Origin of the sequence: Halomonas shengliensis (assembly GCF_900104135.1) — a bacterium.
In the GTDB taxonomy this organism is placed as follows: Bacteria; Pseudomonadota; Gammaproteobacteria; order Pseudomonadales; family Halomonadaceae; genus Halomonas; species Halomonas shengliensis.
Map to the genome: position 1 here is coordinate 1 of NZ_FNIV01000007.1, position 57,671 is coordinate 57,671.

Genomic DNA, 57,671 nt, shown 5'->3' on the forward strand with positions numbered 1-57,671 from the left:
ACTCTTCAGTTTAAGATCATAAGTCCGTTAAGCGGACCAAACTTGGCTCAAGGTTCAAACGTCTCGTTTGACGAGTCGCTTGCCTTGATGATACGTGACATGATCACCGCACCATCGACAAGCGCCCACATGAATTACCTGATCGATTGTTAAAGAGCGGCTCCAATCTCTAATGAGCGGAGCGTCTCGCTTGCCGTCGTCGCGACCCTGTCGCGTCGTCGGCGCCCTGCGAGGAAGGCGTATTCTACCGTGTCGCCGCGGCGTGTCAAGCAGTGAGTGGCGAAGCGTGCTTGCCGATCCTGCTGACCGCCTCGCCTCCGAGAGGCGGGCGACCGAAGCTCCCGAAGAACTCCGCAAGGCGTGGCGCGCATTCTACCGAATCCGCGGCGACTGTCAAGCGAGATATTCCGAAACGTTTCGAAAAACCCCAAGCAGAACAGTCACTTCTGCCACTTCCACCGCCAGCAACGTTGGCCCGTCGCCGGCAGCGGATGCGTACTTTACGGGCCCGGAGCCGCGGGCGCAAGCCCCATCGGTAAAAAAGTTTCAGGGCCCTGGCCGAAGGGTGAAGACACCATGACACCGCGGCATCCGTTAACACTATCCACAGCGCACCCGGCAGACCGCCTGTGGATAGGCTGCCCTCGGGTCAGCCAGGCCGACTGGCGCGATCCAGAAGGGAGAGGATCGAACGATACGGGATCTCCCCATGCCGGGACAGGCCGATCTCGCAGGTGCGGGAGTTGGAGTAGCCGGCGCTGCACCCGGCCACCTGCTCGGCCAGGCCAGACAGGGCCGAAGCGTTGAGTTCCGGCACGCTGAACCCCTTGTCACCGGCGAAGCCACAGCAGGTGATCTCCGCCGGCACCACCACCTCTTCCGCGCAGGCGCGGGCCAGGGCCACCATCTTGTCGCCCAGGCCCAGGCGGGTGCTGGAGCAGGTGACGTGCACGGCGACCCGCTCGCCCACCGGCGTCACGTCGAGACGCGGCAACAGGTGGTCATGGGCGAAGGCGACGGGCTCCTGCAACTCCAGGCAGTCGTCGAGGTGCTCCTGCATCTGCAGGGTGCAGGGACTGGTATCGCAGAGGATCGGGTGGCGGCCGCTCTCGCTGGCGGCGAGCAGCTCGCGATTGAGCTCGCGCCCCTTGTGGTCCGCCTCGTCGAACTGCCCCTTGGAACGGAAGGCCATGCCGCAGCAGAGGCTGTCGACCCGCTCCGGGATCACCACTGCGAAACCGGCCCGCTCCAGCAGCGCCAGGGTGATCTCCATCACCGAGCGCGACTCGCCGTCGTCGCGGCGGTCGGCGCCGAACATGCGTGTCGCGCAGCTGGGCAGGTAGACCACCCGGGGGCGCGACGCCTCCGCGTCGGCCTGTCGCTTGAGCACCCTCACCGGCGCCGCCTGAGGCAGCGCCGGCGTCCACTGTGGCAGGCGCTCGCCGCTCAGGCGCCGCGCCCCCTGGCTGATGGCGCCCATCACACCGTCGCCGAGCAGGCGGTTGGCCGCACCGGCCAGGCGCAGGGTGCTGCGTGCCGTCCGGGTGACGCCGTCGAAGTGTGCCCCCAGGCGTCGGGCGAGCCCGGCATGGTGGCCGAGCCGGCGCCGCCGCATGTCGCGCACCAGGTCGCCGGTGTTGATGCCGACCGGGCAGCGGGTCTCGCACAGTCCATCCACGGCACAGGTGGCATCCACCGCATGCCCCAGGTCGGCGCGCAGTGCGGCCAGCCGCGCGGCATCGTCATCGCCGGTCGCCGCGCCCAGCGCCTCGAGGCGCGCCACCTCGCGGGTGATCACGATGCGCTGACGCGGCGTCAGGGTCAGGTCCCGCGAAGGGCAGACGGATTCACAGAAGCCGCACTCGATGCACTTGTCGACGATCGCGTGGGCCGCCGGCAGCGGCTTGAGGTTCTCCAGATGCAGGGTCGGGTTACGACTGAGGATCACCTCGGGATTGAGCAGGTTCTCCGGGTCGAAGAGCGCCTTGATCTCCCACATCAGCGCATAGGCCTCGGGCCCCCACTCCAGCTCCACATAGGGGGCCATGTTGCGCCCGGTACCGTGCTCGGCCTTGAGCGAGCCGCCGTACTCGACGCCCACCAGCTGCGCCACCTCGTCCATCAGCGCCTGGTAGCGCTCCACCTCGCCGGGCCTCTCGAACCCCTGGGGGAAGACGAAGTGCAGGTTACCCTCCAGCGCGTGGCCGAAGAGGATCGCCTCGGCGTAGCCATGGCGATGGAAGATGTCGGTGAGTGCCAGCACCCCCTCGTCGAGGCGCTCGATGGGAAAGGCGACGTCCTCGATGATCACCGTAGTGCCGGTCTCGCGCACCGCGCCCACCGCGGGAAAGAGCCCCTTGCGGATCTTCCAGTAGAGGGCATAGGTGTCGGCATCACGGGTGAAGCCGACCGGCTCCAGGGGGCGGATCCCCTCCAGCGTCGCCTGCACCTCGCCGAGGCGCGCCTGCAGCTCCGCCTCGTCGTTGCCGCGCACGTCGATCAGCAGCGCCGCCGCCCCCTCGGGCAGCGTCCGCAGCACCTCCGGCATGCCGGCCTCATCCTCCACCGAACGCAGCGCGGCACGATCCATCAGCTCCACCGCCGAGACCGGCGAACGCTTCAGGGCGATGGTGGCACGGCAGGTGGCGGCCATGTCCGGGAAGAAGGCCAGCGCCGCCGCCTTGAGGGGCTCGTCGACCACGGTGTCGTAGGTGATGGCGGCGATGCAGCCCAGGGTGCCCTCGGAGCCGATCATCAGGTGCTTGAGGATCTCGATGCCGTCGCTGAAGTCCACCAGGCTATTGAGGGCGTAGCCGGTGGTGTTCTTGAGGCGGTACTTGTGGCGGATCCTCTCCGCCAGTTCGGCGTTGCCGCGGGTCTCGGCGGCAAGGCGCTCGAGCCCCGCCAGCAACTCGGTGTGGGAGCGGCGGAAGGCCGCCACGCTCTCGGGGTCGGCGGTGTCCAGCAGGGTGCCGTCGGCGAGGATCACGCGCAGGTCGCGCACGGTGCGATAGCTGTTCTGGGCGGTGCCGCAGCACATGCCGGAGGCGTTGTTGGCGGCGATGCCGCCGACCATGCAGCTGGCGATGGAGGCCGGGTCGGGGCCGATCTTGCGCCCGTAGGGGGCCAGCAGCTGGTTGGCCCGGGCACCGATCACCCCCGGCTGCAGGCGGATCGCCCGCCCCTCGTCGAGGATCTCGTGACCGCGCCAGCCACGCCCCAGCTGGATCAGCACCGAGTCGGTGACCGCCTGGCCGGAGAGCGAGGTGCCGGCGGCGCGGAAGGTCACCGGCAGGCCCCGGGCACGGCACTCGGCCAGGGTCAGGCGCAGCTCCGCCTCGCTCTCGGGGCGCACCACCAGCCGCGGAACCAACCGATAGAAGCTGGCATCGGTGCCGTAGGCCAGGGTGCGCAGCGGGTCGTCGATCAGTCGTTCGCCAGGCAGCGAGGCGGACAGGGCGGCCTTGAGTTCATGGTAGGCCTCGGCGCCTGGCCGGCTCATGGTGAGCCACCCGCCTGGCGCGCGCCTTCCACCAACGATTCGGGCCCCAGGTCGGCGATGCTGCGCGCCCCGGTGAGCGTCATCGCGACACGCATCTCCTTTTCGAACAGCTCGAGCAGGTGCGCCACCCCCGCCTCGCCGGCGGTGGCCAGCGCATAGATGAAGGCACGCCCCAGCAGGACGGTATCGGCGCCCATGGCAACCATACGCACGACATCGAGCCCGTTACGAATGCCGGAGTCGGCCAGGATCGCCAGGTCCCCCTTCACCGCCTCGGCGATGGCCGGCAGCGCCCGTGCGGTAGAGGGCACCCCATCGAGCTGGCGGCCGCCATGGTTTGAGACGACGATGCCGTCCGCGCCGAAGCGCACGGCGTCACGGGCGTCCTCGGGGTCGAGGATGCCCTTGATGATCATCGGGCCATCCCAGAACTCACGAATCCACTCCAGATCCTTCCAGGAGATGGAGGGGTCGAAGTTGTCGCCGAGCCAGGCGATGTAATCCTCGAGCTCCGTCGGATGGCCACGGTAGTCGGAGACGTTGCCCAGGTCATGGGGGCGGCCATGGACGCCCACGTCCCAGGCCCAGCCCGGCCGGGTCATGGCCTGAAGCATGCGCCGGATGCCGCCGTGCCTGCCGCTCATGCCGGAGTGCGCATCGCGGTAGCGTGCCCCCGGCACGGGCATGTCCACCGTGAAGACGAGCGTCTTGACGCCGGCGGCCTTGGCACGCTCCAGGACGTGCTTCATGAACCCCCTGTCCTTCAGCACATAGAGCTGGAACCAGATGGGGCGCTCCACCGCCGAGGCGACCTCGTGGATGGGGCAGACCGACACCGTGGACAGCGTGAAGGGTATGCCCTTGCTGGCCGCGGCTCGCGCGGCCTGCACCTCGCCTCGCCGCGCGTACATGCCCGTCAGGCCCACCGGGGCCAGCGCGACCGGCATGGCCAGCGACTCGCCGAACAGCTGGGTCTCGAGCGACAGCGTGGACATGTCCTTCAGGACGCGCTGGCGCAGGGCGATGCTGCCGAGATCGTCGACGTTGCGCCTCAGCGTGCGCTCGGCGTAGGCGCCACCATCGGCATAATGGAAGAGGAAGGGCGGGATACGCCGCTGGGCGGCCTGGCGGTAATCCGTGGGAGAGGAAATGATCATGGCGAGCCCTGTGCTGTGGAGGAGCCATCTCCATATGGCCTTGGCAGGAGTCGTACCGAGTCCGCGCCGACCCCTATCGGGAGTATTCGGTGAATTGGTAAAACCAATTGACACTCGAGCATTGGCGCACCATATGGCGCCGCCCCTGCCGTGTCAAACCGACAGCGCACAGATCCCCATCGACTTTGGTTGAACCCTCCCGGATCGGATGCTTTCCCCGCAGAATCACGTAAGGTTCCGACGACCTCTCCTGGCCCGAGGCTATGGTCATACCAATTTGACACGGTATCATCACGGCAATACGCACTCGCCAGGAAACTCTCATGGCCTACTCCCACCTGCGCCAGCCGCGTCTGGCCGACGTGATCACCGAACGCCTCGAGGCGATGATCCTCGAAGGCAGCCTCAAGCCCGGGCAGCGCCTCCCGCCGGAGCGCGAGCTGGCCGAGCGCTTCGGCGTCTCGCGCCCGTCGCTGCGCGAGGCGATCCAGAAGCTCGCCGCCCGCGGCCTTCTCAACAGCCGCCAGGGGGGCGGCACCTTCGTCAGCGAGGAGCTCAACAGCGGCTACAGCGATCCCCTGCTGGAGATGCTGGCGCGCCACGGCGAGTTCCACCTCGACCTGCTGGAGTTCCGCGACGCCATGGAGGGCCTCTCCGCCTATTATGCCGCCCTGCGCTCCACCCCTACCGACCGGGCCCTGCTGATCAAGCGCTTCGAGGAGCTGGAGGAGCGCTTCCAGGGGCGCGACCCCCACGAGGAGGCCAAGGCCGACGCCGCCTTCCACCTGGCCATCGCCGAGGCCGCCCACAACGTGCTGCTGCTGCACACCATCCGCGGCATCTTCCACCTGCTGGAACGCAGCATCGTCGACAACCTGGCCCATCTGTTCGAGAAGCCCGACGCCCGCCCGCGGCTGATGGTGCAGCACCGCGCCCTGCTCGACGCCATCCTCGAGGGGCGCGCCGAGGACGCCCGCGCCCGTGCCCACGAGCACCTGGTGTTCGTCGAGGAGGGGCTGCTGGAGCTGGAGCGCGCCGAGACCCGCGCCCAGCGTGCCCTGCGCCGTGCCCAGGCGATGCCGCCCGCGCGCCGCGACGGAGCCTCATGACGGCGGCGGCCGAGGCCTCCCGGCTGCCGCGACGCTGGCGCCACTGGCTGTGGTGGCTGGCGCCGCTGGGGCTCGTCCTGGTGGTGTGGCAGGCCGCCGACGTCGCCCGCCAGCAGGCGCTGCAGTCACTGCAGCAGGATGCCGAGAACGAGCTGCGCCTCTCCGCCACGGGGCTGACCGGTTACCTCTCGCGCCACGCCTACCTGCCCCGGCTGCTGGCCTCCCGCGAGGCGGTACGCCGCTTCCTCGCCGCCCCGCAGAGCCAGGATGCCATGCCGCTGAACCTGCTGCTCGACCGCTTCCGCGCCACCACCGGGGTCTCCGACATCTACCTGCTCGACCGCCACGCCGATACCCTGGCGGCCAGCAACTGGCACCGCCCCAACACCTTCATCGGCGAGAACTACGCCTTCCGCAGCTACTATACAGACGCCATCGCCGGACGCCCGGGACGCTTCTACGGCCTCGGCGTGCAGTCGCTGGAGCGCGGCTACTACTTCTCCGCCCCGGTGTGGCTGGACGATACCGCCCCCGATGCCACCCCCGACGGCGTGATGGTGGTCAAGGTGCTGCTGGACGCCGTGGAGGCGAGCTGGGCCGAGCAGGAGGCCGAGCTGCTGGTCACCGATGCCGACGACATCATCTTCATGGCCAGCCGGCCCGAGCTGCGCATGGCCTCCCTGGCGCCGCTATCGGCGGCCGAGCGGCGCGCGCTGCTGGCCACCCGGCGCTACGCCGACGAGCCCCTCGACCACTCCGGCTTCGAGGTGCTCGAGCGCCTGGGTCAGCGCAGCCGCCTGGTCGGCTTCGCCCACGGCCCCCTGGCGGGGCAACGCTTCCTCGGCCTGCGCCGGGCGCTGCCGGAGCTTGGCTGGGAGATGCAGATACTCAAGCCGCTGGACCCGGTGGTCCGGGCCCAGTGGGTCTCGGCGCTGCTTGCCGGCGGGCTCTACGGGATGGTGCTGCTGGGCGGCGGCATCGGCTGGCAACGCCTGCGCCTGCGCCGCGAGCGCGAGCTGTTCGCCGAGCGCGAGCGCCACACCCTGGCCCGGGCGCGGGACGAGCTGGAGCGCAACGTGGCCAGCCGGACCCGCGACCTGGTCGAGACCAACCGCCGCCTCTCCGACGAGGTGGAGGAGCGCAAGCGCGCCGAGGCGGATCTGCGCCGCACCCGCGACGAGCTGATCCAGGCCGCCAAGCTGGCGGTGCTCGGCCAGCTGGCCGCCGGCATCAACCACGAGCTCAACCAGCCGCTGGCCGCCATCCGCGCCTACGCCGAGAACGCCCGCGCCTTCCTGGCGCGCGAGCGCCTGGAGAGCGCCGACCGCAACCTGGCCGAGATCGTCGAGCTGACCGGGCGCATGGCCGAGATCAGCGCCCAGCTGCGCCAGTTCTCGCGCAAGGGCGACGAGCGGCGCAGCGCGGTGTCGGTCACCGACTGCTTCGAGTACGCCCTGCGCCTCTTCCAGGCGCGCCTCCAGGAGGCCGGTGTGCGGGTGGAACGGCGCTTCCCCGCGGCGCCGGCGTGGGTCGACGCCGACCCGGTGCGCCTGGAGCAGGTGCTGGTCAACCTGATCGGCAACGCCCTGCAGGCCATGGCCGGCACCGCCGCGCCGAGCCTGACGCTCAGCGTGCGGGCGGATCACGAGACCATCGAGCTGGCCGTCGAGGACAGCGGGCCCGGCATCCCCCCCGAGCAGCTGACGCGCATCTTCGAGCCCTTCTTCACCACCAAGTCGCCGGGCAGCGGCCTGGGGCTGGGCCTGTCGATCTCGTCGCGTATCATCGACGACCTCGGCGGCCGCCTGTTCGCCGAGAACCGGGCCGAGGGCGGCGCCCGCTTCGTCATTCGTCTGCCGCGGACCCGCCCCGCCGCGGCCTCCTCTATCCGCCGCCAGGAGAACGCGCCCCATGCATGAGACGGCCGAGCCGCCGGTGATGATCATCGACGACGAGCCCCACCTGCGCATCACCGCCGGCCAGACCCTGGAGCTGGCCGGCTACGCGCCGCTGCCCTACCCCGGCGCCGAGGCCGCCCTGGCCGAGCTCGGCGACGACTTCCCCGGGGTCATCGTCAGCGACATCCGCATGCCCGGCATGGATGGCATGGCGCTGCTGCGCGAGGTGCGCCGCCGCGACCCCGACCTGCCGGTGATCCTGATCACCGGTCACGGCGACATCTCCACCGCGGTGGAGGCGATGCGTGAAGGCGCCTGGGACTTCCTGGAGAAGCCCTTCGCCGCCGAGCGCCTGGTGGAGGTGGTGCGCCGCGGCGTGGAGAAGCGTCGCCTGAGCCTGGAGAACCGCCGGCTGCGCGCCGAGCTGGAGGCCCAGCAGGCAGCCCCCGGCCCCCGTCTGGTGGGGCGCACCCCGGCGATCCAGCGCCTCGCCGCCATGGTCCAGCGCATCAGTCAGGTGGAGGCCGACGTGCTGCTGTTCGGCGAGACCGGCGCCGGCAAGGACCTGGTCGCCCGGGCCATCCACGAGCGCAGCCCGCGGGGCGGCCACCCCTTCGTCGCCATCAACTGCGGCGCGGTGCCGGAGAGCACCATCGAGTCGGAGCTGTTCGGCCACGAGAAGGGCGCCTTCACCGGCGCGGTGGAGCGGCGCATCGGCAAGTTCGAGCACGCCAACGGCGGCACCGTCTTCCTCGACGAGATCGAGTCGATGCCGCTCGCGCTGCAGGTCAAGCTGCTGCGGGTGCTGCAGGATCGCAGCGTCGAGCGTCTGGGCGCCAACGTGCCGGTGCCGCTGGACATCCGGGTGATCGCCGCCACCAAGGTGGACCTCAAGGCCGCCGCCGAGGCCGGCACCTTCCGCGAGGACCTCTACTACCGCCTCGACGTGGTGACCCTGCCGATCCCGCCGCTGCGCGAGCGGCGCGAGGACATCCCCCTGCTGTTCCAGCACTTCGCGGTGGTGGCCGCCAACCGCAGCGGCCTGGAGGCACCGCCCCTGGATGCCGCCGGTACCTCGGCACTGCTCGCCCATGACTGGCCCGGCAACGTGCGCGAGCTGCGCAACCTCGCCGAGCGCTACGTGCTGCTGGGGGCGGCCTTCGACTACCGCCTGGAGGCGCTGCTGGCCGGCGCCGAGAGCGACAGCGGCGAGCTGGCGCTGCCCCAGCAGGTGGAGCTGTTCGAGAAGAGCCTGCTCGACCAGGCGCTGACCCGCCATCGCGGCCGGGTCTCGGAGGCGTGCGAGCGGCTCGGGCTACCCCGCAAGACCCTCTACGACAAGCTCAAGAAGTACGGGCTACGCCCCGAGGACTACCGCCACAGCGACGCCCCCTGAGCGAGCAGGTCGGGAAGCGCCGCCCAGGCCGGCAGCCAGGGCAGCAGGTTGGCGGCGGCGGCGAGCATCACCAGGGCGTTGCCTGGCGAGCGCCAGTCCAGCGGCTTCAGGGCGGTGCCGAAGGAGCGCTTGATGCGCGCCCCGGTGAGGTCGACGCTGTAGAGTTCGTCGAGCAGCAGGTGCAGCGTGAAGCCCAGCGCCAGCGCCAGCCCATGGCCCCAGGCCAGGGCATCGGGCTGGGCCAGCAGCCGGTGGCTGATCGCCGCGGTCGCCAGGCCGCAGAGCCCCGCCGCCAGCAGCGAGTGCCAGATGCCGCGATGCACGGTGAAGCGCGCGAACAGCGCCCCGGCGAGGTAGCGCACCCCCAGGTAGAGGGCGCCGCAGGCGAGCAGCAGGCCGCCGATGGAGAGCCGCCCCTGCAGCAGCAGCGCACCCGCCACCACCGCCGGTATCGCCAGCAGGTTGAACACCAGGCGGATCGCCTTCGAGCTGTCGGCGTCGATATCGGGCAGGATGCCGCCCAGGGTCACCAGCGCCAGCATCGGCAGCGCCTGCCAGGCGTCCCACAGCCCCGCCTGCCAGCCGCCGTGGGCGAGCACGGCACCGCCGGCGGCGGCCACGCCAAGGTGGGTGCGGAAGTCGGCCATGCCGGGGCGGCCCTCGAGACTGGATAAATACCCAGATTATCGCCCGCCCCGGCACGAAGAAACAATGGCTTAGGAAATCACTCCGCGGCCGCCGCCAGGTAGTCATCCTTGAGGCGGACATAGTTGCCGGCGGTGTAGGGGAAGAAGGCGCGCTCCTTCTCCTTAAGCGGGCGCAGCGCCTTGGCCGGGTTGCCGGCGTAGACGTGGCCGCTCTCCAGGTGCTTGCCCGGCGTCACCACCGCGCCGGCGGCGATGATCACCTCATCCTCGACCACGGCGCCATCCATGACGATGGCGCCCATGCCCACCAGGATGCGGCTGCCCAGGGTGGCGCCATGCAGGATCGCCTTGTGGCCGATGGTGACGTCGTCGCCGATGGTCAGCGGGAAGCCGCCGGGGTTGAAGTCGCTGGCATGGGTGATGTGCAGCACGCAGCCGTCCTGGACGCTGGTGCGTGCCCCGATGCGGATGCGGTGCATGTCGCCGCGGATCACCGCCATGGGCCACACCGAGCTGTCGTCGCCCAGCTCCACGTCACCCAGCACCAGGCTCGCCGGATCGATATAGACCCGCTCGCCCAGGCGCGGCTGCTTGCCCTTCCAGGGCCGGATGGCTCGGGATTCGCTCATCGTGCTCTCCTCTCGTTCGGCGCCCTGACCGTGCGCCGGAAGTCAGATCAGGCCGGCCACCAATACTACCAGCGTCAGCGGGATGGCGACCCAGCGGGTCACCGCACGCCATGCCACGAAGCCGCCGTCACCCACGCCCAGTGCCCGGCGCGCGGTCGCCTCCGGCACCACCCAGGCGGCGAAGAGGGCGATCAGCAAGCCCCCCAGGGGCAGGAAGACCTCCGGCGGGATGGTGCTGACCAGCTCGAAGCCGTTCATGCCGAACAGCGGCCGCCACTCCGCCAGGCTCGAGAAGGAGAACACCGTCAGCAGGCCCAGCAGCCATACCGCCAGGCCCACCAGGGCCGCGGCGACGCCCCGCGGCAGGCCCACTCCCTGCAGGGTGGCGACCATGGGCTCGGCCAGGTTGATCGACGAGGTCCAGGTAGCCAGCAGCAGCAGCAGGAAGAAGACGCTGAGCCACAGCGCCCCCCAGGGCAGCTCGGCGAAGGCGATGGGCAGGGTGACGAACATCAGCCCCGGCCCCTCCCCCGGGTCCATGCCCTGGGAGAACACCACCGAGAAGATGGCGATGCCGGCCAGCAGCGCCACGGTGACGTCGAGCACCGCCACCGCACCCACCGCCCGCGGCAGGCTCTGGTGATCCGGCATGTAGGCGCCGTAGGCCATCAGCGCGCAGGCCCCCACCGCCAGGGTGAAGAAGGCGTGGCCCATGGCGTGCATCACCACCAGCGGGGTCACCGCCGAGAGATCGGGCTGGAACAGCCACACCAGGGCGGTGCCGAAGCCATCGGTGGTGGCGGCGTAGCCGGCCAGCAGCAGCAGCAGCAGGTAGAGCAGCGGCATCAGCAGGTTGTTGAGCCGCTCCAGCCCCTTGGCCACCCCGGCGGCCACCACCAGCATGGTCATGGCCAGGAACAGGGTGTGGTTGAAGGTCATGCGTGCGGGATCGGCGAGGAAGGCATCGAAGCCGGCGCCGATCTCGGCGGGGGCGGCGCCGCGGAAGTCGCCGTTGATGGAGGCCACCAGGAACTCGATGGACCAGCCCGAGACCACCGAGTAGAAGGAGAGGATGCAGAACACCGTGAAGGCCCCGAACAGCCCCAGCAGCCGCCAGTGGCGGCTGGCCCCGGCCGCCGCGGCCAGGTGCCCGAGCGAGCCCACCGGGCTGCGCCGGCCGGCGCGGCCCACCATGATCTCGGCCATCATCACCGGCAGCCCCAGCAGCAGCACGAAGGCCACGTAGAGCACCAGGAAGGCCGCCCCACCGTTCTCGCCGGTGATGTAGGGGAAGCGCCAGATGTTGCCCAGCCCTACCGCCGCCCCGGTCACCGCCAGGATGAAGGCGCGCCGCGTGCTCCAGCGCTCCAGCGTCTCGCTCATCGTCGATTCTCCCGCCATGCGGCGTGCGGGGTCCCGCACGCATGAAAGCCAGCAAGCCTAGCAGCCCGCCCCCCGCCGGCAAACCCTCGGGGCGATCGCGGATTGAATCTCGCCCCGCGCGCCCTCATCTTTGGGTCATCCACTCCATGATCCGAGGTGCGCATGCCCCGCAACCCCCTGCTCGAGCCCCACGAGCTGCCTCCCTTCGACGCCATCCGCCCCGCGCACGTGGTGCCGGCCATCGACGAGATCCTCGCCGACAACCGCCGCGGCGTCGAGGCGCTGGTCGCGCGCGCCGAACAGTCGCCGCCCGACTGGGAGAGCCTCGCCGCGCCACTGGAGTCCCTCAACGACCGCCTGTCGCGCGCCTGGTCGCCGGTCTCCCACCTCAACGGCACCATGAACACCCCCGAGCTGCGCGAGGCCTACCAGGCCTGCCTGGCCAAGCTCTCCGAGTACAGCACCTGGCTCGGCCAGCACGAGGGGCTGTTCCGCGCCTGGCAGGCGCTGAAGGAGGGACCGGCCTGGGCCGGGCTGGATGACGCCCAGCGCCGCACCGTGGAGAACACCCTGCGCGACTTCCGCCTCGCCGGGGTCGACCTGCCCGCCGAGCAGAAGCGTCGCTACGGCGAGATCAAGGCGCGCCTCTCCGAGCTCTCCAACACCTTCTCCAACCAGCTGCTTGATGCCACCCAGGCCTGGCACCTGGACCTCGCCGACGAGGCCCGCCTGTCCGGCCTGCCCGAGAGCGCCCTGGCCACCCTGCGCGCCAACGCCGAGGCCAAGGGCCAGGCGAGCTACCGCATCACCCTGGACTTCCCCAGCTTCTTCCCGGTGGTCACCTACGCCGACGACCGCGAGCTGCGCCGCGAGGTCTACACCGCCTTCGTCACCCGCGCCTCCGACCAGGGCCCCCTCGCCGGCCAGTTCGACAACGCCCCACTGATGGAGGAGATCCTCGCCCTGCGCCGCGAGCTGGCCGAGCTGCTGGGCTTCGCCACCTACGCCGACTACTCGCTGGCGACCAAGATGGCCGAGTCCCCGGCCGAGGTGCAGGCCTTCCTCGAGGACCTGGCCCGGCGCGCCGTGCCCCAGGCCCGGGAGGAGTACGCCGAGCTCGAGGCCTTCGCCCGCGAGCGGCTGGGCATGGGCGAGCTGGCCCCCTGGGACGTGGGCTACGCCAGCGAGAAGCTGCGCGAGGAGCGCCATGCCATCAACGAGGAGCAGCTGCGCCCCTACTTCCCCGCCCCGCGGGTGGTGGACGGCCTGTTCCGGGTGGTGGAGCGCCTGTTCGGCGTTACCTTCGCCGAGGACGAGAGCGCCCCGCGCTACCACCCCGACGTGCGCTTCTTCCGCATCCTCGAGCAGGGCGAGCCCATCGCCGGCTTCTACCTCGACCTCTACGCCCGGGAGGGCAAGCGTGGCGGCGCCTGGATGGACGAGTGCCGGGTGCGCCGCCACGAGGGCGAGGCCCTGCAGCTGCCGGTGGCCTACCTCACCTGCAACTTCACCCGCCCGGTGGGCGAGCGGCCGGCACTGCTCACCCATGACGAGGTGACCACCCTGTTCCACGAGTTCGGCCACGGCCTGCACCATATGCTGACCCGGCAGACCATCGCCGACATCTCCGGGATCAACGGCGTGGCCTGGGACGCCGTGGAGCTGCCCAGCCAGTTCATGGAGAACTACTGCTGGGAGCGCGAGGGCCTTGACCTGATCGCCGGCCATGTCGACGACGGCGCGCCGCTGCCCGCCGAGCTGCTGGAGAAGCTGCAGGCGGCGCGCAACTTCCAGTCCGCCATGGGCATGGTGCGCCAGCTGGAGTTCTCGCTGTTCGACCTGCGCCTGCACCACGAGCTGACCGCCCCCGCCGCCGACGACATCCAGGCGCTGCTCGACGCGGTGCGCGACGCCGTCTCGGTGGTACCCCGGGCCGCCTTCAACCGCTTCCAGAACGGCTTCGGGCACATCTTCGCCGGCGGCTACGCGGCGGGCTACTACAGCTACAAGTGGGCCGAGGTGCTCTCCGCCGATGCCTGGAGCGCCTTCGAGGAAGCGGGTATCTTCGACCCCGAGACCGGACGCCGCTTCCGCAGCGAGATCCTCGAGCAGGGCGGGGCCCGCGACGCCGCCGACCTCTTCGAGGCGTTCCGCGGCCGCAAGCCCAGCGTCGAGCCGCTGCTGCGCCACAGCGGCATCCGTGCCGCCTGACCTGCCACCTTCGCCCCGGCCGAGTGCCGGGGCCCACAGGAGCCCCCATGCCCGTCCAGAAACGCTTTATCGCCGGCGCGATCTGCCCGCGCTGCGCCGAGATGGACCGCATCCGCAGCTGGGAGCAGAACGGCATCCGCTACCGCGAGTGCGTCAGCTGTGACTTCTTCGAGCAGCTGCCCATCGAGGAGCAGGCCGCCCCCGAGCTCGCCACCCGCGTCAACCGCCCCCGCGAGGAGGAGGAGAGCGGCGACTTCCAGACGGTAAGGATCCTCGACCCCAAGGGCCGCTGAGGTGACCCGCCAGGGCGTGGCACAGGCCCTGCTGTCGCGACGCCGGCAGCTGGAGGCGCTGGGCCTGGCCGCCGCCGGCGCGGTGCTGCTGTCGCGCCCCGACCTGGCCACCCTGGCCGCCGGCCTGGGGCTCTTCCTGTGGGGCATGACCCGCCTGCAGGAGGCGATCAAGCGGCTCTCCGGCGGCACCCTCGACCGCTGGCTGCACGCCGCCACCTCGAAGCCGCTGCGCGCCATCGGCGTGGGCGCGGCGGCCACCGCCCTGGTGCAGTCCAGCTCGCTGGTCACCCTGCTCGCCATGTCCTTCGTCGGCGCCGGGCTGGTCGCCCTGCCCGGCGCCATCGCCCTGCTGTTCGGCGCCAACCTCGGCACCACCACCGGCGCCTGGCTGATCGCCGCCTTCGGCCTGCGCTTCGACCTGGCCGCCTTCGCCATGCCCTTCCTGGCCCTGGGGCTGCTGGGCAGCCGGGTGCTTCAGGGCGGGCGCGCGGCCATCGCCGGCCTGCTGCTGGGGGTGGGGCTGCTGTTCCTGGGCATCGACTTCATGAAGCTGGGCTTCGCCGCCTGGCAGGACGGCCTCTCCCTGGATGGCCTGGCCGGCGGCAGCGCCTGGCACTGGCCGCTGTTCGTGCTCTTCGGGGTGCTGGCCACGGTGGTGATGCAGTCGAGCCACGCCACCCTGCTGATCACCCTGGCGGCACTCGCCGGCGGCCAGCTGCCCTACCTGCCGGCCCTGGCGGTGGCGATCGGCGCCAACGTCGGTACCACGGTGACGGCGGTGCTGGGGGCGCTGGGCTCCGGGGCACCGGCGCGGCGCCTGGCCGGCGCCCACGTGGCCTTCAACCTGGTCACCGCCGGCGTGGCCCTGGCGCTGCTGGTGCCGCTGGCCTGGCTGGTGGACCAGCTGGGAGCACTCATCGGCCTGGCCAGCGAGGCCTGGCCGCTCAAGCTGGCGCTCTTCCACACCCTGTTCAACCTGCTCGGCATCCTGCTGATGCTGCCCTGGATCCCGCGGCTGGCGGCACGGCTGGAGCGGCTCTTCCCGGCACCCACCCACCTCTCGCCGGCCCAGGCCCGCTACCTGACCCCCGCCGCACTGCAGCACGCCGACACCGCCATGGCCGCCATGGAGCAGGAGTGCCAGCGTCTCTACCGGCGCGCCTACCACCTGCTATGCGCGGCGATACTCGTGCCCAGCGCCGAGGCGATCGGCCACCCGCCCTCGCGGGAGGTGGTGGAGCGCCCCATCGACCCCGCGGAATGGCCCCTGGTCAACGCCCGCTACCACGAGCGGATCAAGCCGCTGATGGCGGAGATCCTCGACTTCTACGCGCGCATCGACGAGCCGCTTACCGAGGCCCAGGAGGCGCGCCTGGAGGTCCTCTACGCCCGCACCCTGCGCATGGTGGAGGCGGTGCGCTTCGGCGAGGTACTGCAGCGCAGCCTGCTGCGCCACGCCGCCCCGGCCAGCCCCCTGCGCCAGGCCCACGACGAGATCCGCCTGGCCCTGGCCCAGGGGCTCAACCACCTGGCCAATGTGCCCGAGGCCCGCGACATCGCCGGGCCCATCGACGAGGTGCGCCAGCGCTGGCAGCGCCGCCTGGCGGAGCGCCTGCGCGAGCATCGCCTGGACCCCTGGCTCGCCTCCTCGCTGATGAACGACCTGCACCAGGCCACTCGCCTGATCAACGCCCTGACCGACTAGAGGCCACCGCTGCTGCCGGGGCGGCCTGGTGTGCGGATTTCCGCCCACTGCCGGCCGCCCGTTGTGCGGGGTCCCGCCATCACCCCGCCTGCGCCCCTTCGACCAAGGTCTCATGACTCGCTTATAGTTGATTGAAATAAAAGCTGTTTCTCAGAACTGGCCCGACCCTTGCGCTGTGAAGGGGCGAACGCCCTACGTTGAAAGCCGCGTCCCGAGGCGGGCGGCAGGAACGGCGAGAGCTGCCAGACTGTGGGAGGCTCTCCCCCGGATGCCGCACCCCGGGACATCACCAACGACAACATGCAATGGAGTCACGCCATGCGTCTTCCTTCCACCAAGCTGCTCGCCGGCACCCTGGCCGGTACCCTGCTGGTCGCCGCCTCGGCCGCCGCCCAGGACCGCAGCGACTGGCCCGAGAGCTTCACCGTGGGCACCGCCAGCCAGGGCGGCACCTACTTCGTCTACGGCTCCGGCTGGGCCAACCTGATCGCCGATGAGCTGGGCCTCTCCGGCGGCGGCGAGGTCACCGGCGGCCCCAACCAGAACCTCGCCCTGGTGCACACCGGCGACCTGGCCCTGGGCCTGACCACCATGGGTCCGGCCGCCGAGGCCCTGGCCGGCGAGAGCCCGCTGGCCCCGGGCGTGCCGATGGACAACGTCTGCGCGCTGTTCCCGATGTACGAGACCCCGTTCTCCATCACCACCCTGGCCGACAGCGGCATCGAGTCGATCGCCGACATCCCGGACGGCGCCAGCATCGGCTTCGGTCCGGCGGCCTCCACCTCCGACACCTACTTCCCGGCCATCCTCGAGGAGCTGGGGGTCAACTTCGAGCGCCGCAACGGCGGCTGGAACGACCTGGGCGGCCAGCTGCAGGACGGCCTGATCGACGTCATCGCCTTCGCCGCCGGCATCCCGATCCCCGCGGTCAGCCAGCTCGAGGTGCAGACCGACATCAACATCATCGAGTTCACCGAGGAGGAGCAGGCCCAGGTGCTCGAGGCCTTCCCGGTCTCGCCGTTCATGATCCCGGCCAGCACCTACCAGACCCTGGAGGAGGATGCCCGCGCCGTCTCCATGTGGAACTTCACCATCGCCGGCTGTGATCTGCCCGAGGACTTCGTCTACGAGATCACCAAGCTGAGCATGGAGAACAACGACAAGATGATGGACATCCACCGCAGCGCGGCCACCAGCGTGCCGGAGAACATCCAGTACAACACCGTGCTGCCCTTCCACCCCGGGGCGGTGCGCTGGTACGAGGAGAACGGCTACGAGATCCCCGACGATCTGAAGCTGTAAGCCGGCTCTCCCCCCCACGCCGCCCCGGGGCGCCATGCGCTCCGGGGCGGCATGCGTCTCGCTCCGTCCCACACCCAAGGGTGTCTCCATGACCCAACGTCCCGAATCCCACGATGCCGCCGCCGACGACGACGTCATCCAGCCCATCAACGCCGAGGGCGTCGACGAGGCCGCCGTCGAGTCCAACCGGCGCCTCTACGGCGGCTGGCGCTGGCTGCTGTTCGGCGCCCTCGCCATCGCCTACTCGCTGTTCCACCTGGTCTCGCTGAACGTCTACCCTCTGGAGACCTGGTCGTTTCGTATCGTGCACATCGCCGGCGCCCTGATCCTGGGCTACGGCTTCTACGCCGGCACCCGCTTCGCCGAGCATGAGCGCGAACGCTCCGCCGCCTGGCTGGGCTGGCTGAGCTACGCCCTGCTGGTGCCCGCCGGCTACGCCCTGGTGCGCACCTGGCTGATGCACCAGGCGATGAGCGACGGCGCCATGCGCATCGCCCCCGAGATCGAGGCCTGGCACTTCGGCTACCCGCTGCTGCTGGCCACCGTCGGCGGCATCCTGCTCTCCTGGGCCTACCGCCAGGTGCGCGAGACGCTCTCCCCGGCCGACCTGGTGCTGATGGTCTGCTCCCTGGCGGTGGCCGGCTACCTGCTGGTGATGTTCAACAGCCCGCTGCGCGCCTCCACCGGCACCCCCTTCGCCCCCATGGGGATCTCCTACGCGGCCATCGCCGGCTCGCTGCTGATCCTGGAGCTGACCCGGCGGGTCGCCGGCCTGGCCCTGGTGGTGATCTCGGTGATCTTCCTGGCCTACGTCTTCGCTGGCCCCTACCTGCCGGGCTTCCTGGGCTACCCGGGGCTGTCGGTGGGACGCTTCTTCAGCCAGGTCTACACCGACGCCGGCATCCTCGGGCCGACCACCGCGGTCTCCTCCACCTACATCATCCTGTTCATCATCTTCGCCGCCTTCCTGCAGGCCTCGAAGGTGGGTGACTACTTCGTCAACTTCGCCTTCGCCGCGGCCGGCCGCGCCCGCGGTGGCCCCGCCAAGGTGTCGATCTTCGCCTCGGGCCTGATGGGCATGATCAACGGCACCAGCGCCGGCAACGTGGTCTCCACCGGCTCGCTGACCATCCCGCTGATGAAGAAGGTGGGCTACCCGGCCCGCAGCGCCGGGGCGATCGAGGCGGCCGCCTCCACCGGCGGGCAGATCATGCCGCCGATCATGGGCGCCGGCGCCTTCATCATGGCCGAGGTCACCGGCATTCCCTACACCGAGATCGCCGTGGCGGCGCTGATCCCGGCGATCCTCTACTTCCTCTCGATCTACTGCATGGTGGACTTCGAGGCGGCCCGCAAGGGCATGCGCGGCATGCGCAAGGAGGAGATTCCGCAGTTCCGCCGCCTGGTCAAGCAGGTCTACCTGTTCGCCCCGATCATCATCCTGATCGTCGCGCTGTTCATGGGCTACTCGGTGATCCGTGCCGGCACCCTGGCCACCGCCTCGGCGGCCGTGGTGAGCTGGCTCTCGCCCCACAAGATGGGGGTGCGCGCGATCCTCAAGGCGCTGCAGCTCGCCGGCACCATGTCGATCCAGATCATCGCCGTGTGCGCCTGCGCCGGCCTGATCGTCGGCGTGATCGCCCTGACCGGGGTCGGCGCGCGCTTCTCCTCGCTGTTGCTGGGCCTGGCCGGGGTCAGCCAGCTGCTGGCGCTGTTCTTCGCCATGTGCATCTCGATCCTGCTGGGCATGGGCATGCCCACCACGGCCGCCTACGCGGTGGCCGCCTCGGTGGTCGCCCCGGGCCTGATCAGCATCGGCATCGAGCCGCTGGTGGCACACTTCTTCGTGTTCTACTTCGCGGTGGTCTCGGCCATCACCCCGCCGGTGGCGCTGGCCTCCTACGCGGCGGCGGGCATCTCCGGCGACAACGCCATGGGCACCTCGGTGGCCTCGTTCAAGATCGGCCTGGCCGCCTTCATCGTGCCCTTCATGTTCTTCTACAGCCCGGCGATGCTGATGGAGGGCTCCTGGCTGCAGATCCTGCGGGTCGGCATCACCGCGACCCTGGGCATCGTGCTGCTGGCCGCCGTGGTCCAGGCCTGGTTCTTCGGCCCGGTGAAGGCCTGGCAGCGGCTGGTGATGCTGGTGGGGGCGCTGTTCATGATCTACGGCGGCATCTACACCGATGTTGCGGGACTGGCCATCGGCGCCGCGCTGTTCCTGATGCAGCGCAGGCTGCACGGCGGCGGTGGCGGCCCCTCCCCGGCCTCCGCCGCGTCGTGACCCCACGGCCCTGCCCCGGCAGGGCCGACACCCGCCCCGAACGCAGCGAGCCCCGCCATCTGGCGGGGCTCGCTGCGTCATGCCGGGTCGCCGCGCGCGACGTCAGCCGACGATGTTGTCGACGATCCTGAGGCTCGGGGCGGCCTGGTTGAGGGTGTAGAAGTGCAGCCCGGGGGCGCCGCCGTCGAGCAGGCGCTGGCAGAGCCGCGAGATGACCTCCTCGCCGAAGGCGGCGATGGAGTCGCCGTCGTCGCCGTAGGCCTCGAGCTGCTTGCGGATCCAGCGCGGGATCTCGGCGCCGCAGGCGTCGGAGAAGCGCGCCAGCTTGGCGTAGTTGGTGATGGGCATGATGCCGGGCACGATGGGCGCCTCGACGCCCAGGGCGCGGGCCCGCTCCACGAAGTGAAAGTAGGCGTCGGCGTTGAAGAAGTACTGGGTGATGGCGAGGTTGGCCCCGGCCTTCACCTTGCGCGCGAAGTTCTCAACGTCGCGTTCGAAGCTGGGGGCCTGGGGATGCGACTCCGGGTAGGCGGCCACGGCGATCTCGAAGTGGTCGCCGGTCTCCTCGCGGATGAACTCCACCAGCTCGTTGGCGTAACGCAGCTCGCCGATCCCGCCCATGCCCGAGGGCAGGTCGCCGCGCAGCGCCACCAGGCTGTCGATGCCCTCCTCGCGGTAGCGGGCCAGCAGCTCGCGCAGCTGCCCCTTCTCGCTGCCGATGCAGGAGAGGTGCGGCGCGGTGGTGATGCCGGACTCGCGCACCCGGCGCACGGTGTCCAGGGTACGGTCCTGGGTGGAGCCGCCGGCCCCGTAGGTGACCGAGAAGAAGCGCGGCGACCGCTCAGCCAGGGCGTCGCGTACCCCGATCAGCTTCTCGCGGCCGGCCTCGGTGTTGGGCGGGAAGAATTCGAAGCTGATGCCCAGCGGATGCTGCTGCGTGCTCATCGGGTCTCCTCATGAAGCGTCTGCATGATGGCGCCATTGTGACGCCCCGCTCCGCCGGCCACCAATGAAAGATTCGCGTTCCTGGATCGATTTCGCTCAAGTTGGCGCCGACCCCGGCGCCAGGCATCATGGGCGCCTCGATGACAGGCCACGACAGGGAGGTGCCCATGCCGTCCATCGACCCCTCGGCCCTGATGGGCCCGCTGTGGACGCTGCTGGCCTATGTGGCCCTGGGCTGGCTGGCGGCGCGCCGCCTGGCGGTGGACCCGCGCCCGGTGGCCACCCTGCTGATCTACCTGGTGGCACCGCTGACCTTCTTCCGCGGCCTGGTGCTGGGCGGCCCCACCCCGGCCTACCTGCTGCTGACCCTGGCCGCCTTCGCCACCGCCAGCCTGCTGGCCATCTCGGTGCACCGGCTGACCCGCCGGCGCTTCGCGCCTCAGGAGAGCGCCCTGCTGGCCTTCTCCGCCGGTACCGGCAACACCGGCTACTTCGGCCTGCCGGTAGCGCTGGTGCTGCTGCCGCCGGAGGGCGTCACCCTCTACCTGTTCTGCGTGCTGGGCATCACCCTCTACGAGTTCACGGTGGGCTTCTACCTCAGCGCCCGGGGGCAGTTCTCGGTGGCCGAGAGCCTGGCCAAGATCGCGCGACTGCCGCTGGTCTACGCCTTCCTGGCGGCGCTCGCGGTGAGCGGCCTGGGTCTCGAGGTGCCGGTGGCGGCCATGGAGGGGCTGGCGGTGTTCCCGGCAACCTACACCCTGATGGGCATGATGATCATCGGCATGACGCTGGGGCGGGTCTCGCTGCGCGAGGTGGATGCCCGCTTCATCGGCGCCTGCGTGGCGGTGCGCTGCCTGCTGTGGCCGCTGCTGGCGCTGGGGGCGGTGGTGGGGCTGGGGGCCATCGCGCCGCTCTCCCGAGAGCTGGCCATGGCGATGCTGCTGCTGGGGGTGGTGCCCATGGCCGCCAACGTGGTGGTGGTGGCCATGGAGCTGGGCATCGCCCCGGCCAAGGGGGCGCTGGCGGTGCTGGTCACCACCCTGGCCGCCCCGCTGCTGATCCCCTTCTACCTGACGCTGATGATGCGCCTGGCCGGGTTGTAGGGGATCAGTAACGGTAGTCGTCAGGCTTGTAGGGCCCGTCCGCCGGCACGCCGGTGTAGTCGACCTGGGCCTCGGTCATGCGGGTGATCACCCCGCCGAAGCCCTCGACCATGTAGCGGGCCACCTCCTCGTCGAGGTGGCGCGGCAGCACGCTCACCGCCAGCGCCTCGGGCCTCTCCTCGGCGGGCAGCTCGGCGAAGCGCCCCTGGTAGAGGTGCATCTGCGCCAGCACCTGGTTGGCGAAGGAGCCGTCCATCACCCGGGAGGGGTGGCCGGTGGCGTTGCCCAGGTTCACCAGGCGCCCTTCGGAGAGCAGGATCAGGTAATCGCGGCTGGCGGGGTCGAACTCGCCAGGCCGGCTGTCGCGGTAGACCTTGTGCACCTGGGGCTTGACCTCCTCCCAGTGCCAGTGGCGGCGCAGGTAGCCGGTATCGATCTCGCTGTCGAAGTGGCCGATGTTGCACACCACCGCCCCGGGCTTGAGGGTCTGCAGCATGGCGGCATCGCAGGCGGCGATGTTACCGGTGGCGGTCACCACCAGGTCGAGGCGCGCGAGCAGGGCGCGATCGATGCTGTCGAGGCCACGGTTCTCGCCGCCGACATAGGGCGAGACCACCTCGAAGCCGTCCATGCACGCCTGCATGGCACACAGCGGGTCGATCTCCACGACCTTGACGATCATCCCCTCCTGGCGCAGCGAGGCGGCCGAGCCCTTGCCCACGTCGCCGTAGCCCACCACCAGCGCCTGCTTGCCGGCCAGCAGGTGGTCGGTGGCGCGCTTGATGGCGTCGTTGAGGGAGTGGCGACAGCCGTACTTGTTGTCGTTCTTCGACTTGGTCACGGCGTCGTTGACGTTGATGGCGGGCACCCTGAGGGTGCCGGCGCGCAGCATCTCCTGCAGCCGGTGCACCCCGGTGGTGGTCTCTTCGGAGATGCCGTGGATGGCGTCGAGCAGCTCCGGGCGCTTCTCGTGGAGCAGCAGGGTCAGGTCGCCGCCGTCGTCCAGCACCAGGTTGGGGGTCCAGCCGTCGGGGCCTGCCACCGTCTGCTCGATGCACCACCAGAACTCCTCCTCGGTCTCGCCCTTCCAGGCGAACACCGGGATGCCCGCGGCGGCGATGGCGGCGGCGGCGTGGTCCTGGGTGGAGAAGATGTTGCACGAGGACCAGCGCACGCTGGCGCCCAGGTCGATCAGGGTCTCGATCAGCACCGCGGTCTGGATGGTCATGTGGATACAGCCGGCGATGCGCGCCCCGGCCAGTGGACGGGCGTCGCGGTACTGCTCGCGGATCGCCATCAGCGCCGGCATCTCGGTCTCGGCGATGCGGATCTCGCGGCGCCCCCAGTCGGCGAGCGACAGGTCGGCGACCTTGAAGTCCTGGGTCGTGGTCGGGGTCACGGCGGGCTGGTTCATGGGCTCACCTCGTGGATTGCGAAGGGGCAGCAAATGGCATGCCCCTCACTATAGGCAGGGAGCCGAGGCGGCGACAATCAACGCCCGAACCCGGTCACCCCCAGGTCGCCCAGCCGCTCGGCCAGGCGACGCACCTCGGGATGAGCGAAGAAGGCGACCAGCGCCGCGGCGCGCCCCGGCCCCACCCCGGGCAGGGCCGCCCAGTCGTCCTCGGTGCGCCCCGCCAGGGTGAACCAGTCGGCCGGCAGGGCGGCTTCCACCCCGGGGGGCGCCCCCAGCGCCTCCAGCCAGCGAGGAAAGGGCGCCTCCCTGGCCGCCGCGAAGGTCGCCGCCAGTCGGTCGGCACGCACCTCGCCGATGCCATGGGCGCGGCGCAGCGCCGCCTCGTCCAGGGCCAGCCACTCCAGCAGCCCGGTGACCAGGCCGGCCGCCACCAGCGCCTCCCAGGTGCCCGGCCCGACGCCGGCGAGGTCCAGGGCCGCGGGCCCCGAGAGCCAGGCGAGCCGTGCCAGGAACTGTTCCTCGCACCCCGCTGCCGGGCGCAGGCAGCTCAGGGCGTGGTAGGCCTCGGGGTCCGGCACCGCCAACGCCCGGCGCTCGGGGGCGCGCCAGGCCACGCCCTCGAGGCGCGGGATGGTCAGTCCCGCCAGGGCGACGATCACCTGGTCGCCGGGACGGATGTCCTGCTCACGCCAGCTCGCCAGGGAGCCCACGGAGACCCGGCGCAGGGTGCGCCCGGCCAGTTCCAGCGGCACCAGGTGCAGCAGCGGGGTGATGCGCCCGGTGCGCCCGACCGGGAAGCTCACCGCACGCACCTCGGCCAGCGCCTCGCGGGGCGGATGCTTCCAGGCCACCGCCCAGGTCGGCGGCTCGGCCTCCCAGGCCGTGCCGGGCGGGCGCGAGGCCTGGCGCAGCACCACGCCGTCGGTGGCGAAGGGCAGCGGGGAGCGGAACCACGCCTGGCGCCGGCGCTTCGCCTCGGCGGGCCCCGTCACCGGATGGGTGTAGGCGGCGGTGTCGGCGAAGCCCAGCGCCGCCAGGCGGTGCAGGCGTGTCGCCATGTCCGCCGGGCCATCCGGCCAGTCCCAGACGAAGAGCCCGACCCGGGCCGCCTCGGCCTCACCCAGGCGCTCCCGGGCCAGCAGGCCGACGACCTCGGCACGCGCCCCGGCGTCGCCGGCCTCGACCTGCACATGGCCCTGGAGGCGTCGGTAGAGCTCACCCTGCAGCACGGCATCCAGGGGCTCGGGCAGGCGTTCCGGCACCGCCGGCAGCCGACGTACCCGGGCGGTCCACTCCTGGCCGGCCACGCCGTCGCCGCGGCTGATGGCCGCCACCAGCGCGCCGCGACGATAGACCAGGGTCACCGCCACCCCGTCCACCTTGGGCTGGACCCAGGCGTCGTGGCGACGCGCGAGCCAGCGCGCCACCGCCTCGGCGTCCGGCAGCTTGGCCAGTCCCGTCTGGGGGATCGGGTGGTGCGCCTGGTCCCCGGGATGGCCCGTCGGATGGCCCATGGAAGTGGGCGAGGCGGCCGCCTCGGGCACCCGCCCGGGAAAGCAGCGTCGCCAGGCGTCGAGGCGTGCGCGGGCCTGGTCGTAGACGTCGTCGCTGACCATGGACTCGCCGCGCCGGTAGTAGGCGTCGTCCCACTGGGCCAGGCGTTCGACCAGCGCCGCGACATCGCCGGTCGAGGGCACTCGGGGACAGGCGTCGGCGGCCCAGGTAACCGGGGCCAGCAACCAGAGGGTGAGCCAGAGCAGGGGCAGGAAGGAAGCAGTCGGCATGGGCAGTGCCCTGCGGCGTGGGCCTGTTCCCTACCATAGCAACGGGCCCCGCGCGGCGCTGCCGGCGGGGCCCGTCATTGCCTGTCAGCCAGGGCTTACACGACCTTCGCGATCAGAGACCGGCGGCCTGGCGCAGGGCGTGGGCGCGGTCGGTCTTCTCCCAGGGGAAGGCGGTGAAGGTCTCGGTGTGCTCCTGGCCCTGGGTATCAGTCCAGGTGTAGGAGGTCTCGAAGGGCTCGCGGCCGAAGTGGCCATAGGCCGAGGTCAGCCGGTACATCGGGTGCAGCAGGTCGAGCATGCGGGTGATGGCGTGGGGGCGCAGGTCGAAGTGCTCGCGCACCAGCGCGATGATCCGCGCATCGTCCACCCTGCCGGTGCCAAAGGTGTTGACCGAGACCGAGGTGGGCTCGGCCACGCCGATGGCGTAGGAGACCTGGATCTCGCACTTGTCGGCGAGGCCCGCGGCGACGATGTTCTTGGCCACGTAGCGCCCGGCATAGGCGGCGCTGCGATCGACCTTGGAGGGGTCCTTGCCGGAGAAGGCGCCACCGCCGTGGCGGGCCATGCCGCCGTAGGTGTCGACGATGATCTTGCGCCCGGTGAGGCCGCAGTCGCCCACCGGCCCGCCGATCACGAACTTGCCGGTGGGGTTGATGTGGTACTTGGTCTCGGCGGAGAGCCATTCGGCGGGGATCACCTGCTCGATGATCTCGCGCCTGACCATCTTGCGCAGCTCCTGCTGGTCGATGCCCGGGTCGTGCTGGGTGGAGAGCACGATGGCATCCACCGCGCAGGGGCGCCCCTCGGCGTCGTACTGGAAGGTGAGCTGGCTCTTGGCGTCCGGACGCAGCCAGGGCAGCAGGCCGTGCTTGCGCAGCTCCGCCTGGCGCTCCACCAGGCGGTGGGCGTAGTGGATCGGCGCCGGCATGAAGCTGTCGGTCTCGTTGGTGGCGTAGCCGAACATCAGCCCCTGGTCGCCGGCGCCCTGGTCCTCGGGCTTGGTGCGATCCACACCCTGGGCGATATCCACGCTCTGCTTGCCGATCAGGTTGAGCACGCCGCAGGTCTGGCCATCGAAGCCGACATCCGAGGAGGTGTAACCGATGCCGGTGATCACCTCGCGCACGATCGCCTCGAGGTCGACCCAGGCGGAGGTGGTGATCTCACCGGCGACGATCGCCACGCCGGTCTTGACCAGGGTCTCGCAGGCCACCCGTGCCTGCTTGTCGCGGGCGATGATGGCGTCGAGCACCGCGTCGGAGATCTGGTCGGCGATCTTGTCCGGGTGTCCCTCGGAGACGGATTCGGAGGTAAACAGGGAGTATTCGCTCATGGCGTCCTCGACCGTGATGGCACGGATATCACAACAAGTCACAAGAACAGGCCGCGGCGGGCCTCATATTGGGGCCAAGAGTCTACACGCTGGGCCTGCGCCCGGCATCCACGATTTGAAGCGCGCCGTCAAGTCGGCGACAATACGCCACCGACTTCGACCGCGCCGCGCCCGTCCCGCACGGCGCCCGATCCAGCCGAACCGCTCGCCCCGCCACCCCCTCGGCGAGGGCCGCACGCATATTGCCGCAGGCGAGGAGCTTTCAATGCCGTCCCGTTTCGAACTGGCCAATGCCATTCGCGCCCTCTCCATGGATGCCGTCCAGAAGGCCAAGTCAGGCCATCCCGGCGCGCCCATGGGCATGGCCGACATCGCCGAGGTGCTGTGGAACGACTACCTCAAGCACAACCCGGCCGACCCGAAGTGGCCCGACCGCGACCGCTTCGTGCTCTCCAACGGCCACGGCTCCATGCTGCTCTACTCGCTGCTGCACCTGACCGGCTACGACCTCGAGCTGGAGCAGCTGCGCAACTTCCGCCAGCTGCACTCCAAGACCCCGGGGCATCCCGAGCTCGGCTATACCCCGGGCATCGAGACCACCACCGGCCCGCTGGGCCAGGGCCTGGCCAATGCCGTGGGCATGGCGCTCGCCGAGAAGACCCTGGCGGCCCAGTTCAACCGCCCCGGCCACACCATCGTCGACCATCACACTTACTGCTTCCTGGGCGACGGCTGCCTGATGGAGGGGGTCTCCCACGAGGCCTGCTCCCTGGCCGGCACCCAGAAGCTCGGCAAGCTGATCGCCTTCTATGACGACAACGGCATCTCCATCGACGGCGAGGTCGAGGGCTGGTTCACCGACGACACCGCCAAGCGCTTCGAGGCCTACGGCTGGCACGTGGTGCCCAACGTCGACGGCCACAAGCCCGAGGAGATCCGCGCCGCCATCGAGACCGCCCGCAGCCAGGACGACAGGCCCAGCCTGATCATCTGCAAGACGGTGATCGGCTTCGGCGCCCCCAACAAGCAGGGCAAGGAGGAGTGCCACGGCGCGCCCCTGGGCGAGGACGAGGTCGCCGCCGCCCGCGAGCGACTGAACTGGCCCCACGCCCCCTTCCATGTGCCCGAGGCGATCTACCAGGGCTGGGACGCCACCGAGGCGGGCAAGACGCGCCAGGACGAGTGGCAGGCACGCCTCGAGCGCTATGCCGAGGCCCATCCGGACCTGGCGCGCGAGTTCCAGCGTCGCATGCAGGGCAAGCTGCCCCTGGAACTGCCCACCGAGGCGATGCTGCAGAAGGCCCAGGACGACGGCGAGAACCTCGCCTCGCGCAAGGCCTCGCTGAACTGTCTCAACACCCTGGGGCCGGAGCTGCCCGAGCTGCTCGGCGGCAGCGCCGACCTGGCGCCCTCCAACCTGACCTTCTGGGACGGCGCCCAGGCGATCACCCCCGAGACCCCGGGAGGCAACTACCTGCATTACGGGGTACGCGAGTTCGGCATGGGCGCGATCATGAACGGCATCGCGCTGCACGGCGGCTTCATCCCCTACGGCGCCACCTTCCTGATCTTCATGGAGTACATGCGCAATGCCGTGCGCATGGCCGCGCTGATGGGCCAGCAGGCCATCTACGTCTTCACCCATGACTCCATCGGCCTGGGCGAGGACGGCCCTACCCACCAGCCGGTCGAGCAGCTCACCTCCCTGCGCTCGACCCCCAACCTGCTGATCTGGCGCCCCTGCGATGCCGCCGAGACCGCCGCGGCCTGGAACGCGGCGCTGAAGCGCCAGTCGGGCCCCACCGCCCTGGTCCTCTCGCGCCAGGGCCTGCCGCACCAGGCCCGCACCAAGCAGCAGCTGGCCAACATCCAGCGCGGCGGCTATGTGCTCAAGGACTGCGAGGGCACGCCCGAGCTGATCCTGATCGCCACCGGCTCCGAGGTGGGCCTGGCCATGGACGCCGCCGCCGAGCTCACCCAGCAGGGCCGGGCCGTGCGCGTGGTCTCCATGCCCTCCACCTACCGCTTCAACGGCCAGGAGGCCGAGTACCGCGAGAGCGTACTGCCCAGGGCCGTGACCAAGCGCATCGCCATCGAGGCCGGCCACGCCGACTACTGGCACAAGTTCGTCGGCCTCGACGGGCGCATCATCGGCATGAAGAGCTACGGCGAGTCCGCCCCGGCGGGCGACCTGTTCAAGCACTTCGGGTTCACCGTGGAGAACGTGGTCAAGCAGGCCAACGAGCTGCTGGAGGGCTGAGGCGACGCGATCGCCATTGACGACGACGAGGGGCACGACCATCCGGTCGTGCCTTTTTTCGTTGCCCGGCCACCGCCTCAGGCGACGGTGACCTCCGACGACAGCGGCGGGGGCGGCCGAGGCTGGGTCGCGGCCGGGACAAGAATAGCGTGCTAACATGCTCGCCTTCCGCTGTCGCGACTCAGGAGGCGTCTCCATGCCCGCACTGCGCGGTTTCCTCTGGCTGATCGGCTTCCTGCTGCTCGGCGAGGTACTGATCACCCTCACCGGCCTGCCCGTCTCCGCCGGCGTCGTCGGCATGCTGCTGCTGACCGTCTGGCTGATTCTCCACGGCGGCGGCTTCGACGACATCGCCGCCGCGGCTAGACCGCTGATCGCCGTGCTGGCGCTGCTGATCATGCCCGGGGTGGTGGGGATCTTCTTCATGCTCGACGAGCTGGCCGGCCAGCTGACCGCGATCCTCGCCGCCCTGCTGCTGGGCACCCTGCTCAGCGTCTTCACCACCCTGTGGCTGCTGCGCCGCCTGGTGGGCGACGAGGGCCAGCGCGATGCCTGAGCTGCTCGATCACCTGATGGCCTCCCCGCTGGCCGCCGTGGCGCTGACCCTGGCCGCCTACTTCGCCGGCGAGCGATTGTTCCGCGCTGCTCGGGCCCCCGCCTGGTGCCCGCCGATCCTGGTCGCCGCGCTCCTGCTGGCGGGCGTGCTGGCGCTGCTCGCCATCGACTACGCCGACTACCGTCGCGGCGCCGGCTGGCTGATGCTGCTGCTGGGGCCCGCCACGGTGGCGCTGGGCCTGCCGCTCTACCAGCAGATGGGCCATGTCCGCGCCCTGTGGCGCCCGCTGCTCGCCTGCCTGCCCGTCGCCGCCGGCATGGCCGCGCTCTACGCGGTGGGCATCGCCTGGTTGCTGGGGGCGCCACCGGAGACCCTCGCCTCGCTGGCCCCCAAGTCGGTCACCGCCCCCATCGCCATCGCCATCACCGAACGCCTCGGCGGCTCGGTGCCACTGATGATGGGCGGCCTGCTGGTCACCGGGGTGGCGGCGATCGGTGCCGTGGGCCTCATGGCCCGCTGGCTCGACATCCGCGACGAGCGCCTGCTGGGCCTGGCGCTGGGCATCAACGGCCATGCACTGGGCACGGTGCGTGCCTTCGAGATCGGCCCCACCGCCGGTGCCTTCGCCTCGCTGGGCATGAGTCTCACCGGTATCCTCACCGCCCTGCTGCTGCCGCTGGCCTGGCGCCTGCCGGGACTCGTCGGCTGAAATGCGCTAGAATCGCCGGTTCTCGAGAGCCCCAGGAGAGACCCTCACCGCCATGGCCCATCGCATCGCCATCAACGGCTACGGCCGCATCGGCCAGTGCGTGCTGCGCGCCCTGTTCGAGGAGCAGCAGAAGGCCACCGCGGCGGGGCGTGCCGGCTCGGCGCTCGAGGTCGTGGCGATCAACGAGCTCTCGGACCTGGCCACCATCGCCTACCTGACCCGCTACGACACCACCCACGGGCGCTTCCCCGGCAGCGTGGAGAGCGGCGAGGGCCACCTGGTGATCGACGGGCAGCCGATCCGGGTGCTCAACGAGGCCGATCCCGACCGCCTGCCCTGGGCGGAGCTGGGCATCGACCTGGTGCTGGAGTGTTCCGGCAGCTTCCGGGACCGCGCCACCGCCGCGCGCCACCTGGCCGCCGGCGCCGGCCGCCTGCTGTTCTCCCAGCCCGCCGAGAACGACGTCGACGCCACCATCGTCAGCGGCATCAACGACCACGAGCTGGCCCCCGCCCAGCGCATCGTCTCGGCCGCCTCCTGCACCACCAACTGCCTGGTGCCGGTGCTCACCGTGCTGGACGAGGCGCTGGGCATCGAGCATGGCGTCACCACCACCATCCACTCGGCGATGAACGACCAGCCGGTGATCGACGCCTACCACCAGACCGACCTGCGCCTGACCCGCTCCGCCATGCACTCCATCGTGCCGGTGGACACCGGCCTGGCGCTGGGCATCAACCGCCTGATGCCGCACCTGGCCGGCCGCTTCGAGTGCCTGCACGTGCGCGTGCCCACCATCAACGTCTCGGCCATGGACCTGGCCATCACGGTGAGGCGCGACACCAGCGCCGCCGAGGTCAACGCCCTGCTCGCCGAGGCCAGCCGCGGGCGCCTGGCCGGACGGCTCGGCTACACCGAAGAGCCCATGGCCTCGGTCGACTTCAACCACGATCCGCGCTCCGGTATCGTGGACGCCACCCAGACCCGGGTGGCCGGCGGCCGCCTGCTCAAGCTGCTGTGCTGGTTCGACAACGAGTGGGGCTTCGCCAACCGCATGCTCGACGTCGCCCGGCGCCTGGCGGCCCTGCCGCCCGCTACCCCTTGAGCCTTCGCCGAAGAACTACCGCCCCAGGTTTCCAGATGAGGAACGCCCCCCGATGAACGTGCGCAAGATGACCGACCTCGACCTCAGCGGAAAGCGCGTGCTGATCCGCGAGGACCTCAACGTACCCGTCAAGCACGGCAAGGTCTCCAGCGACGCCCGCCTGCGCGCCGCCCTGCCCTCCATCCAGGCCGCCCTGGACGCCGGTGCCCGGGTGCTGCTGATGAGCCACCTGGGCCGCCCCACCGAGGGCGAGCCGGCCGGGGAGTTCTCCCTGGCGCCGGTGGCCGAGCACCTGGGCGAGCTGCTGGGCCGCCCGGTGCGCCTGGTCACCGCCTACCTGGAGGACGAGGTCGAGGTGGCCGACGGCGAGGTGGTGCTGCTGGAGAACGTGCGCTTCAACCCGGGCGAGAAGAAGGACGACGAGGCGCTGGCGAGGCGCTATGCGGCGCTCTGCGACGTCTACGTGATGGACGCCTTCGGCACCGCCCACCGCGCCCAGGCCTCCACCCACGGGGTGGCGCGCTTCGCCCCGCTGGCCTGCGCCGGTCCGCTGCTGGCCGCCGAGCTCGACGCCCTGGAGAAGGCGCTGGCCACCCCGGCTCGCCCCATGGCGGCCATCGTCGGCGGCTCCAAGGTCTCCACCAAGCTGGAGGTGCTCAACGCCCTCTCCGAACGCTGCGACCAGCTGATCGTCGGCGGTGGCATCGCCAATACCTTCATCGCCGCGGCGGGCCACAACGTCGGCAAGTCGCTGCACGAGGCCGACCTGATCGACCAGGCCAAGGCCCTGATGGCCAGGGTCGAGATCCCGCTGCCCAGCGACGTGGTGGTAGCCACCGAGTTCTCCGAGTCCGCCGAGGCGGTGGTCAAGCCGGTGGACCAGGTGGCGGACAACGAGATGATCCTCGACATCGGCCCCGAGAGCGCCGCGCGCCTGGCCGCCCTGCTCAAGGACGCCGGCACCATCCTGTGGAACGGCCCGGTGGGCGTGTTCGAGATCGACCAGTTCGGCCGCGGCACCGAGGTGATCGCGAAGGCCATCGCCGAGAGCCCGGCCTTCTCCATCGCCGGCGGCGGCGACACCCTGGCCGCCATCGACAAGTATGGCATCGCCGAGCGGGTCTCCTACATCTCCACCGGCGGCGGCGCCTTCCTCGAGTACGTCGAGGGCAAGACCCTGCCGGCGGTGGCCGCCCTGGAGGCCGCCGCGGCCCGGGGCTGATAGACTGGCTCCACTTCAGGACCCCCTTTTGCCACGCGGCGGCGCCCGACGGGACCGCCGCCATCACGACAGACAGGTGACACCATGGCACTGATCAGCATGCGCCAGCTGCTGGACCACGCCGCCGAGCACGGTTACGGCGTGCCGGCCTTCAACGTCAACAACCTCGAGCAGATGCGCGCCATCATGGAGGCCGCCGACCGCACCGACTCCCCGGTGATCGTCCAGGCCTCCGCCGGCGCGCGCAAGTACGCCGGCGCCCCCTTCCTGCGCCACCTGATCCTGGCCGCGGTGGAGGAGTTCCCGCATATCCCGGTGGTGATGCACCAGGACCACGGCACCAGCCCTGCGGTGTGCCAGCGCTCCATCCAGCTGGGCTTCTCCTCGGTGATGATGGACGGCTCCCTGGGCGAGGACGGCAAGACCCCGACCAGCTACGACTACAACGTCGACGTCACCCGCCGCACCGTGGAGATGGCCCACGCCTGCGGCGTCTCCGTGGAGGGTGAGCTGGGCTGCCTGGGCAGCCTGGAGACCGGCATGGCCGGCGAGGAGGACGGCATCGGCGCCGAGGGCAAGCTCGACATGGAGCAGCTGCTCACCGACCCCGAGGAGGCCGCCGACTTCGTCAAGGCCACCGGGGTGGATGCCCTGGCCATCGCCATCGGCACCAGCCACGGCGCCTACAAGTTCACCCGGCCGCCCACCGGCGACACCCTCTCCATCCAGCGCATCAAGGAGATCCACGCCCGCATCCCCGACACCCACCTGGTGATGCACGGCTCCTCCTCGGTGCCCCAGGAGTGGCTCGAGGTGATCAACGCCCACGGCGGCGAGATCCCCGAGACCTACGGCGTGCCGGTCGAGGAGATCATCGAGGGCATCAAGCACGGCGTGCGCAAGGTCAACATCGACACCGACCTGCGCCTGGCCTCCACCGGTGCGGTGCGTCGCTTCCTGGCCGAGAACCCCAGCGAGTTCGACCCGCGCAAGTTCCTCAAGGAGACCGTCTCCGCCATGCGCGAGCTGTGCATCGCCCGCTACGAGGCCTTCGGCACCGCCGGCAACGCCTCGAAGATCAAGCCGATCAACCTGGAGGCGATGTTCGAGCGCTACGCCAGCGGCGAGCTCGACCCCAAGGTGCGCTGAGGCGCACGCCGCACGACCGACGGGCGACCCTTTGGGTCGCCCGTTGCGGTTGGCGACCCCGGCAGCCCCCAACTTTAGAAACAGTGTTCACAAAGTCCGCCATCTCGGCTTACACTAAGGGAGAACGTCGACATACCCTTGGCCACACCCGCGAGGACTGGTGATGCCACGCTCCCTCTGCCTGCTCTTCGACTGCGACGGTACCCTGGTCGACAGCGAGCCGCTGCTCGCCGACGAGATGGCCACCGCGCTCAACGCCGTGGGCCTGCCCTTCCAGGCCAGCGACTACATCGGCGAGTTTCGCGGGGCCCGCTTCCGACGCATCGTGGCCGAGCTGGAGAGCCGCCACGGCCGGGTGGACCCCGAGGCCCTGGGGCCGCTGGAGAGCACCATGCGCGCCAACCTCAACCGGCGCCTGGCCACCGAGCTCACCCCCATCGAGGGCGCCACCGAGGCACTCGCGGCGCTCTCCGACTACCCCATGGGCGTGGTCTCCAACGGGCCCGAGAACAAGATCCGCACCTCCCTCGAGGCGACCGGCCTCGAGACCCTGTTCGGTGATCACCTGTTCAGCGCCTACACCGCCAACTGCTGGAAGCCCGATCCCTGCCTCTACGCCCATGCGGCACACGAGATGGGCTACCCTCCGGCGCGCTGCCTGGCCATCGAGGATTCGGTGGTGGGCGTGCGGGCCGCGCTGGCCGCCGGCATGACGGTGGTACACCTCAACCGCTACCCGGACGTCGAGCAGACCCCGGAAGGCGCGATCATGATCACCAGCATGTTCCAACTGCCCACTGTGGTCGCCCGCCTGGCCCGGGAGCTCGCTCCCCGCGTCATCGCCCGCTGAGCGGGCCCGGCGAGCCCACCCGCCGAGCCCTGTCGAGTCATCATGCAGCCGGCGGCCACAGCCGCTATCATCCCGGCCATGTTCCTCCACCACTCCGGGAGTCCTCTCCATGCCATCCCTCCAGGACCAGCTGCGCGGCCTCGTCTACTCCACCGAGCACGGCGAGACCTGTCCCGACTGTCGCCAGCCCATCGCCGAGTGCCGCTGCGCCGAGCAGGCGGAGCAGGCCCGCCTGGCCGAGCTCGACGGCATCGTGCGCCTCCGCCGGGAGACCAGCGGCCGCAAGGGCAAGGGGGTGACCACCATCGGCGGCGTGCCGCTGCCCGAGGCCGAGCTCAAGGCCCTGGCCAAGGCCCTCAAGAAGCGTTGCGGCACCGGCGGCGCGGTCAAGGAAGGCGTGATCGAGATCCAGGGCGACCAGCGCGAGGTCCTCAAGGCGGAGCTGGAGGCGCGCGGCTACACGGTCAGGCTGGCCGGCGGCTGAGGTCGGGTGCCAGCCGCTCGGCCAGGGCGGCGAGGGAGGCCTCCAGCGGCGCCGCCACCTTCAGCGCGTAGAGGTCGTCGGCCCGCGTGCGCCCCAGATTGAGGCAGGCGATGGGCTTGCCGTCGCGGGCCGCGGCGCGGGCGAAGCGGAAGCCGGAATAGACCATCAGCGACGAGCCCACCACCAGCAGGGCGTCGCTGGCCTCGAGCAGGGCGAAGGCCCGCGCCACCTCGTCGCTCGGCACGCTGTCGCCGAAGAACACCACGTCGGGCTTCCAGATGCCGTCGCCGCAGCGCGAGCAGGCCGGCACCCGGAAGCCCGAGAAGTCCGCCTCCAGGTCGGCATCGCCATCCGGAGCCGCCCCCGCCTCCTGCCTCGCCCAGCGCGGATTGAGCGCCTCCAGCTCGGCGTGCAGCGCATGGCGCATGCGACGGGCGCCGCAGCCCATGCAGCGCACCCGGTCGGCGCGGCCATGGAGGTCGATCACCCGGCGCGAGCCGGCGCGCTGGTGCAGGCCGTCGACGTTCTGGGTGATCACCCCGCGTACCACGCCCTGTGCCTCCAGCCGCGCCAGGGCCCGGTGGGCGGCGCTGGGGCGCGCCTCGCCCAGGGTACGGAACCCCACCAGGGCGCGCGCCCAGTAGCGCTGCCGGGCGGCGTGGCTGCCCATGAACTGGCGGTGCTGCATGGGCGGCGAGCGCTTCCACTCGCCGGCGGCGTCCCGATAGTCGGGGATCCCGCTGGCGGTGCTGATCCCCGCGCCGCTGAGCACCGCCAGCCGCGGGTGACGCTCGATGAAGGCGACCAGCGCCTCCAGGCTCGCCGGGTCGAGGGGGGTAAGGGAAGTTGCCGTCGCTGCCGTCATCCTGCTGCCTCGCTGCCTGCGCCGAACAGAGCATGGCCCCCGGGGGGCGGGGTTGTCTAGAATGGGGCGACCTCCGCCGCACCCTGCGCATGGGCAAGGAACCCCGATGGCCTGGCTGGAATACCTGCTCCCCCTGATCTTCCTGTTTCCGCTCGCCGCCATGGGGGTGATCGTGGTGGCGCTGCGCAACCTGCATGACGCCCGGGTGCGCTCGCCCTTCGACGCCCGGCCGCTGCGCGAGCCCGGCCAGCACCTGCGCGACCGCCTCGACGACGCCTTCGCCGGCCTCTACCTCAACGGCGCCCTCGGCCCCCTGGTCACCCTGGTGCCGCTGGTCTACGGCATGGGGCGCATGATCGTCTCCCATGAGCAGCACTGGGTGGAGTGGGCCCTCTACGGCGCGCTGAGCACCCTGCTGGTGCTGGGCTACAGCTTCCGGCTGATGCGCGACTTCCAGCGCATCCGGCGCCTCAAGCTGGGGCTCGCCTGCGAACTGGCGGTGGGCCAGGAGCTCGAGCGCCTGGTGCGCCCCGAGGCCCACCCCTTCTATGTCTTCCACGACATCCCCGCGGGCGGCACCCGCATCGACCATGTGGTGGTGACCCCCTGCGGGGTCTTCGTGGTGGAGACCCGCGCCCGCACCCGCCCCTTCGCCCCCTCCGGCGAGGAGCTCGACCGGCTGGTGGTGGAGAAGGCGCGGCTGCGCTTCCCGGGCTGGAGCGAACGCAAGCCGCTGGCCAAGACCCGCGAGCTGGCGCGCTGGATGGCCGACTGGCTCGCCGAGCGCACCGGTCACGCGGTGCCGGTGATGGGCGTACTGACCCTGCCCGGCTGGCGGGTGGAGGCCGACGACGGCCCCGACGACCTGCTGGTGGACAGCGGCGACGACCTGGCCGGCCGCCTCGCCACGCTCTGCCCCGGCGAGTTCGACGCCGCCGCCCACGACGCCGTCATCGCCACCCTGATGGCGCACACCGGCGCCAGCCGCGCGCCCGGCGCCTAGCCAAGGCCCCCTCAGTCGCCGCGCAGGCGCCCGCCCATCTCCTGGGCCAGGTCCACGGCGTAGTGGTCGGTCATGCCGCCGATGAAGTCGAGCATGCGCCGGTAGCTGTCGTAGAGGCCCCAGGAGGGACGCGGGGTGTTCTCGCCGATCAGCGCCAGCACCCGCTGGTGCTTGAAGGTGGAGCGCCCGGTGTGGTGAAGCTCGTGGGCCGCGCCGATGAAGGCCTCCAGCAGGATCCCCAGCGTCGTATAGGCGCCGATCTCCAGCTTGGCCTTGCGCTCGTTCTGGAAGATCCGCTCCCGGGCCAGCTGCTTGGCCGCCTTCACCCCCCAGTCCAGGTCCGGATGACAGAGCTCGAGCAGGTCCTGGCGCAGCCGCCCGGCGAGCAGCTCCGCCTCGTGCTGCACGAACACCGCGCCGACGTCGCTGACCGCCCGCTCCATGGCCGCCCCGCGCAGGGCGGCGATGCGCCGCCGCTGGGAGACCCCCTGGCGCTGCATGGCGGCATAGTCGTGGGGCTCGCCGCCGGCGATCTGGATCAGGATATCGGCGACCTCGTCGAAGCGCAGGATGCCCATCTCCAGGCCATCCTCCAGGTCGAGCAGCGCGTAGCAGATGTCATCGGCGGCCTCCACCAGCCAGGCCAGGGGGTGGCGACACCAGCGCCCCTCCCCGCCGGCGGGCAGCCCCAGGCGCTCGGCCACCTCCACCAGCAGGTGGCGCTCGCTCTGGTAGCAGCCGAACTTGCCCATGGCCCCGCCGTGTTCCACCGTCCAGGGGTACTTGAGCAGGGTGCCCAGCGTCGCCGTGGTCAGGCGCATGCCGCCGCGGAACTGGTTGTACTCGATCTGGGTGATCACCCGGAAACCCTGGGCGTTGCCCTCATAGGTGAGCAGGTCCTCGCGCTCCAGCGGCGAGAGCCCCTCGAGCAGGCCGCTGCCGTCGGCCTCGGCGCGCTTGAACCAGTCGCGGATGGCGTACTCCCCGGCATGCCCGAAGGGCGGGTTGCCGATGTCGTGACCCAGGCAGGCGGCCTGGACGATCACCCCCAGGTCGGCGGGGGTGATCCAGCCGGGCAGGCGGCCGCTCAGCCGCTCGCCGACGATCATGCCCAGCGAGCGCCCCACGCAGCCCACCTCCAGGGAGTGGGTCAGGCGGGTATGGATATGGTCGTTGTCGGTCAGCGGGTGGACCTGGGTCTTGCGCCCCAGGCGCCGGAAGGAACCGGCGAAGACGATACGGTCATGATCCTTGTGGAAGGGGCTGCGGCCGATCTCTCCGCGGCCATCGGCGGGGCGCGCGCCGCGCCGGTCGTGCAGGCGGCTTGGATCCAGCAGCCGCTCCCAGCTCATCTGCGTCATGGGCGTCTCTCCTTGAGGCGCCCATTCTGGCAGCCCCCGGCGCCGGCGCCCAGCCCCTACTCCCCCTCGGCCAGCGCCGGCAACAGGACCTTGAGCTTGCGGGTGAGGGTGTTGCGCCCCCAGCCCAGCAGCTCGGCAGCCTCGCCCTTGCGGCCGCCGGTGTGACGCAGGGCGGTCTCGATCAGGATGCGCTCGAAGTCGGGCACGGCCTCCTCCAGCAGGTGGGTGTGGCCGGCGGCCAGGGCGCGGTCGGCCCAGTCGCGGAAGGCCACCCGCCAGTCGCCGCCGGCACCGGTCGTCTCGTCGCCCTCGCCGCGCAGCTCCGGCGGCAGGTCCTCCACCAGGATCTCGCGACCCGAGGCCATCACCGTCAGCCAGCGGCAGGCGTTCTCCAGCTGGCGCACGTTGCCGGGCCAGGGCAGCCGGGTGAGGTGGCGCTCGGCCTCGGGGGTGAGCACCTTGACGTCGGTGGCCAGCTCCTTGGCCGCCTCGGCAAGGAAGTGGTTGGCCAGCCGTGGGATGTCCTCGCGCCGCTCGGCGAGCCTGGGCAGGTGCACGCGGATGACGTTGAGGCGGTGGAAGAGGTCCTCGCGGAAGCGGCCATCCTCCACCAGGCGCTCCAGGTCCTGGTGGGTGGCGGCGATGATGCGCACGTCCACCCTCACCGGGGTGTGGCCGCCGACACGGTAGAACTCGCCGTCGGCCAGCACCCGCAGCAGCCGGGTCTGGGTCTCCGCCGGCATGTCGCCGATCTCGTCCAGGAACAGGGTGCCGCCGTTGGCCTGCTCGAAGCGTCCCTGGCGCTGGGCGGTGGCCCCGGTGAAGGCGCCCTTCTCGTGACCGAACAGCTCCGACTCGATCAAGTCCTTGGGGATCGCCGCCATGTTGAGGGCGATGAACGGCTTGCCGGTGCGCGGGCTGTGCTGATGCAGGGCGCGGGCCACCCGCTCCTTGCCGGTGCCGGATTCGCCGTTGATCAGCACCGTGATATGCGAGTGCGAGAGCCGGCCGATGGCCCGGAACACCTCCTGCATCGCCGGTGCCTCGCCGATGATCTCGGCGTCCAGCCCCTCGGGCACGCTGACCGGCCGCCGGCGCTCCCGGGCATGCGCCACGGCACGGCGCACCAGGGCCAGCGCCTCGTCGACATCGAAGGGCTTGGGCAGGTACTCGAAGGCACCGCCCTGGTAGGAGGCCACGGCGCTGTCGAGGTCGGAGTGGGCGGTCATCACGATCACCGGCAGCTCGGGATGGGCCTCACGCACCCGAGCCATCAGGTCGAGGCCATCGATGCCGGGCATGCGGATATCGGTGACCAGCACGTCGGGCGGGTCGGCCAGCAGGCGCTCGAGGGCGGTATCGGCACGCTCGATGCACTCCACCTCGAGGTCGGGCTGGGCCAGGGCGCGCTCCAGCACCCAGCGGATGGCGCGGTCGTCATCGACGACCGCCACGCGTGCAACGTCAGTCATGGCGCGTCTCCAGAGGAATCAGCAGGCGGAATTCGGTATGGCCCGGCACGGAATCGCATTCGATCAGGCCCTGGTGCTGATGCAGAATGCCCTGGGCGATGGAGAGCCCCAGGCCGCTGCCGTCGGCGCGCCCCGAGACCATGGGGTAGAAGAGCGTCTCCTTGAGGGCCTCGGGGATGCCGGGGCCGTTGTCGAGGAGCGCCACCTCGGCCACCAGGCGGTGGCGCTCGGCGCCCAGGGTGAACTGGCGCCGCGCCCGGGTGCGCAGCACCAGGTGCGGTGCGGGCGTGCCCGCCTCGTGCATCGCCTCCACGGCGTTGCGCGCCACGTTGAGCACCGCCTGGATCAGCTGCGCCTCGTCACCGGCGAGGTCCGGCAGGCTGGGATCGTAGTCGCGCTCGATGTTTACCGTGGGATGCTCGGCGAGCAGCAGGCTGCGCACCCGCTCCAGCACCTTGTGGATATTGACCGGCTCATGGCGCGCCACCCGGTTGGGACCCAGCATGGAGTCCACCAGGTCGCGCAGCCGATCCACCTCCTCGATGATGATGCGGGTGAACTCGCGGTGGGCCGGGTTCTCCAGGTCGCGCTCCAGCAGCTGGGCCGCGCCACGGATGCCGCCCAGCGGGTTCTTGACCTCATGGGCGAGGCCGCGGGTCAGCACCTTGACGGTCTCCTGGCGGGTCAGCAGCGCCTCCTCCCGGGAGATGCGGATCAGGCGGTCGCGGGGCTCCACCTCCAGCAGCAACTCGTCCCGGGAGAGCGGCGTCACGGTGTAGTCCACGGTCAGCGGCTCGCCGCCCAACATCGCCAGGCGCGCCTCGCGGCGGGTGAAGGGGTGGAAGGCGTCACGCGCCTTGCTCAGCACGCCGGCCAGGCCGTCGGCCTGCTCCATCAGCGAGCAGAGCGCCACCCCCTCCACGCGGCTCAGGCTCAGCGAGAGCAGCGCCTCGGCGGCGGGGTTCATCCACACCACCCTGAGCTCGCCGTCCAGCAGCAGCACGGCGGTGGTGAGGTGTTCCATCAGGCGTTGATGCATCGCAGCGGCCATGTCGTTTCCGGGAGTCGTCGTTCTGAGGGGAGTAGTGCAAGAAGCGGGCCAGGCGTGCAGGCCCCATGATGGCGCGCCCGGCATCCCCAGGCGGCGGCATATGCGCACCAAAGTAGTGCATTGCGCGGCACCCTGCACTCTTCAGCGCTGCAGGGCGAGGCGACTCAGGGGGAGGTATCGGCGTCCGCTTCGGCCGCGGCACCTCGGCGCGAGGGCTCCGCCTCGGGCAGGCGACGCGCCGGGGCCTCCAGGCCTCGTCGCGGCGAATAGGCCTCGTCCGCCTCGGGCGGTTGGGCCGGCGGCAGGACGGGAGGATGCGGGCGATGCTCGCCGGGCGGCGGGTGGCAGGGCCTCGGACTGCCGTCCGGGCACCACGGCCAGGGTGCCCGGCGAGGGGGGAGCTAACCGGCGGGCTGGCGGTTGACGTTGGCCCGCAGCACATAGATGGTCACCGGCGCGGTGCGATGGCGCACCTCGCCGCCGGCATCCAGCAGCTCGGCCTGCAGCACGTGCTCGCCGGGGTTCATGTTGGGCACCATGAAGGCGCTGGTATGCATCGCCGACTGGCTGACCTGGCCATCCACTAGCAGCCGCACGCGGTGGTCCTCGCGCAGCCCCGGCTCGATGCCGAGATCCACGGTGATGTTGCCGGCCGCCCCTACCGGGAAGGCCTGCTCGTGGGTGGGTGAGACGATGCGGAAGCTGTCGTAGGGCATGAACGGCTGACCAGGGGAGGCCGGGGCTGCCGCGGCCCCCTCGACGCGGGGAACGGCCGGGCCGCTGCGCACCTCGCCGGTGGAGGGCACCACGGTGACCGGGGCCAGCTCCACCTGCTCGCCACCGCGGTCCGGGTTATCGGTGAACACCACGTTGCCCTGGGCGTCGGTGGTGCGGTAGATGGTCTGTGCCTGGGCCACCAGGCTCACGCCCATGCCCACCACCAGCGTCAGCACTGCCTTGTTCATGGAGAATCCCCTGCGTATCGGCTCGTCACCGGAATGGATCGACGTCGTCCTGTCGGGCTCATGCCTTGGATAGTGTAGAGAAGAAAGGGGTTCCGCCGGTAGCGGAACCCCTTTCGATTCATCTGGCACCGGCGCCCCGCGGGGCGCTCGGCATCAGCAGCTGTAGTACATGTCGAACTCGATGGGATGGGTGGTCATGCGGATGCGCTCCACATCCTCCATCTTGAGCTCGATGTAGGCATCGATCATGTCATCGGTGAAGACGCCACCCTCGGTCAGGAAGGCACGGTCGGCGTCCAGCGCCTCCAGGGCCTGGTCGAGGCTGTGGGCCACGGTGGGCACCTTCTTGCCCTCTTCCGGCGGCAGGTCATAGAGGTTCTTGTCCATGGCGTCGCCGGGGTGGATCTTGTTCTTGATGCCGTCGATGCCGGCCATCAGCATCGCCGCGAAGCACAGGTAGGGGTTCGCGGTGGGATCCGGGAAGCGCAGCTCCACGCGCTTGCCCTTGGGGCTCGCGGTGTAAGGGATGCGGATGGAGGCGGAGCGGTTGCGGGCGCTGTAGGCCAGCATCACCGGCGCCTCGAAGCCCGGCACCAGGCGCTTGTAGGAGTTGGTGGAGGCGTTGGCGAAGGCGTTCAGGGCACGCGCGTGCTTGATGATGCCGCCAATGTAGTAGAGCGCCATCTCGGAGAGGCCGGCGTACTCGTCACCCGCGAACTGGTTGACGCCCTCCTTCCAGAAGGACTGGTGCACGTGCATGCCGCTGCCGTTGTCGCCGACCAGCGGCTTGGGCATGAAGGTGGCGGTCTTGCCATAGGCGTGGGCCACGTTGTGGATCACGTACTTCATCTCCTGCACCTCGTCGGCCTTCTTGACCAGGGTGTTGAACTTGACCCCGATCTCGTTCTGGCCGGCGTTGGAGACCTCGTGGTGGTGCACCTCGACGCTCTGGCCGATCGCCTCCAGGGTGTTGCACATGGCGCCACGGATGTCGTGGAAGCTGTCCACCGGCGGCACCGGGAAGTAGCCGCCCTTGACCCGCGGACGGTGCCCCAGGTTGCCCCCCTCGACCTGGCGATCGGTGGCCCAGGCGCCCTCCTCGGAGGTGATCTTGTACATGGCGCCTTCGATGTCGGCCTTCCAGTGCACCTCGTCGAAGATGAAGAACTCGGGCTCCGGGCCGAAGAAGGCGGTGTCGCCCAGGCCGGTAGACTGCAGGTAGGCCTCGGCACGCTTGGCGATGGAGCGCGGGTCGCGGTCGTAGCCCTGCATGGTGGCCGGCTCGATGATGTCGCAGCGCAGCACCAGGGTGGCGTCCTCGGTGAAGGGATCGAGGTAGGCGGTGCCGTCCTCGGGGCGCAGGATCATGTCGGACTCGTTGATGCCCTTCCAGCCGGAGATGGAAGAGCCGTCGAACATCTGGCCGTTCTCGAAGAACTCCTCGTCCACCTCACGGGCGGGAATGGTGACGTGCTGCTCCTTGCCGACGGTGTCGGTGAAGCGCAGGTCCACCCACTTGATGTCGTGTTCTTCGATCAGGGCGAGGGTCTTGGCAGACATGATGTCCTCCGATTGAGCATGGCTCGATGGTTAGGGTGAAGCGTCGATCGCGAAGCAGGAACCTCTGCGATCTTTTGTAGCACGCCGCGGGGTTGCTGCCCACGACCGCCCGGCCTCGCCGAGCGCTGTCCATAACAATGCACGCGGCGTGCCAACCCTGCACCCATCGGCATCATCATTGCCACAAGCGCATGAAAAACATCGGCTTTTGCCGCCGACATCCGCTGCACCCCGATGACGCACCCGCCCTGGAAGAACGCTTGCACCGCCACACTGCACCCTGAAGGTGCAGGTGATCACCCTGATGCACCATGATCGATCGCATGCCGCCGCGAAATGGGTCTTTGATACATCCCTTAACCAGGAGCTACACTTATTTACATGAAACCCCGCCGGCAGCGACCCTCCTGGCCGCCATCCGGAGCCTACCGCGCCTGGCCTCGGAGCTCGCATGCCCCCTACCCTCGCCACCCTGATCCTCGACGCTCGACGCGCCGGACCGCGGCTGCCGCGGGAGCTCGCCGTGGTGGCGCCGCTTGCCGACGACCAGGAGCTGGAACTGGTGGTGCTCGACGACACCGGTGACCGCCGTGTCGCCGGCATCGCCCGGCGCTACCGGGCGCGCCACCTGCCGCTCTCCGCGGCATGCCTGGGCGAGCGCCTGAGCCTCGCCATCCCGCGCACCGCCGGCGAGGTGCTGGTGTTTCCGGTGCTCGGCTGCGTGACTGCCGCCCCGGCACTGCGGCGGCTGGCCCGCCGGGTCGCCGCCGGCGAGTTCGACGCGGTGAGCCTGACCGATGCCCGCCCGCGGCTGGTCGACCGACTGCTCGGCCGCCGCCGGATCGACGGCGAGGTCGGCGTCTGCGTGACACGCGAGTGGTACGAGCGCATCGGCGGCTGCGACCCGCGCCTCGACCACGGCGCCCTGACCGACCTGCTGACCCGCCTGCGCCACTGCGGCGCCCACATCGTCCCCGCCCAAACCATTGAAAAGGCGTGATACGGCGGCACGGAACGCAAAGTTCACGAGACAACGCTGGTAGGGGCCGCGCCTCACCCCCTATAATGCGTCCCCGTTTTTTCCCAGCAGGATCCCGTCGTGATCGAGAATCTTCGCAACATCGCCATCATCGCTCACGTCGACCACGGCAAGACCACCCTGGTCGACAAACTCCTCCAGCAGTCCGGCACCCTGGACCGCAAGGCCGAGGGGCAGGAGCGCATCATGGACTCCAACGACCAGGAGAAGGAGCGCGGCATCACCATCCTGGCCAAGAACACGGCGATCCGCTGGCAGGCCCCCGATGGCCAGGACTACCACATCAACATCGTCGACACCCCCGGACACGCCGACTTCGGCGGCGAGGTGGAGCGCGTGATGTCGATGGTCGACTCGGTGCTGCTGCTGGTGGACGCCGTCGACGGCCCCATGCCGCAGACCCGCTTCGTCACCCAGAAGGCCTTCGACCAGGGCCTCAAGCCGATCGTGGTGGTCAACAAGATCGACCGCCCCGGCGCCCGCCCCGACTGGGTCATCGACCAGATCTTCGACCTCTTCGATAACCTCGGCGCCTCCGACGAGCAGCTCGACTTCCCGATCATCTACTGCTCGGCGCTCAACGGCATCGCCGGCCCCGACCCCGACGAGCTGGCCGAGGACATGACGCCGATGTTCCAGTCCATCGTCGACATCGTCGAGCCGCCCAAGGTCGAGATCGACGGCCCCTTCCAGATGCAGATCTCGGCGCTGGACTACTCCAGCTACGTGGGTGTCATCGGCCTGGGCCGCATCACCCGCGGCTCGGTGAAGCCCAACCAGCAGGTCGTGGTGGTCAGCAAGGAAGGCAAGGAGCGCAAGGGCAAGGTCGGCCAGGTGATGACCCACCTCGGCCTCGAGCGCGTGCAGACCGACGAGGCCACCGCCGGCGACATCGTCTGCATCACCGGCATCGACGCCCTGGCGATCTCCGACACCCTGTGCGACCCGGCCGCCGTCGAGGCGCTGCCGCCGCTCTCCGTGGACGAGCCCACCGTCTCCATGACCTTCCAGGTCAACGACTCGCCCTTCGCCGGCAAGGACGGCAAGTTCGTCACCAGCCGCAACATCAAGGACCGCCTCGACCAGGAGCTGATCCACAACGTGGCGCTGCGCGTCGAGCAGGGCGACAGCCCCGAGAAGTTCATCGTCTCCGGGCGCGGCGAGCTGCACCTCTCGGTGCTGATCGAGACCATGCGCCGCGAGGGCTTCGAGCTCGCCGTGGGTCGCCCGGAGGTGATCATCCGCGAGATCGACGGCGAGAAGCAGGAGCCCTACGAGGAAGTCATCATCGACTGCGAGGAGCAGCACCAGGGCGCCATCATGGAGGAGCTCGGCTACCGCAAGGGTGAGCTCAAGAACATGAACCCCGACGGCAAGGGCCGGGTGCGCCTGGACTTCATCATTCCCGCGCGCGGGCTGATCGGCTTCCGCGGCCAGTTCATGACCCTCACCTCCGGCACCGGCATCCTCACCAGCCGCTTCGACCACTACGGCCCGCTCAAGCCCGATGCCGCCATCGAGCGTCGCAACGGCGTGTTGGTCTCCATGGTCTCCGGCAAGGCGCTGGCCTATGCCCTCTACGCCCTGCAGGAGCGCGGCAAGCTGATCATCGACCACGGCACCGAGGTCTATGAAGGCATGCTGGTGGGCATCAACAACCGCGCCAACGACATGGTGGTCAACCCCACCAAGGGCAAGAAGCTCGACAACATGCGCGCCTCGGGCAACGACGAGAACATCGTGCTGACCCCGCCGGTGAAGTTCACCCTGGAGCAGGCCATCGAGTTCCTCGACGACGACGAGCTGGTGGAGATCACCCCCAACCACATCCGCCTGCGCAAGAAGTTCCTCACCGAGAACGAGCGCAAGCGCGCCGGCAAGAAATAAGCCCCGCGCCCGCAGCAAGGCCCGCCGATCGGCGGGCCTTTTGCATTCCGGCTGTTTCATTCCGACTGTTTCATTCCGACTGTTCCAATGCTGAATGGCGCGCCTTTCGCGTCGGCGCCGCCACCCTCTATGCTGGAGCCATGCCCTGGCAGACATGCCCATCCAGAGGAGGAGAGACCCGATGCACAAGCACGTGGAGTGGGACGACCCCGGCGCGGACAGCGTGATGCGCCACTTCCAGCAGGACCCCGGCGGCTACTCGGACCCCGGCCCCGGCGACATCCTTTCGGCCCGCCACCAGGGCGCCGTGGTGCGGGTGAAGGTGGAGGCCTACGTCGACGGCACCAGCATCGGCGAGGTGGCGGCGATCATCTCGGTGGACAACGGCCGGCGGCTCAAGTCCCACGGCAAGCTGGCCCTCGGCGACACCGTGCGCCTGCCCGACGAGTGCCGGGCGCTGGAGCCGACCCTCGGCGACCCCGAGGAGCGGCCCGAGGATGACTAGTCGATAGCCGCATCTTCGGCGACGTTAACGCGTCGTAAACGCCCCGCCACTGGCTCCCGGCGTCGTTTTGCCGCAAAGTGGCGGGCTGGGCCCACAAGGCCAACGAACTCGAGTCGCGGGAGCATCGATGAGCACGCATAACGTCTGGACCCACAAGGGCACCTTCCTGCTGGCCGCGGTCGGCTCGGCGGTGGGGCTCGGGAACCTGTGGCGCTTCCCCTACCTGGCCGGCGAGAACGGCGGCGGCGCCTTCCTGCTGATCTACGCCCTGACCATCTTCGCCGTGGGCATCCCCATCCTGATCGCCGAGATCATGCTCGGCCGCAACAGCCGGCGCAGCCCCATCATGGGCATGCGCTTTTTGACCCGCACCCACCACACCTCGCGCAGCTGGGAGAGCATCGGCTGGCTGGGTGCCGTCTCCGCCTTCCTGATCCTCAGCTTCTACTCGGTGATCGCCGGCTGGGCGATCCACTACACCTGGCAGATGCTCACCGGCGCCCTGGCCGGGGCCGATGCCGAGACCATCGCCGCCGGCTTCGACGCCCTGCTCGCCTCCCCGGCCCTGCTCACCCTCTACCACACCCTGTTCATCATCGCCTCGGGACTGATCGTGGGGCTCGGCATCCATGGCGGCATCGAGCGCGGCCTGCGGGTGATCATGCCGGCGCTGTTCGTTATCCTGCTGGTGGTGCTGGGCTACGGGGCGGTCAACGGCGACTTCGCCGCCGCCGCCGGCTTCCTGTTCACCTTCAACATCGCCGACCTGAGCCTCGAGGGCTGGCTGGAGGCCATGGGGCAGTCGTTCTTCACCCTGAGCCTCGGCATGGGCGCCATCATGGCCTACGGCGCCTACATGTCGGGCGAGGCCTCACTGACCCGCACCGCCATCGCCATCGCCGTGGTGGACACCGCGGTGGCGGTGGTCGCCGGCCTGGCGATCTTCTCGCTGGTGTTCGGCGCCGGCCTCGACGCCGGCCAGGGCCCCGGGCTGATGTTCGTCACCCTGCCGCTGGCCTTCGCCGAGATGCCCGGCGGCGCGCTGATCGGCGGCGTGTTCTTCGTGCTGGTGCTGGGCGCGGCGATCAGCTCCTCCATCTCGCTGATCGAGCCGGTGGCGGCCTATCTGGTGGAGCGCTTCGACCTCACCCGCCCCCAGGCGGTGTTCGCCATGGTGGTGGCTTCCTGGGCGCTGGGGCTGCTCACCGTGGTCAGCTTCAACCTGTGGGCCGAGGCCAGCGTCTTCCACAGCCTGTTCGGGCGCAGCGCCTTCGACCTCCTCGAGCTGCTCACCAACATCTTCATGCCGCTGGGTGGCCTGCTGATCGCGCTGTTCGCCGGCTGGGCGCTGACCCACTCCGAGGTGATGAAGGAGATGCGCACCAACGAGGCCTGGTTCGGTGCCTGGCGCTTCCTGGTGCGCTTCGTCGCCCCGGCGGCGGTCTCCTTCGTGTTCCTGCGCGCCATCCCCCAGGTGGAGGGCTACCTGATCCCGGCCATCGGCGCGGTGGTGATCGTCGGCGCCTTCGCCGCCGGCCGCACCTTCCTGATGGAGGAGAGCCAGGAGCGGTGATCCCGGCCGCCGCCTGCGGGCGGCGGCGTCATGTCGGCCATTACAACGACCAAGAGAATTTCCGCATGGCATCCATGATCGACGTGCGACACGTCAACAAGGCCTTCGGTGGCCTCAAGGTGATCAACGACTGCTCGCTCTCGGTGGAGGCGGGCTCCATCACCGGCCTGATCGGCCCCAACGGCGCCGGCAAGTCGACGCTGTTCAACATCATCGCCGGGGCCCTGCCGCTGGACAGCGGCCAGGTGCTGCTCGAGGGCGAGGAGATCACCAACCGCCCCGCCAACGAGCTGTTCCACAAGGGCCTCCTGCGCACCTTCCAGATCGCCCACGAGTTCTCGCACCTGACCGCGCTGGAGAACCTGATGATGGTGCCGCCGGCCCAGGCCGGCGAGAACCTGTTCAACGCCTGGCTCAAGCCCGGCCGGGTGCGCCACGAGGAGGAGGAGGTGCGCCGCCGCGCGCTGGAGGTGATCGACTTCATCGGCCTGCGCCACGTGCGCAACGAGCTGGCCGGCAACCTCTCCGGCGGCCAGAAGAAGCTCCTCGAGCTCGGCCGCACCATGATGACCGACGCCAGGGTGGTGCTGCTCGACGAGATCGCCGCCGGGGTCAACCGCACCCTGCTCGGCGACCTGGTGGAGAACATCGAGCGGCTCAATCGCGAGATGGGCTACACCTTCCTGGTCATCGAGCACGACATGGACATGATCGCCCGACTCTGCGACCCGGTGATCGTGCTGGCCCAGGGCAGCGTGATGGTCGAGGGCACCATCGAGGAGATCCAGAACAACCCCGAGGTCATCGAGGCCTACTTCGGAGCGACACACGATGCCACTGCTTGATGCCCGCGACGTCTACGGCGGCTACGGCGGCATGAACATCCTCAACGGGGTGAACATGACCCTCGAGGCCGACGAGATCGGCGTCATTGTCGGCCCCAACGGCGCCGGCAAGTCCACCATGCTCAAGGCCATCTTCGGCCTGCTCACCGTCACCCAGGGCGAGATCCTGCTGCGCGGCGAGCCCATCCACAACCTGCCGCCCAACAAGCTGGTGCAGCGGGGCATGGGCTTCGTCCCCCAGGAGCACAACGTCTTCCCGAGCCTGACGGTGAAGGAGAACCTGCAGATGGGCGCCTTCCTAAAGCCGGGCAACGTCAGGCGCATGCTGAAGCAGATCTACGACTTCTTCCCGCCCCTCTACGACAAGCGCCACCAGCCCGCCGGCGAGCTCTCCGGCGGCCAGCGCCAGATGGTCGCCATGGGCCGCGCGCTGATGGCCGAACCCAGCGTGCTGCTGCTCGACGAGCCCACCGCCGGCCTCTCGCCGCTCTACATGAACGAGATCTTCGAGCAGGTGAAGCAGGTCAACGCCGCCGGCGTCGGCATCCTGATGGTGGAGCAGAACGCCAAGCAGGCGCTGGCGATCGCCGACAAGGGCTTCGTGCTGGCCGCCGGCCAGAACCGTTTCACCGATACCGGCGCCGCGCTGCTGGCGGACCCGGAAGTGGCCAGGAGCTTCCTGGGCGGCTGAGCCCCGGAGCAGGGAGAACCAACCTCGTGAACGAATTCGTCTTCTTCCTCAACTACGTGGTCGTCGCCGGCAGCGTCACCGGGTCGATCTACGCCATCGGCGCGGTGGGCGTCACCCTGGTGTTCAGCATCATGCGCTTCGCCCACTTCGCCCACGCCGACATGATGACCTTCGGCGCCTTCACGGTGCTGCTGCTGACCACCGCCTTCCCGGGGGCCGGCGCCGCCCTGGGGCTGCCCACGGCGGTGGTGATGCTGCCGCTGGCCATGCTGCTCACCGCGGCCCTGGCGGTGGGCATCGACAAGGCCTTCTACAAGCCGCTGCGCGCCCACGGCGTCAAGCCCATCGTCATGGTGATCGCCTCGCTGGGCGTCACCCTGATGCTGCAGGGGCTGATCCGCCTGTTCGCCGGCACCAGCGGCCAGAGCCTCTACGTCGACGACCGCAAGGAGATCTTCCGCCTCGCCCTGCCCTTCGAGGGCGCCCGGGCGCCAATCGTGATCACCGAGCCCCAGGTGATCCTCTTCGTGCTGACCCTCGTCTGCGTGGTGGGACTGCACCTCTTCCTGTCGCGCTCGCGGCTGGGCAAGGCGATGCGGGCGATGTCCGACAACCCCGACCTGGCCCGCGCCTCGGGCATCAACACCAACCTGATCGTCGCCGTCACCTGGGTGATCGTCGGGGGACTGGCGGCCATCGCCGGCACCCTGCTGTCGCTGGATGTCACCTTCAAGCCAGACCTCAGCTTCTTCCTGCTGCTGCCGATCTTCGCCGCGGCCATCGTCGGCGGCGTGGGCCACCCCTTCGGCGCCATCGCCGGCGGCTTCGTGGTGGGCTTCGCCGAGACCCTGGCGGTGTTCAACTGGAGCGTGCTGCTGCGCCCCTTCCGCGACAGCCTGCCGGAGTGGCTGGCCAGCGCCGATAACCTCGCCTTCGTCGGCACGGAGTACAAGATCGTGGTGCCCTTCGTCCTCCTGGTCGCCATCCTGGTGTGGCGCCCCACCGGCATCTTCAAGGGGAAGGTGATCTGATGAGCACACAGTACAAGCAACGAGAGGACCTGGTCGCCGCCCCGTCGCGCTTCCCGCTGCGCGAGGTGGCGCTGTTCGGCGCCCTGCTGGTCGCCATCTTCGGCGTCTACGCGCTGATGGGCGCCGCCTACAGTACCCGCATGCTGGTGGAGGCGGCCTGCTACGCCATCCTTGCCCTGGGCCTGACCATCCAGTGGGGCTACGCCGGCCAGTTCAACGCCGGGGTGATGGGCTTCGTGGCCCTGGGCGGCTACTGCGCCATGGCCTTCAGCATGCCGGTCAATGCCGACTTCTGGGCAAGCCCCCTCTCCGGCGAGCTGGGCATGGTGGTGCTGATGGCGCTGGGCGGCGTGCTGGTGGTGGTGGGCGCCAGCCGCCTGCACCACCTGGGCGTGCCCAGGCGGCTGCGCACCGGCCTGGCGGTGGCCCTGGCGCTGCTCTTCTACCTGCTGGTCTCGGCGCGCCTGGGCGTGGTCACCGAGCAGATCGAGTCGCAATTCGGCTACATCGGCGGGCTGGGGCTGCCTCCCTGGGCCGGCTGGATCGTCGGCGGCGCCCTGGCCGGCGTGGTCGGCTACTTCATCGGTAAGGTGTGCCTGGGGCTGCGCAGCGACTACCTGGCCATCGCCACCCTGGGCATCGCCGAGATCATCAAGGCGGTGCTCAAGAACGCCGACTGGCTGACCCGCGGCACCGCCACCGTCTCGCCGCTGCCCTGGCCGGTGCCGGGCCCCGAGACGGTCGGCTTCACCCTGGCCCGGGCGTTCTACCTCTCGGTCACGGCGGTGATGATCGCGGTGATCTTCTTCCTGCTCACCCGCGCCTACCATGCCCCCTGGGGGCGCATGATCCGCGCCATCCGCGACAACGAGATCTCCTCCGCCGCCATGGGCAAGGACATCAACCGCCGGCGCCTGGAGATCTTCGTGCTGGGCTGCATCCTGATGGGCATCGGCGGCGCCACCCTGGGCAGCTTCAACGGCATCTTCGACCCCCAGGGCTACCTGCCCCTCAACCACACCTTCCTGGTGCTGGTGATGGTGATCCTGGGCGGGCCGGGTAACAATCTGGGCACGATCTTCGGCGCCCTGACGGTCTACCTGATCTGGGTGATGTCCGAGCCCCTGGCGCTGAGCGTGCTCGAGCTGATGGTCGCCTTCGGCGAGGGCAGCTTCGGCTGGGACGCCCCCACCAACCTCGACAGCCGCGCGCTCCAGGCCCGGGTGTTCGTGATCGGCCTGCTGATCACCCTGGTGCTGCGCTTCGCGCCCAAGGGGCTGCTGCCCGAGAAGGTGAAGCACCACGGCTGAGCGAAACCAGGAACAGGGGGAGGTTGAGGGCGTGGCTTCGGCGTTAGCCACGCCCCGCCATCTTGCCGATAATGGGCCTCGTCGCAACGGGGAGCACAGAAGACGAATGGCAGCGAGTCGGCGTTTACCGTATCGGGTGGCGGACACCATCAAGGGCTGGATCGTGGATCGCCAGCTGATGCCCGGTGACCGGCTGCCGAGCGAGGCGGAGCTGATGGCCAGGCTGGATGTCTCCAAGGGCACCATCCGCGAGAGTACCCGCGTGCTGGAGGCCCAGGGGCTGGTGGAGACGCGCACCGGGCCCGGTGGCGGCGTCTTCGTCTGCCGCATGAGCGAAGCCAAGGCCACGGCACTGCTCAGCCATTACTTCTACTTCCAGGACGTCTCGATTCGTGACGTCTATCAGATCCGTCTGGCGCTGGAGCCCGAACTGGCCGCGTCGCTGGCCGGCAAGGTCGGCGCCGAGGACCTGGCCCGCCTGCGCGACAGTCTGCACAGCTACGCGGAACCCGCCGGCGACATGGAAGGCGAACGCCAGCAACACATGGAGTCGCTGCGCTTCCACGAGATGCTGGCCGAGCTCGCCGGTGGCAATCCGCTGCTCTCCTTCATCATCCGCTTCATCGTACAGGTGCTCTCTGACCTCACCGTCTATCGCCGGCTCTACGAACCCGGCGCCCACCAGATCGGGCCCACCGGGTGTCGCTACCATGCGCGTATCCTCGATGCCATCGAGGCCGGCGATGCCGAGCTGGCTCGGGCACTGATGCGCGAGCACATGCTCTCCGCCCAGGCGGTGATGAACGACAACGAGGCCCAGGTACAGCGCGGCTTCCTCACCGGCTGAATCGGGCGCCATCAGCCCCCTTCCGTCCTGGCTGTCAGACTCGCGACGCCATCGCGCGCAGGAACTGCATCATCACCCGGGTGGCGCGCTCGGCATCCTCGGCGGTGATTGCCTCGTCCGGGTGGTGGCTCAGGCCATCGCGACAGCGCACGAACAGCATGCCGATATCGGTCAGGTCATGCATCGCCAGTCCGTCGTGGCCGGCCCCGCTGAACATCCGCTCGGCCGGCTCGCCGGCGCCGTCACACGCCTCCTCCAGGACCTCGATCAGCCACTCGGCGCAGGCCACCGCCTCGGCGGCGTAGGTGCGCTCGATTGCCACCTCGAGGCCGCGCGCCTCGGCCAGGCGGCGAAAGGCGCTCAGTATCTCCTCACGCCCGCGGGCGCGAGTCTCAGCGTCCGGTGAGCGCAGCTCCAGGGTGAAGGTCACCTCGGAGGGAATCACGTTCACGGCATTGGGGCGGACCTCGAGCTTGCCGACCACCCCGACGAAGTTGTCGGTGGCCTGGAGCAGACGATCGGCCTCCACCACCATCTCGGCGGCACCGACCAAGGCATCGCGGCGCCCCGCCATGGGGGTCGTGCCGGCATGGCCCGCCTTGCCGGTGACCGAGACCCGCTGGCGCTCGATACCGGTCAGCGCCGTCACCACGCCCACCGCATGCTCACGCGACTCCAGCACCGGTCCCTGCTCGATATGGACCTCGACGAAGCCCAGCACCTGTTCGGGGCGTCGCGCCAGGTCGGGAATCGCCTCGGGCTCGCCACCGAAGGCCTGGATGGCCTCGGCCACGCTGATGCCCTCGGCGTCCCTGGCGGCCAGGCTCTCGTCATCCAGCGTGCCCGCCAGGGCGCGGCTGCCGATCAGGGTGGACTGGAAACGGGTGCCTTCCTCGTCGCCGAAGGCGACCACTTCCACCCCATAGGGGAGCTCCACATCCTGCTCCTTCAACGCCTGCAACGCCACCAGTGGCAGGGCGACGCCGAGCATGCCGTCGTACTTGCCGCCCTCGGTGACGGTGTCCTGGTGGGAGCCCAGGATCAGCGTCTTCTCCCCGGCGATCGCACGTGGGTTGCGTCCCACCAGGTTGCCCGAGGCGTCGAGACTCGGCTCCAGTCCGGCCTGGCGCATCCAGTCGCCGATCGGCTCGAGTACCTGACGGTGCTCTTCCGAGCAGAACAGCCGTGTCACGCCGGGGCCAGGTCGGGAGAAGGTCGCGGCCTCGTCGAGGCGCGCCATCAGGGTCTGCCCCAGGGAGGGGGCGTCGTTGGCAGTGTTCATGGGGACTCCAGGGTTCAGCGAAGCGGTAGCGAGGCCAGGAAGTCGGCGAAGGTCGGCTCGCGTACCCGCTCGAGAAGGGCGCGCAGCTCGACCGCCGGATGCTCGGCCCAGTCCACGCGAAGATCGATGGGGGCGGCGGAGAACGACTCCACTCGCAGCGCCGCCGAGCGAGTGCCGCGGCCATCGCCGCCGACCGCCAGTGCGGCCTCGAGGGCTGCCACCAACATCTCGGGAAGCAGCGCCTCGTAGTCAGCGCGGTAGCGGGGGGATTCGACCTCTCGCCACGCCGCCTCGGCATTGACGCAGGCCTGCTCGAGGAAGTGCCGGAGCAGGGCCTCGATCACCTCGGCATCGGCCAGCATGTTGCCGGCGGCGGCGACGGTGGGGCGACACCTGGCGGCAATCACGGGCAGGTTGTCGGCACCGCTGTGGACGGCCGCCCGGCCCTGGCGATCCATCACCAGGCACTGGCGACGGCTCGCCCCCGGGTCCGCCGACACCGCCTGGGCGAGGGCCTGCCCGGCGCTATCCGACTGACTCAACGCCGCGCGTAGCGTGTCGGGATACCAGGGGTTGGTGGCCAATCCCTGCGTCGCACAGGCCCCGATACCGCGCCAGGCATGGTGCACATAGCCGCCGACCGCCACGCCGCCGGTGGCGGTCAGTGCCGCCACCGTGCCGGTAGCCGGCTGCACATGCAGGAGGGAGAGGGTCATGGGGCGCTCAGTAGCCGACCAGGTGGCCGATCACCAGCCCCACCCAGGACAGCCCGTAGACCAGCACCATGAAGGGCAGGATCGCCTTCAGCCACTTCTCGTAGGAGACGCGCCCCAGCGCCAGCATGGCCAGGGTGCCACCGGAGGTGGGCACGATGAGGTTGGTGAGGCCATCACCGACCTGGAAGGCGGTGATCATCAGCTGGCGGCTCATCCCCACCAGGTCGGCCACCGGCACCAGAATGGGCATGGTGACCAGCGCCTGGCCGGAACCGGAGGGCACGAAGAGGTTGATCGCCCCCTGCACCAGGCTGGCCATGATCGCCGACAGGGCGCCGGGGATGCCCTGGATCATGCCGCTCAGGCCATAGACGATGGTGTCGATGATCTGCGCCTGCTGCAGGATCACCTGGATCGAGGCGGCCAGGCCGATGACCAGCGCGCCGGCGGTCACCTTGGAGGCGCCCTCCATCATCTGCTTGACGATCTCGTTGGCCGAGTAGCCGTTGACGATGCCGATCACGATGGCGATCAGCAGGAACATCCCGGCGATCTCGTTGATGTACCACCCCTGGGTGAACACCCCCACCAGCATCGCCGCCAGGCCCAGCACGAAAACGCCCAGCGTCCACTTGTCCTTGCCGGTCATCACGTACTGGTCCAGGGACTTGCTCATCGCCTTGGTGTTGTCCGGCTCCTCGAAGTCCATCTTCACCACCCAGCGGCAGATATAGAAGGAGAGCAGGGCCAGCGACGACACCACCATCAAGGTGCGCAGCCAGGCGCCGGAGAAGGTCGGCAGCTCGGCGATGCCCTGGGCCACACCGACCGTATAGGGGTTGATCGGGGAGAGCGCGAAGCCGATGCCGATGCCACCCACCGCCATCGTCGTGCCCACCAGGCTCGAGCAGCCGATGGCGCTGGCGATGAGCACCGCGATGGGCACCAGGGCGATGTTGTTCTCGAAGCCCACGGCAACCCCGAAGAAGCCGTAGATGAAGGTACCGGCGGTAATGATCACGTTGCGGCGCTCGACACCGACGCGGTTCACGGCCACGCCGATCGCGTTCTCCAGCGCGCCGGTACGCTGCAGGATATGGAAGAGGCCGCCGGCGATGAACACGATGAAGAGATACAGCGAGGCCTCGTTGAGGCCGCGGGGAACCGCCACGAAGATGTCGAAGGGGTTGATGGCGCCGACGTCGCTCAGGTACTGGAACGAGCCGGGCACGACACGGGTGCGCCCATCCTCCATGACCCGCTCGAACTCACCGGCGGGCACCACGAAGGTGAGCGCATAGGTGGCCAGCAGGATCAGGAAGATCAACACCATGGGGTCGGGCACCGTCTGGTACCACTTCTTCTTCGGCGCACTCAGCGCCTGGTCACGGGAGGTCATGGCTCTTGTCCTTGTGGGTTCGACACACGCCACCCCCGGATGAGTGGCGTTACGGAAAATTTATCATGATAAATTGACCCGTCAAGGAGCGACCTCTTACCTCCTGCATCACCCGACCGGCCTGAAGCGCCCCTGTGTCCGGATGATCGAGCACCGAGAGACGTGACGGCCGAAAGCCGTTAAAACGCATCGGCCCCGGCGGTTTCCCGCCGGGGCCGATGTGTCACAGGTGGTGGAAAGCGGGCTTACTTGTCCAGGAAGCCCTTGCTGACGAACTCGCCGCCCTCGACCGCCATCTCCTCGACGATGCCCGGCACGTCGCCGTTGTCGTCGAACTCGTGGCTGCCGGAGGCGCCCTCGTAGTTGATCTCCTCGCCTGCGGCGATCAGCTCCTTGGCCTTCTCCCACTCGCCGGGCAGGATCACTTCGCCCGGGGCGGAGGAGACGCTGCGCAGCGCCGCGGAGAGGCCCTCGCGCTCGGCGTTGCCGTTCTGCTCGATGGCCAGCGCCAGCAGGAAGGCGGCGTCGTAGCCCTGGCCGGCGAACACCGCCTCGTGGGAGATGCCGCCCGCCTCGGCCAGTTCGACGAAGCGCGCGGTTCCCGGGGTGTCCGGGTTGCCCGGGCGGGTGGCGATGAAGCTGTCGTTGAGCACCTCCACGCCGACGCCGTCGAGCAGGCCGGAGATCACCATGCCGTCGGCACCGATGTACTGGGTGAACATGCCGCTCTCGTAGGCCTGGCGCACCACCGTCTGGCCGGAGGTGTCGCCGTAGGCCAGCACCACCAGGTTGGGCACGCCGGTAGCCGAGAGGGTACCCAGCTCGGCGCGGTAGTCGGCGCGGTTGTCCTCGTGGGCCAGGTTCTCGGCCACCGTGCCGCCCTCGGCCTCGTAGGTGGCCACGAAGGCATCGGCCAGGCCGCGGCCGTAGTCGTTGTTGACGTAGGTGACCGCCACCTCGTCGATGCCCTTGGCCAGCAGCATCTTGGCCAACGCCTCACCCTGGAAGGCGTCGGAAGGCACGGTACGGAACACCAGGTCGTTGTCCTCGAGCTCGGAGACTGCGGGGGCCGTTGAAGCCGGCGAGACCATCACCACGCCACCGGGAATCGCGGCATTGTTGGCCGCGGCGATGGTCGCCCCGGTGCACAGCGCACCGACGATGGCCGTGACCTGCTCGCTGTTGACCAGGCGGTCGGCGGCGTTGGAGGCCGCCGAGGCGTCCGAGCAGGTGGTGTCGCCGCTGGGCATGGCGACCTGCTGGCCGTCGAGCAGGCCGCCCTGCTCGTTGACGTGCTGGGCGGCGAGCTGCGCGGCGTCATACACCGGCGGGGTCAGCGTCTCGATCGGTCCGGTGAAGCCCCCCAGGAAGCCGATCTTCACCTCGGCCTGGGCCGCGCCCATGGCCAGGGTGGAGGCGGCCACCGCCATCGCTACCAGACTCTTCTGCACTGGGCTCTTCTTCATGTTGTTCGTCTCGCTCGGTTGCTGGGATGACACACCCCCTAAATCTGGAAGGGCAAAGGGAAAAACTCAAGCCACCCCAGCCAACGCTCGGCCCCTCGCGCCGCCGCCATGGCGCCTATACTGAGCCGGGCAACCCCGACGACCCCTGGAGCCCCCCATGACCCTACGCACCTCCCTGATTCGCGCCGGCCTGCTACCCACCGCCCTGGCCCTGGCCCTGGCCCTGGCCCTGGGCCTGGCCGCCGCCAGCGCCCACGCCTTCGACCCCGCCGGAGAGGACATCGTCTACGACGTCGACGGCGAGGCCTTCGAAGGCTATCTCTCCCTGGCCGAGGGCGAGTCCCGCGGCAGCGTGCTGATCATCCACGAC

47 protein-coding genes (1 of these 47 running past the window's edge) are annotated in these 57,671 nt (G+C 69.9%); 28 read left to right on the forward strand and 19 right to left on the reverse strand.

Translation table 11 applies throughout. The features are described from left to right. Positions 1–649: 649 nt before the first annotated feature. Positions 650–3,502, reverse strand: a complete 2,853-nt coding sequence (locus BLP95_RS11125) for an FAD-binding and (Fe-S)-binding domain-containing protein (RefSeq protein ID WP_089679350.1) — start codon at positions 3,500–3,502, stop codon at positions 650–652. After that, positions 3,499–4,659 (reverse strand): FMN-dependent L-lactate dehydrogenase LldD, encoded by a 1,161-nt coding sequence (gene lldD / locus BLP95_RS11130; RefSeq protein WP_023004750.1) that lies wholly within the window; start codon positions 4,657–4,659, stop codon positions 3,499–3,501. The genes BLP95_RS11125 and lldD overlap by 4 nt, the downstream gene beginning before the upstream one ends. A 323-nt stretch (positions 4,660–4,982) precedes the next feature. Between lldD and BLP95_RS11135 the strand changes: the two genes are divergently transcribed. The 3 genes from BLP95_RS11135 to BLP95_RS11145 are packed head-to-tail and all read left to right on the forward strand — an operon-like array spanning position 4,983 to position 9,062. Next, complete coding sequence (locus BLP95_RS11135; protein WP_089679352.1) at positions 4,983–5,768, forward strand: GntR family transcriptional regulator; 786 nt, start codon at positions 4,983–4,985, stop codon at positions 5,766–5,768. Beyond that, positions 5,765–7,687, forward strand: a complete 1,923-nt coding sequence (locus BLP95_RS11140; RefSeq protein ID WP_089679355.1) for a sensor histidine kinase — start codon at positions 5,765–5,767, stop codon at positions 7,685–7,687. The genes BLP95_RS11135 and BLP95_RS11140 overlap by 4 nt, the downstream gene beginning before the upstream one ends. After that, on the forward strand, positions 7,680–9,062 hold the full coding sequence (locus BLP95_RS11145; protein ID WP_089679359.1) for a sigma-54-dependent transcriptional regulator: 1,383 nt from the start codon (positions 7,680–7,682) through the stop codon (positions 9,060–9,062). Before BLP95_RS11140 ends, BLP95_RS11145 begins: the two co-directional genes overlap by 8 nt. Here the strand turns inward: BLP95_RS11145 and BLP95_RS11150 are convergent. The 3 genes from BLP95_RS11150 to BLP95_RS11160 form a co-directional block, all read right to left on the reverse strand. Next, the gene (locus BLP95_RS11150; RefSeq protein ID WP_089679363.1) at positions 9,038–9,709 is read right to left on the reverse strand and encodes a metal-dependent hydrolase; all 672 of its coding nucleotides are present in this window, start codon (positions 9,707–9,709) and stop codon (positions 9,038–9,040) included. The genes BLP95_RS11145 and BLP95_RS11150 overlap by 25 nt on opposite strands. Before the next feature lie 77 nt (positions 9,710–9,786). Beyond that, a complete protein-coding gene (locus BLP95_RS11155; RefSeq protein WP_089679365.1) occupies positions 9,787–10,338 on the reverse strand; it encodes a gamma carbonic anhydrase family protein in 552 nt (183 codons plus the stop codon). A 42-nt stretch (positions 10,339–10,380) separates the two neighbouring features. Continuing rightward, positions 10,381–11,721: a sodium-dependent transporter gene (locus BLP95_RS11160; protein WP_089679368.1), complete on the reverse strand. Its 1,341-nt coding sequence runs from the start codon at positions 11,719–11,721 to the stop codon at positions 10,381–10,383. Between the two features lie 162 nt (positions 11,722–11,883). Here BLP95_RS11160 and prlC point away from each other — a divergent pair, with 162 nt between their 5' ends. The 5 genes from prlC (at position 11,884) to BLP95_RS11185 (ending at position 19,516) form a co-directional block, all read left to right on the forward strand. Beyond that, positions 11,884–13,932, forward strand: coding sequence for an oligopeptidase A (gene prlC, locus BLP95_RS11165; RefSeq protein WP_089679371.1), 2,049 nt, complete (start codon positions 11,884–11,886; stop codon positions 13,930–13,932). 47 nt (positions 13,933–13,979) lie between these two features. Next, the gene (locus BLP95_RS11170) at positions 13,980–14,225 is read left to right on the forward strand and encodes a YheV family putative zinc ribbon protein (RefSeq protein WP_089679374.1); all 246 of its coding nucleotides are present in this window, start codon (positions 13,980–13,982) and stop codon (positions 14,223–14,225) included. A 16-nt stretch (positions 14,226–14,241) separates the two neighbouring features. Beyond that, the gene (locus BLP95_RS11175) at positions 14,242–15,930 is read left to right on the forward strand and encodes a Na/Pi cotransporter family protein (protein ID WP_143004420.1); all 1,689 of its coding nucleotides are present in this window, start codon (positions 14,242–14,244) and stop codon (positions 15,928–15,930) included. A 318-nt stretch (positions 15,931–16,248) separates the two neighbouring features. Then, complete coding sequence (locus BLP95_RS11180; RefSeq protein ID WP_089679380.1) at positions 16,249–17,232, forward strand: TAXI family TRAP transporter solute-binding subunit; 984 nt, start codon at positions 16,249–16,251, stop codon at positions 17,230–17,232. Between the two features lie 88 nt (positions 17,233–17,320). Further along, complete coding sequence (locus BLP95_RS11185; RefSeq protein ID WP_089679383.1) at positions 17,321–19,516, forward strand: TRAP transporter permease; 2,196 nt, start codon at positions 17,321–17,323, stop codon at positions 19,514–19,516. A 102-nt stretch (positions 19,517–19,618) separates the two neighbouring features. Here BLP95_RS11185 and metF read toward each other — a convergent pair whose 3' ends face one another. Further along, positions 19,619–20,461 (reverse strand): methylenetetrahydrofolate reductase [NAD(P)H], encoded by an 843-nt coding sequence (metF, locus tag BLP95_RS11190; RefSeq protein ID WP_089679387.1) that lies wholly within the window; start codon positions 20,459–20,461, stop codon positions 19,619–19,621. Between the two features lie 167 nt (positions 20,462–20,628). Between metF and BLP95_RS11195 the strand changes: the two genes are divergently transcribed. Then, entirely contained in the window at positions 20,629–21,564 is a 936-nt protein-coding gene (locus BLP95_RS11195; RefSeq protein WP_089679389.1) for an AEC family transporter, read from the forward strand. Positions 21,565–21,568: 4 nt separating this feature from the next. Here the strand turns inward: BLP95_RS11195 and ahcY are convergent, their stop codons facing one another. The 3 genes from ahcY to metK form a co-directional block, all read right to left on the reverse strand. Further along, positions 21,569–22,978 (reverse strand): adenosylhomocysteinase, encoded by a 1,410-nt coding sequence (gene ahcY, locus BLP95_RS11200; RefSeq protein ID WP_089679392.1) that lies wholly within the window; start codon positions 22,976–22,978, stop codon positions 21,569–21,571. A 77-nt stretch (positions 22,979–23,055) separates the two neighbouring features. Next, positions 23,056–24,765 carry an NAD-dependent DNA ligase LigB gene (gene ligB / locus BLP95_RS11205; RefSeq protein ID WP_089679396.1) on the reverse strand — a complete coding sequence of 570 codons (1,710 nt, stop codon included), beginning with the start codon at positions 24,763–24,765 and terminating at the stop codon, positions 23,056–23,058. A gap of 112 nt (positions 24,766–24,877) precedes the next feature. Next, positions 24,878–26,098, reverse strand: coding sequence for a methionine adenosyltransferase (gene metK, locus BLP95_RS11210; protein WP_089679399.1), 1,221 nt, complete (start codon positions 26,096–26,098; stop codon positions 24,878–24,880). Positions 26,099–26,363: 265 nt separating this feature from the next. On the opposite strand from metK, the gene tkt reads away from it, so the two are divergent. From tkt to BLP95_RS11250, 8 genes are all read left to right on the forward strand, one after another. Next, positions 26,364–28,358, forward strand: coding sequence for a transketolase (tkt, locus tag BLP95_RS11215; protein ID WP_089679402.1), 1,995 nt, complete (start codon positions 26,364–26,366; stop codon positions 28,356–28,358). Between the two features lie 196 nt (positions 28,359–28,554). Further along, on the forward strand, positions 28,555–28,914 hold the full coding sequence (locus tag BLP95_RS11220; protein WP_089679405.1) for a CidA/LrgA family protein: 360 nt from the start codon (positions 28,555–28,557) through the stop codon (positions 28,912–28,914). Continuing rightward, positions 28,907–29,623, forward strand: a complete 717-nt coding sequence (locus BLP95_RS11225) for an LrgB family protein (protein WP_089679409.1) — start codon at positions 28,907–28,909, stop codon at positions 29,621–29,623. The genes BLP95_RS11220 and BLP95_RS11225 overlap by 8 nt, the downstream gene beginning before the upstream one ends. Before the next feature lie 52 nt (positions 29,624–29,675). Further along, positions 29,676–30,728, forward strand: coding sequence for a type I glyceraldehyde-3-phosphate dehydrogenase (locus tag BLP95_RS11230; protein ID WP_089679412.1), 1,053 nt, complete (start codon positions 29,676–29,678; stop codon positions 30,726–30,728). Positions 30,729–30,780: 52 nt separating this feature from the next. Continuing rightward, complete coding sequence (locus BLP95_RS11235) at positions 30,781–31,950, forward strand: phosphoglycerate kinase (RefSeq protein ID WP_089679416.1); 1,170 nt, start codon at positions 30,781–30,783, stop codon at positions 31,948–31,950. 84 nt (positions 31,951–32,034) lie between these two features. Further along, entirely contained in the window at positions 32,035–33,099 is a 1,065-nt protein-coding gene (fba, locus tag BLP95_RS11240) for a class II fructose-bisphosphate aldolase (RefSeq protein WP_089679418.1), read from the forward strand. A 163-nt stretch (positions 33,100–33,262) separates the two neighbouring features. Further along, the gene (locus tag BLP95_RS11245; RefSeq protein WP_089679421.1) at positions 33,263–33,949 is read left to right on the forward strand and encodes an HAD family hydrolase; all 687 of its coding nucleotides are present in this window, start codon (positions 33,263–33,265) and stop codon (positions 33,947–33,949) included. A 109-nt stretch (positions 33,950–34,058) separates the two neighbouring features. Further along, entirely contained in the window at positions 34,059–34,433 is a 375-nt protein-coding gene (locus BLP95_RS11250) for a translation initiation factor Sui1 (RefSeq protein ID WP_089679424.1), read from the forward strand. Here BLP95_RS11250 and BLP95_RS11255 read toward each other — a convergent pair. Continuing rightward, a complete protein-coding gene (locus tag BLP95_RS11255; RefSeq protein WP_089679427.1) occupies positions 34,414–35,298 on the reverse strand; it encodes an NAD-dependent protein deacetylase in 885 nt (294 codons plus the stop codon). The two genes, BLP95_RS11250 and BLP95_RS11255, sit on opposite strands and share 20 nt — an antisense overlap. 106 nt (positions 35,299–35,404) lie before the next feature. Between BLP95_RS11255 and BLP95_RS11260 the strand changes: the two genes are divergently transcribed. Continuing rightward, positions 35,405–36,301: a nuclease-related domain-containing protein gene (locus tag BLP95_RS11260; RefSeq protein WP_089679430.1), complete on the forward strand. Its 897-nt coding sequence runs from the start codon at positions 35,405–35,407 to the stop codon at positions 36,299–36,301. An 11-nt stretch (positions 36,302–36,312) separates the two neighbouring features. Here the strand turns inward: BLP95_RS11260 and BLP95_RS11265 are convergent, their stop codons facing one another. The 5 genes from BLP95_RS11265 to glnA form a co-directional block, all read right to left on the reverse strand. Next, positions 36,313–37,662: a deoxyguanosinetriphosphate triphosphohydrolase gene (locus tag BLP95_RS11265; protein ID WP_089679432.1), complete on the reverse strand. Its 1,350-nt coding sequence runs from the start codon at positions 37,660–37,662 to the stop codon at positions 36,313–36,315. A 56-nt stretch (positions 37,663–37,718) separates the two neighbouring features. Continuing rightward, complete coding sequence (gene ntrC / locus BLP95_RS11270; protein WP_089679435.1) at positions 37,719–39,134, reverse strand: nitrogen regulation protein NR(I); 1,416 nt, start codon at positions 39,132–39,134, stop codon at positions 37,719–37,721. After that, positions 39,127–40,173, reverse strand: a complete 1,047-nt coding sequence (gene glnL, locus BLP95_RS11275; RefSeq protein ID WP_089679702.1) for a nitrogen regulation protein NR(II) — start codon at positions 40,171–40,173, stop codon at positions 39,127–39,129. Before glnL ends, ntrC begins: the two co-directional genes overlap by 8 nt. Before the next feature lie 413 nt (positions 40,174–40,586). Continuing rightward, positions 40,587–41,150: a DUF4124 domain-containing protein gene (locus BLP95_RS11280; protein ID WP_089679438.1), complete on the reverse strand. Its 564-nt coding sequence runs from the start codon at positions 41,148–41,150 to the stop codon at positions 40,587–40,589. 153 nt (positions 41,151–41,303) lie between these two features. Continuing rightward, positions 41,304–42,710: a glutamate--ammonia ligase gene (glnA, locus tag BLP95_RS11285; RefSeq protein WP_089679440.1), complete on the reverse strand. Its 1,407-nt coding sequence runs from the start codon at positions 42,708–42,710 to the stop codon at positions 41,304–41,306. 451 nt (positions 42,711–43,161) lie between these two features. Here glnA and BLP95_RS11290 point away from each other — a divergent pair, with 451 nt between their 5' ends. The 9 genes from BLP95_RS11290 (at position 43,162) to BLP95_RS11330 (ending at position 52,438) form a co-directional block, all read left to right on the forward strand. Then, positions 43,162–43,710, forward strand: coding sequence for a hypothetical protein (locus BLP95_RS11290; protein ID WP_089679442.1), 549 nt, complete (start codon positions 43,162–43,164; stop codon positions 43,708–43,710). A gap of 99 nt (positions 43,711–43,809) precedes the next feature. Further along, the gene (gene typA, locus BLP95_RS11295) at positions 43,810–45,636 is read left to right on the forward strand and encodes a translational GTPase TypA (RefSeq protein WP_089679446.1); all 1,827 of its coding nucleotides are present in this window, start codon (positions 43,810–43,812) and stop codon (positions 45,634–45,636) included. Between the two features lie 181 nt (positions 45,637–45,817). Continuing rightward, positions 45,818–46,141, forward strand: a complete 324-nt coding sequence (locus BLP95_RS11300; protein ID WP_089679449.1) for a hypothetical protein — start codon at positions 45,818–45,820, stop codon at positions 46,139–46,141. 127 nt (positions 46,142–46,268) lie between these two features. Continuing rightward, complete coding sequence (locus BLP95_RS11305) at positions 46,269–47,714, forward strand: sodium-dependent transporter (protein WP_089679452.1); 1,446 nt, start codon at positions 46,269–46,271, stop codon at positions 47,712–47,714. A 65-nt stretch (positions 47,715–47,779) separates the two neighbouring features. Beyond that, positions 47,780–48,559: an ABC transporter ATP-binding protein gene (locus tag BLP95_RS11310; protein WP_089679454.1), complete on the forward strand. Its 780-nt coding sequence runs from the start codon at positions 47,780–47,782 to the stop codon at positions 48,557–48,559. After that, positions 48,546–49,250, forward strand: a complete 705-nt coding sequence (locus BLP95_RS11315; RefSeq protein WP_089679457.1) for an ABC transporter ATP-binding protein — start codon at positions 48,546–48,548, stop codon at positions 49,248–49,250. Before BLP95_RS11310 ends, BLP95_RS11315 begins: the two co-directional genes overlap by 14 nt. A 26-nt stretch (positions 49,251–49,276) precedes the next feature. Then, entirely contained in the window at positions 49,277–50,281 is a 1,005-nt protein-coding gene (locus tag BLP95_RS11320; RefSeq protein WP_089679460.1) for a branched-chain amino acid ABC transporter permease, read from the forward strand. After that, entirely contained in the window at positions 50,281–51,591 is a 1,311-nt protein-coding gene (locus tag BLP95_RS11325) for a branched-chain amino acid ABC transporter permease (protein WP_089679463.1), read from the forward strand. Before BLP95_RS11320 ends, BLP95_RS11325 begins: the two co-directional genes overlap by 1 nt. Positions 51,592–51,697: 106 nt before the next feature. After that, on the forward strand, positions 51,698–52,438 hold the full coding sequence (locus tag BLP95_RS11330; RefSeq protein WP_031217540.1) for a FadR/GntR family transcriptional regulator: 741 nt from the start codon (positions 51,698–51,700) through the stop codon (positions 52,436–52,438). A gap of 34 nt (positions 52,439–52,472) precedes the next feature. Here the strand turns inward: BLP95_RS11330 and BLP95_RS11335 are convergent, their stop codons facing one another. The 4 genes from BLP95_RS11335 to BLP95_RS11350 form a co-directional block, all read right to left on the reverse strand. Further along, positions 52,473–53,720, reverse strand: a complete 1,248-nt coding sequence (locus BLP95_RS11335) for an allantoate amidohydrolase (RefSeq protein WP_089679466.1) — start codon at positions 53,718–53,720, stop codon at positions 52,473–52,475. Between the two features lie 14 nt (positions 53,721–53,734). Next, positions 53,735–54,436 carry a DUF1028 domain-containing protein gene (locus BLP95_RS11340; RefSeq protein WP_089679469.1) on the reverse strand — a complete coding sequence of 234 codons (702 nt, stop codon included), beginning with the start codon at positions 54,434–54,436 and terminating at the stop codon, positions 53,735–53,737. A 7-nt stretch (positions 54,437–54,443) separates the two neighbouring features. Then, positions 54,444–55,835 (reverse strand): YfcC family protein, encoded by a 1,392-nt coding sequence (locus BLP95_RS11345; RefSeq protein ID WP_023004682.1) that lies wholly within the window; start codon positions 55,833–55,835, stop codon positions 54,444–54,446. Between the two features lie 245 nt (positions 55,836–56,080). After that, entirely contained in the window at positions 56,081–57,301 is a 1,221-nt protein-coding gene (locus tag BLP95_RS11350) for an ABC transporter substrate-binding protein (protein WP_031217542.1), read from the reverse strand. Between the two features lie 157 nt (positions 57,302–57,458). Here BLP95_RS11350 and BLP95_RS11355 point away from each other — a divergent pair, with 157 nt between their 5' ends. Next, a protein-coding gene (locus BLP95_RS11355) for a dienelactone hydrolase family protein (RefSeq protein WP_089679472.1) crosses the window boundary here: on the forward strand, positions 57,459–57,671 show its beginning. It continues 582 nt past the right edge of the window; 213 of the gene's 795 nt are visible here — the first part of the coding sequence; the start codon lies at positions 57,459–57,461; its stop codon lies beyond the right edge, outside the window.

Bases quoted from the DNA above. Each gene is read 5' to 3' on its own strand.
- BLP95_RS11125 (WP_089679350.1), bottom strand. From the start codon at position 3,502: ATGAGCCGGCCAGGCGCCGAGGCCTACCATGAACTCAAGGCCGCCCTG.
- lldD (WP_023004750.1), bottom strand. From the start codon at position 4,659: ATGATCATTTCCTCTCCCACGGATTACCGCCAGGCCGCCCAGCGGCGT.
- BLP95_RS11135 (WP_089679352.1), top strand. From the start codon at position 4,983: ATGGCCTACTCCCACCTGCGCCAGCCGCGTCTGGCCGACGTGATCACC.
- BLP95_RS11140 (WP_089679355.1), top strand. From the start codon at position 5,765: ATGACGGCGGCGGCCGAGGCCTCCCGGCTGCCGCGACGCTGGCGCCAC.
- BLP95_RS11145 (WP_089679359.1), top strand. From the start codon at position 7,680: ATGCATGAGACGGCCGAGCCGCCGGTGATGATCATCGACGACGAGCCC.
- BLP95_RS11150 (WP_089679363.1), bottom strand. From the start codon at position 9,709: ATGGCCGACTTCCGCACCCACCTTGGCGTGGCCGCCGCCGGCGGTGCC.
- BLP95_RS11155 (WP_089679365.1), bottom strand. From the start codon at position 10,338: ATGAGCGAATCCCGAGCCATCCGGCCCTGGAAGGGCAAGCAGCCGCGC.
- BLP95_RS11160 (WP_089679368.1), bottom strand. From the start codon at position 11,721: ATGAGCGAGACGCTGGAGCGCTGGAGCACGCGGCGCGCCTTCATCCTG.
- prlC (WP_089679371.1), top strand. From the start codon at position 11,884: ATGCCCCGCAACCCCCTGCTCGAGCCCCACGAGCTGCCTCCCTTCGAC.
- BLP95_RS11170 (WP_089679374.1), top strand. From the start codon at position 13,980: ATGCCCGTCCAGAAACGCTTTATCGCCGGCGCGATCTGCCCGCGCTGC.
- BLP95_RS11180 (WP_089679380.1), top strand. From the start codon at position 16,249: ATGCGTCTTCCTTCCACCAAGCTGCTCGCCGGCACCCTGGCCGGTACC.
- BLP95_RS11185 (WP_089679383.1), top strand. From the start codon at position 17,321: ATGACCCAACGTCCCGAATCCCACGATGCCGCCGCCGACGACGACGTC.
- metF (WP_089679387.1), bottom strand. From the start codon at position 20,461: ATGAGCACGCAGCAGCATCCGCTGGGCATCAGCTTCGAATTCTTCCCG.
- BLP95_RS11195 (WP_089679389.1), top strand. From the start codon at position 20,629: ATGCCGTCCATCGACCCCTCGGCCCTGATGGGCCCGCTGTGGACGCTG.
- ahcY (WP_089679392.1), bottom strand. From the start codon at position 22,978: ATGAACCAGCCCGCCGTGACCCCGACCACGACCCAGGACTTCAAGGTC.
- ligB (WP_089679396.1), bottom strand. From the start codon at position 24,765: ATGCCGACTGCTTCCTTCCTGCCCCTGCTCTGGCTCACCCTCTGGTTG.
- metK (WP_089679399.1), bottom strand. From the start codon at position 26,098: ATGAGCGAATACTCCCTGTTTACCTCCGAATCCGTCTCCGAGGGACAC.
- tkt (WP_089679402.1), top strand. From the start codon at position 26,364: ATGCCGTCCCGTTTCGAACTGGCCAATGCCATTCGCGCCCTCTCCATG.
- BLP95_RS11220 (WP_089679405.1), top strand. From the start codon at position 28,555: ATGCCCGCACTGCGCGGTTTCCTCTGGCTGATCGGCTTCCTGCTGCTC.
- BLP95_RS11225 (WP_089679409.1), top strand. From the start codon at position 28,907: ATGCCTGAGCTGCTCGATCACCTGATGGCCTCCCCGCTGGCCGCCGTG.
- BLP95_RS11230 (WP_089679412.1), top strand. From the start codon at position 29,676: ATGGCCCATCGCATCGCCATCAACGGCTACGGCCGCATCGGCCAGTGC.
- BLP95_RS11235 (WP_089679416.1), top strand. From the start codon at position 30,781: ATGAACGTGCGCAAGATGACCGACCTCGACCTCAGCGGAAAGCGCGTG.
- fba (WP_089679418.1), top strand. From the start codon at position 32,035: ATGGCACTGATCAGCATGCGCCAGCTGCTGGACCACGCCGCCGAGCAC.
- BLP95_RS11245 (WP_089679421.1), top strand. From the start codon at position 33,263: ATGCCACGCTCCCTCTGCCTGCTCTTCGACTGCGACGGTACCCTGGTC.
- BLP95_RS11250 (WP_089679424.1), top strand. From the start codon at position 34,059: ATGCCATCCCTCCAGGACCAGCTGCGCGGCCTCGTCTACTCCACCGAG.
- BLP95_RS11255 (WP_089679427.1), bottom strand. From the start codon at position 35,298: ATGACGGCAGCGACGGCAACTTCCCTTACCCCCCTCGACCCGGCGAGC.
- BLP95_RS11260 (WP_089679430.1), top strand. From the start codon at position 35,405: ATGGCCTGGCTGGAATACCTGCTCCCCCTGATCTTCCTGTTTCCGCTC.
- BLP95_RS11265 (WP_089679432.1), bottom strand. From the start codon at position 37,662: ATGACGCAGATGAGCTGGGAGCGGCTGCTGGATCCAAGCCGCCTGCAC.
- ntrC (WP_089679435.1), bottom strand. From the start codon at position 39,134: ATGACTGACGTTGCACGCGTGGCGGTCGTCGATGACGACCGCGCCATC.
- glnL (WP_089679702.1), bottom strand. From the start codon at position 40,173: ATGCATCAACGCCTGATGGAACACCTCACCACCGCCGTGCTGCTGCTG.
- BLP95_RS11280 (WP_089679438.1), bottom strand. From the start codon at position 41,150: ATGAACAAGGCAGTGCTGACGCTGGTGGTGGGCATGGGCGTGAGCCTG.
- glnA (WP_089679440.1), bottom strand. From the start codon at position 42,710: ATGTCTGCCAAGACCCTCGCCCTGATCGAAGAACACGACATCAAGTGG.
- BLP95_RS11290 (WP_089679442.1), top strand. From the start codon at position 43,162: ATGCCCCCTACCCTCGCCACCCTGATCCTCGACGCTCGACGCGCCGGA.
- BLP95_RS11300 (WP_089679449.1), top strand. From the start codon at position 45,818: ATGCACAAGCACGTGGAGTGGGACGACCCCGGCGCGGACAGCGTGATG.
- BLP95_RS11305 (WP_089679452.1), top strand. From the start codon at position 46,269: ATGAGCACGCATAACGTCTGGACCCACAAGGGCACCTTCCTGCTGGCC.
- BLP95_RS11310 (WP_089679454.1), top strand. From the start codon at position 47,780: ATGGCATCCATGATCGACGTGCGACACGTCAACAAGGCCTTCGGTGGC.
- BLP95_RS11315 (WP_089679457.1), top strand. From the start codon at position 48,546: ATGCCACTGCTTGATGCCCGCGACGTCTACGGCGGCTACGGCGGCATG.
- BLP95_RS11325 (WP_089679463.1), top strand. From the start codon at position 50,281: ATGAGCACACAGTACAAGCAACGAGAGGACCTGGTCGCCGCCCCGTCG.
- BLP95_RS11330 (WP_031217540.1), top strand. From the start codon at position 51,698: ATGGCAGCGAGTCGGCGTTTACCGTATCGGGTGGCGGACACCATCAAG.
- BLP95_RS11335 (WP_089679466.1), bottom strand. From the start codon at position 53,720: ATGAACACTGCCAACGACGCCCCCTCCCTGGGGCAGACCCTGATGGCG.
- BLP95_RS11340 (WP_089679469.1), bottom strand. From the start codon at position 54,436: ATGACCCTCTCCCTCCTGCATGTGCAGCCGGCTACCGGCACGGTGGCG.
- BLP95_RS11345 (WP_023004682.1), bottom strand. From the start codon at position 55,835: ATGACCTCCCGTGACCAGGCGCTGAGTGCGCCGAAGAAGAAGTGGTAC.
- BLP95_RS11350 (WP_031217542.1), bottom strand. From the start codon at position 57,301: ATGAAGAAGAGCCCAGTGCAGAAGAGTCTGGTAGCGATGGCGGTGGCC.